The organism is Candidatus Nitrososphaera sp. 86-2, assembly GCF_056726185.1.
Map to the genome: position 1 here is coordinate 1369691 of NZ_JBWZON010000001.1, position 55271 is coordinate 1424961.

The following is a 55271-nucleotide window of genomic DNA, read 5'->3' on the forward strand; positions in this document are numbered from 1 at the left end:
GTCAGGGAGAGCGACCGCTACCACGGAGTGGTGCTTGGCTTTAACGTCAAGATGCTTGACGACGCCGAGCGGGAGGCGCAGGACAGGAGCGTCAAGGTATTCAACGAGCGCATAATCTACAACTTGGTGCGGAGCTACGTGGATTGGGTCACGTACCAGGAGGAGCATGAAGAGTCTATACTGTTCAACGAGATCCCGCCCATCTGCAAGTTCCAGTTCATGAAGGGTTTCGTGTTCCGCAGAAACGACCCGGCGGTGTTTGGAGCAGAGATCCAGGTGGGCAAGCTTCGGCAGAAGGTGCACGTGATAAGCGTAGAGGGGAAAAAGGTAGGGACCGTGCACCAGATCCAGGACAGCGGCAAGTCGATGGAGGAAGCCATAACCGGTATGCAGGTCGCAGTCTCTCTCAAAGAGCCCACGATAGGCAGGCAGATAAACGAAGGCGACGTGTTTTACACAGATATCAACAGCCGCAACGCCAAGCAGTTGTCAGAGCGCTTTAACCACAGGCTCAACGAGCAGGAAAAAGAGGTATTCAATATGATACTTGCGCTAAAGAGAAAAGAGGACCCGGCGTTCGGGTATATTTGATCACTGGTACTTTTGGAGCAGACCTTCTAGGCCCTTTTCGCCCACGGCGCCTACGGCCCTGTCGACGGCCTTGCCGTTCATAAAGACGATGAACGTCGGGATGGCATAGACGTCATACCTCATGGCCACGCCCTGATTGTCGTCGACGTTCAGCCTGCCAAAGGTGACCTTGTCGCCATACTTCTTGGCCAGCTTGTCAAATATCGGCAGCATGAACTGGCACGGGCCGCACCAAGTGGCCCAAAAGTCCACGAGGACCGGTCTGCTACCGCTTATGGTCTCTTCAAAGTTCTTTTCCGCAAGCTCCAGAAGGTTCACGTTCGAAGCGTGCTTTTCGCTCATCTGAGAGAAACTTCCCATGCTCGTTATTTAAGATTTCTTGGTTTCCGCCGTTGTTGTGGCTACTTGCGCCTAGCGATTACCCATGCTACGGCGGCTCCTCCCGCAAGCCCACCTGCGACGCCGAGGATTGCGACAGTTTCAATCACGGGCTTGACGTTTGCGACGGTCAGAGTCTCGCTTGAGGTACCCTCGTTTCCCGCCATGTCCAGCGCGGCAAGCTTTACCTCGTACTTGCCGTCTGGAAGGCCGGTCGTGTCAAGGTCGTACTCGCCAAGGCCAGTGACGTTGACCTGCATCCGGTCTCCCACGGTCAGCACCGCCGACTTGGGGTTTTCATCCTGCACTCCAAGCATGACCTTTGTGACGCCTGCAACGTCGCCTCCGCTCACGCCAAGGGATGCCTTTGGCGCTGTGTTGTCCACCACGAGATTCCACGCCTTCGTCTCCGAGTTGCCCGGCACGTCCCTCGACGAGATTGTAAAGTTGTACCGGCCATCTGCAAGCGCAGTCGAGTTGAATACGGCCGACGAGTCTGGGGCATAGCTGGCAGGCTTTGCTCCAGGCAGCCTCACGGCGACTTTGTCCACGCCGTTTGCGTCGGTGACGTTCCAGGCAAGGGTCGCCTGCCTTGACACCACTACTAGATTGCCTGCCGCTGCCTCGGTAGCGTTGCTGCTGCCGTTTCGCACGAAAAGCTCTGCAGAGGGAGGCGTCCTGTCCACCGTGAACTGCCACGAGCTTGTAGCAGAGTTGCCTACAGCGTCTTTGGACTCGACTGTCAGGAGGTGCGGACCGTCGGCAAGCGTGCCCCCTTCAATCTTTACTTGCTTGCCTAAAGGAGGCAGGAGCTTGCCGTCCACGGAATATGACAATAGCCCTTCTCCAGGGTTGCTGTCGTCTATTGTAATCGGGACCGTGACAGTGCCGCCGGTGACAAATTCGGGCACCTTGGCGGCCAGTTTCGGCGGCGTCGTGTCGGGTAGCAGAGTCGAGAACTTTGCATCCACGGAAAGCGGCTCGTACAGGCTCTCGCCATGGAACAGCGTGTTGTGCACCAGAAGCGAGTAGGTGCCCGTCCCGTTCACAGGCACTTGCAGGACGGTCGAGCGCTCGCCGGCGTTCTGGCTGAAAAAGAACGCGCCTCCCTCGCTGAATGAAGAAGTCCCGAGCCAGTCGTTGCTCGGCCAGTTGGAAAACTCTTGGAACACGCCTGCCGGCACGCTTGATGCGACCATCTTGCCATCGGGGCCGTACGCCATGGCGTTTACGCTCGTCGAGTTGTGCGGCCATGACACCTTCAGGGTCATCGCCGTCACGGTCGGGTCGGTGACGGTAAAGTAATACGAGCGCCAGTCGCCGGCGGCATAGCGGGACACCATGTCCGAGAGGCCACCCACATAGCCGTTTGGCTTTAAGCCAAGCGACCCCTCATCAACGACCTTGGACCCCTGCTCGGGGTCTGGCGGCGACAATACCACCGGAACGTCCTTTGGAACAGGCTTTGTGGCAACTACATAGCTTACGGGCATTGCCACTGTGTGGCCGGGCCCCTTTGCCATTATCTCGCCAAAGTATACGCCGGACAGAGTGTCGTTGCGCACGGCTATACTGGCGTGCACCTTGGCGGTCCCTTCCGGCGGGACTGTGACAGCCCCCTTGTCGAGCTGTACGTCAGGGTTTGGCGCGCGCTTGTACAGTTCCACAGTAAGGGTGTAGTTCATCGAAGTCGAGTTGACTAGCTTGTCGCCGGACCAGAACGAGAACACGGTGGGCACGGGGTAGACGCCCACAACGGGCGTGCCGGTGAACTTGTCCTTCGGGTCACCTATGCGCACCTCCTGCGTGGTACCCCATGCGCCTCCCCTGTTTATCAGCTCTATCTCGCCGTAGGACACCTTACTGTCCTTGTTAGAGTCATGCCAATCATAGCCGTAAACGGAGGCGATGCGCATGTTGTCTGCGAACAGCTGCGTCTGGTTCATGAAACTGGAAAACGGAAAGTTGACACGGGCGACTACCAAGTCGGAGTCGGGAAGCTTGCCTCCTGCCATTTTTTCAAGGTCGTAGTAGTTGGGCTCGTAGCCGAACGTCTTGTTGCTGTGCGTCGGGTCCATCTGGAACAGCTTGGTCACGTTCTTGGCTTCATAGCGCGCCACCAGCTTTTCGACCGTGCTTGAGAGTTGCACTTTGATCTCCTTGCTTGACGGGTTTTCGATGGTAATGTCAGTTGACGCCTGCTTTCCAGGCTCTACTGTGCCGGCAAACCAGCGCGTCTCTCTTGCCGCATCTATTGTTGCAGGGACCGTTCCGGGGATCTGGAGAGAGTAGCCGTTGTTGATTATGCCAAGGGCGGGCGCGTACGTCATTATCGACGGCCGGAGCGAGTCGATTATCGTCTTTGCCGTGTCGTCCGTGTATATGGAAAACCCTGCGTCGCCCCGGGCAAGCTTGACTGCGGCAAGCGCGTCCACTCTGCCTGCCCCCTGCACGAACGGGTCGTTCTTCAGGTCCTTTGCCGTAGACATCAGGATGCTCTTTACCGTAAACGGGTCGGGCGCCTTGCCTGCTTCTTTCATCTCCTGTACCACGAGCGCTGCGGCGCCGGCGACCATCGGGGCCGCCATGCTGGTCCCGCCAAAGAGCGAAAATGCGCCGTCGTCGTTGGGGTCGCCCTTTTTCGATTCGAGGTTCTTTGCAGTCACGTCGGTTGGCGTAAATCCGTACGAGCCTATCGCCATCAACTCCGGCTTGGGATCTCCAAGCAGGCTTGGGCCCCTGCTTGAAAACTCGGCAACGTCGTCGTAGGCTGCAGCCGACGGGCCAAAGCGGGTGATGTTGGCAAACGGCCCGTACTGCAGGTGCACGTTGTTCGTAGTCGCACCCACAGAGATTCCAAGTGGCGACGTGTTTGGTGCACCCACGCTCCCGTAGCCAAGCCCGTTGTTGCCCACGCTGTCCACCACAAGCGTCCCGGGATAGTCCCTGGCAAGGGCGTGTGGCACCATAAGGAGCGACGAAAAGACGCTCAGTATGTCGTATCCGGGGCCATATTTCAAAAGTGGAAAGTCGGATATGCCCCAGCTGTTGCTCATGATGTCGGCCTTGTGGTCGCCCGTGTAGGCCCACCTGCCATCGTCTTTCAGGTCAAAGCCGGAAGCCCATAGCCAGCCGTATAGCGCGTCGCCCATCCACAACGACTTGACCGGTATTATCTTTGCTCCCGGCGCCGCGCCTGGAAGGGCATAGCGAGTAGAGTTGTGGTAAATGCCATACTGGGTATGCCCCCTTGACGCGGCCGTAGCCGCCGTGCTCGTTCCGTGGCCTGCAAAGTCGAACATCAGGCCGAAATAGTTGCCGTTGGGGTCCATCGGCTCCAGCAGTTTTGCCGAGACTGCGCCAGTGACCCCGGACTTGTCAGCCACTACCACCTGTGTCCTGTTGTCAGTCACGCGCCAGATGTCAAGCACCCTTGCGCCGGCGGTGCCTGCAGAATAGTCCGGGACGCCGTCGCCGTTATAGTCGTAGGTCAGAAACTCGTTTCCGTCGCCTAGCTTGAACGGCTTTTCGTCTGTAAAGTCAAAGGTGAGCTGGGTAGGCAGCAGGTAGCTAGTCTGCGGGAACGCGCCTGCTATTCCAAGCGTAAAGGTGAACCAGCCGTACGACATGTCTGCGATTATGGTGTCGTACACGCCCGGCTCTTTGCTGTCCACCACCAGCACCGGTATAAGGGCGAACGATATGGTCCCAAGCTTCTCAGTAGCCTCGTACGCCACCCCAAAGTGGTAGACCCCGCTCATAGAGCGGATATAGTCGGTCGGGCTCTTGCCTATCTTCCAGTCGACGTTTGCAGTGGCACTGAGCATCGGCGCGCCAAAGACCGGGTACAGCATGTTGTAGACAGGTATCTTGCCCTCGGTCGTCTTTAGGTAGACGCCTGTACCGTTGACGTAGGTGTACGAAGTCATGTTCTCTGGCAGCTTTACCTTGCCATTGTTGTCGACGGTAGTGTAGTTCATTATCACGCCGGTCTGCTGGTTGATGTTGGCGACGTATTTCGCCTTTGTAAGGACGAGGCCCTGCCCGTCTGCGTCAAGCATTATAGGCACCCCCTTGGCGTCCCTTGCAACCGCGTCGCGCATGTCAGGGTTGGAAAAGTCCGAGCCCGTGTCCACTATGGCCAACTTGACCCCGTCGCCGGTGGCATTGTACAACGACGCGGCGCGGTCGGCTCCTATTATCGATGTGCCAGAGAGCCGGCCCCCTGATCCTTCTCCTTCGCCTGCAATGTTTTGAGGTAGGGAATCAAAGGCAAGGGGCATGTCCGTCGCGTAGGAAAAGCCGCTGCCCTGCGCAAGCGGGTTTCTAGAAAACGCCACGCCAAGGAACGGCCCCTGCATGGGGTTTCCACCCATCCCCACCACGTGCGCGCCTGCAAGGGCCCGGGGATCGCCGGGGCCAAGCAAGAGCGTCCTGCCGACGTTGTCGCCGTTGTACTGCAGGTTGCCGAGGTTTATAGAGCCAAAGTCAGACTTGATTGCGCTTTTTGGCACGCTGTGGCCAAGGATGTTCACCGTGTCCGTAGGGGCAGCAGCTGGCGCCCGCGCCGGGAGCGAGGACAGAGGCAGAGATTCTGATATTCCAGACATGACCTGCTCCCTGCTGGGCGCAAGCGAGTACGCTGGCGCGACAAAGGCTGAGGCGACCAGGGCAAGGAGCAAAACCGCTGCTAGACGGATCAAATAATGACGTACGGAAAGGGCCTTCTTGGTTATTACGATTTCGTCGCAAAAAGGAAGAGAGGAGATAAAAAAATTATTTCAGCAGGTCGTCGTACTTGCCGGCGTTAATGTCAGGATAGACCTCTTTGGCAGGCTTGCCTTCCACCTTGACGCCCATGCTGACGCACGAGCCAATTACTTCCTTGGTGGCGCCCTTGACGTCCTTGGCGTACGAACCTTCGATCTTCATCTTGGCGATTTTCGCCGCCGACGCCATCGAGAGGTCGCCTGCATAGTCCTTGCCTGCAGTGCCAGAGCCCTTTGGGATGCCGGATTCCTTGGCCACGAGCGCGGCAGTCGGCGGGATGCCGACTTCGACCGTGAACTTTTTAGTCTCGGCGTCCACTTCGACCTTTACTGGCACCTTCATGCCGGGGAAATCCTTGGTCTTTTCGTTAATGGTATTGACCACCTGCAGGACGTTTACGCCCATCGGTCCCAATGCCGGGCCAAGTGGCGGGCCTGCGTTGGCCTCTCCGCCGCTTACAAGCGCGGAAATAGACTTTTTATCGCCCATATTACGATGCGGGTGTGTTTACCCAAATTATAATCGTTCCTGTTGCCTTCTCACGGCACCCTTTTGACAGACTTTTAAACCCGGGCATTGTAAAAAGTGACGGTCATATGGCAGCGGAGCAGCCCACCGGAGGCGTAGGTTCGCTTTTCTTCGAGCTTGCAGGAGACTTGCGCCTCGCCATGCTATCGAGGCTTGGCGAAAAGGACTATCGGCTGTCACAGCTTGCGTCAGAGCTTGACGCGACCATGCAAGAGGCCCACAGGAACATGACCAGGCTGATAGAGTCAGGGCTCGTGTCAAAGGGCAAAGAGGGCGAGCTGGTGCTTACCGCGTACGGCAGGACCGTAGTTTCGCTGGTGCCTAGCTACGATTTTCTCTACAAGCACCGCGACTTTTTTGCAGACCATAGCCTTGGCGACCTTCCGCCCAAGTTCGTACAGCGCCTAGGCTCGTTCCGTAGCTGCGAGATGGTGCACGGTGTGATGGCCATACTCCAGCGCTGGAAGACTCTGTACAGCAGCTCTGACACATTTATCAAGGAGATAATGGCGCAGGTGCCCCTCGACCTCATCGAGACGATAAGCGCAAGGGTCGACGAGGGAGTAAAGTTCTCGTACATATTTGCGTCAAACGCTGTGGTGCCAAAGGGCAGGACGCAGCTTCTTCAGAAGGTAGGCTGGCGCAATTTCATCACCAAGGGTCTAGTCGAGCGCAGGATGCTTGCCGATGTCAAGGTGATGGCCATATTCAATGAAAAGCAAGGGTGCGTGATGTTCCCGAACCAAAAGGGCGAGCCGGACCTCAACGTCATGTTCTATGGAGAAAGCGAGGAATTTCTGGAATGGTGCAACGACTTTTTCAACCATCAGTGGGAAAGCGCGGACGCGTTTGACGAAGGCAAGCTAAAACATGAAGTGTGAAAAAACGCGCCTGCACAACGAGCAGAAAATCAAGTGCAAGTTTTTATACGCCGGAGGCAAAGACTGCCTATGCCAAAAGCCTTCGTACTCATGAACGCCGAGCTTGGAAGCGAGGACTCGCTGGTGAGCGAGCTGAAAAAGATGGAAGGCGTCAAGGAAGTCTACCAGGTGTACGGCGTCTATGACATCGTAGCCCAGGTCGAGGCTGACGCGATGGAGAAGGTGAAGGAGACCATAACATGGAAGCTGCGCAAGCTCAACGGAGTAAAGTCGACGCTTACCATGATAGTCATGGAGTAGCACACAAAGAGGAGGCAGGAGGTCATTTTGGGACTTTTTGGCAGGAAAAAAGATCAAGACGGGAAGACGACTTTCAAGTGCCAGTACTGCGACATGAAGTTTGACGACAAGGAGCGCATGAAGCGCCACATGAGAAAAGCGCACAGCGAAAAGGGCGGCGGGGACATGCCGAGCACGAACCCGTTCGGATTTGGCTAAAGACTTAATTCCTGTAAGTTTGTGGTAAAGGTAACGCGCTAGCATATGTTTCCAATCCACGACGACACGGAGAGAATACACGGCAGGCCGTGGCTCAACTACACACTGATTGGAATCAACGTCGCGGTTTTCATCTGGCAGGCATCGGTGACAAGCTTTTTCACGGACGAGCAGGCCGTAAACCGGATGTTCTTCACGTACGGCACCGTACCGGACAGGCTATTCTCCGAATGGCCGGGAAGCGCCTTTACCGTCGTGACTTCGATGTTCATGCACGGGGGTATAGCCCACATCATAGGCAACATGGTCTTCCTGTGGGTCTTTGGGGACAACATCGAGGACAAGTTTGGGCGCGTAAAATACATCCTGCTCTACATCGGCTGGGGCTTTGCGGCCGCGCTCTTGCACAGCGCAGTCGCAGTGTACACCGGCGACGGGAGCGTGCCGGCAGTCGGGGCATCGGGCGCGATATCCGGAGTCCTTGGCGCGTACATGGTCCTGTTCCCAAGGGCAAGGATATACACCATAATCACGGCGTTTTTCATCTACACGGTGCGCATACCCGTGCTCATCTACATACCGTTCTGGTTTGCGCTGCAATTGATATTTGGGATCATCGGCCAGTTTGGCCCGCTTGGCGACTCGGGTGTCGCGTACCTAGCGCACGTCGGAGGCTTTATCGCCGGCGCGGCGACCGGCCTTGCCGGGAGAAGCTTTATCCTGCCCAAGTTGGCGAGCCTTGCCGGCAAGGGCACGATGTACAAGCCACCCGTGAAAAAGATGCGCCCCAAGCTTGAAGACGTGGTGAGCGAGACGCCCCCGGAAGTCATAGAGGGCCCCAGCTATTACGAGATAATAGCAGAGATAAAGGGTGTCGCCGACGCGTCTGCAATAAAGGCCACGTACGAGCAGGAATCAAAGCTTGTCAGGATTACCGCAAACGGCTCGCGCAGATACGAGATGGAGGCAAAACTCCCGGACACTGCCGCCGGCGCAACCGTCGAGGACGTGCAGTACCTCAACGGCATCGCCAGGATAAGGCTCGTCAAGACGTCATGACGCCATATGATCCGAATATCGTCGCAAGGCTAAAATATCCGCCAAAGGTGAAATTATTTTGCCTATTTTAGGAGGAATATGAAAAATGTCAATACAACAAGCTTCAGCAGGCGGAATGCCAGTACTGATTTTGAAAGAAGGAGCGTCCCAGACGAAGGGTCGCGATGCCCAGAAGAATAACATCACGGCAGCGAAACTGATCGCAGAGGTAGTCAGGACCTCGCTTGGCCCTCGCGGCATGGACAAGATGCTGGTGGATAGCCTTGGCGATGTCACGATAACAAACGACGGTGCTACCATCTTGAAAGAGATAGACGTGCAGCATCCGGCGGCAAAGATGATGGTCGAGATTAGCAAGGCGACGGACAACGAGGTCGGCGACGGCACGACCTCCGTGGTGGTACTCGCAGGCGCCCTCATCGAGAAAGCAGAGGAGCTTATCAACAAAGACGTCCACCCGACCATAATCGTGGACGGCTATCGCAAGAGCGCCGCCAAGACTATTGAAGTTCTGAACAGCATCGCGCAAAAGATAGAGGGCAACGAGAAGAACGAGCTTGCCAGGGTAGCAAGGACCTCGATGCAGACCAAGATAGTGTCAAGGGAAGCAGACGACCTTGCAGCCATCGTGGTGAGCGCCGCGCTCTCTGTGGCAGAGAAAACCGACACCGGCTTTCGGATGGATGTGGACGACATCAAGGTGGAAAAGAAGGCAGGAGGCTCTATCCGCGATACCAAGATGATAAAAGGCATCGTGCTTGACAAGGAAGTCGTGCACGGCGGGATGCCAAAGCGCATCGAGAAGGCCAAGATTGCGCTGATAAACGCTGCGCTAGAGATTGAAAAGACCGAGTTTGACGCCAAGATAAACATCAGCTCTCCGGACCAGATGAAGATGTTCCTTGAGGAGGAAAACAAGATGCTCAAGGGCATGGTCGACAAGGTGGTCAAGGCGGGCGCAAACGTGGTCGTCTGCCAGAAAGGCATTGACGACATCGCCCAGCACTACTTGGCAAAGGCAGGCATCCTCACAGTAAGGCGCGTAAAGGAAAGCGACATGACAAAAATGTCCCGCGCAACGGGTGCACGGATGGTCAACAACCTTGACGATTTGACTGCAAAGGACCTCGGCTCTGCCGAGCTTGTAGAGGAGCGCAAGGTAGAGACAGACAAGTGGGTCTTTATCGAAGGGTGCAAGCATCCCAAGTCCGTGACGATTCTCATCCGCGGAGGCTCGCAGCGTGTAGTAGATGAAGCAGACAGGTCCGTCCACGACGCCCTCATGGTAGCGAAAGACGTCCTTGAAAAGCCGGCCATCGTGGCAGGCGGAGGCGCGCCAGAAGCCTATGCGGCAGCGAGGCTTCGCGAATGGGCCAGCACGCTCTCCGGCAGGGAGCAGCTTGCCGCAGAAAAATTTGCAGAGGCGCTCGAAGTGATACCTCTTGCGCTTGCCGAGAACGCCGGCATGGACCCGATTGACACGCTTACGGAACTGCGCGCCAAGCAGAGCAAGGGAAGCAAGTGGACAGGAGTCGACGCAAGGAACGCCAAGGTCGCCGACATGTCCAAACTCGACGTCGTCGAGCCGCTTGCAGTCAAGGAGCAGATAATCAAATCTGCTACAGAGGCCGCGTCGATGATCCTGAGGATCGACGACGTGATTGCCTCAAGCAAGTCGGGAGGAGCGCCGGCCATGCCGCCGGGAGGTATGGGTGGCATGGGCGGCATGGACATGTAAGGTGTCCGGCCCCACTACCCTTCTTCCTTTTTCATTTCCACTTCAATTACCTCTTTAATCCACTGCCCCGTTTCTTCCATCTTGTGCAGTCTTTTCATATAGTCTTGCAACGAAATGCCGCCGTACGCGTCCACCCAGGAATCATAATGGCTTTTCAATTGCCCAAGGGCCCTTGCGTGATAACTGCAATATCTGCCGCTGCCGTCGGTTTCCCTTGCGCAGGCGGCGCACTTGCTCATTGCAAGGTTTATTTAGTGACCCGACTTTAAGGGTTGCAGAGATAGAAAGATGTCCCTGTTTGCCGGCGCATCAAAGATTGCCGCGGTTGTGGCGGCCGGGTACATAATTGCGTTCTTTGCGTTCTCGTCAGGCATTGTAAACGCCATGACGGAAGGCTCTAGAGTAGCCGCGTTCATCGTGCCCTCCAGATCGGTACAGACACCGGGAGAGACGGCCGCGATAACCCTGATACTGGTGATAGGACTTGCAGGCATGTTCATGCTCCACAGGGCTGGCAAGTCTGCAGGCGCAAGGGCGCAGAGGATAATGCTTGCAGGCGGCTTTGGCATCGTCGCAGTCTCGCTGATGTTAGGCTACCTGCTCGTCAACGTAAAGCTGTGATTTCAAAGGAAAGCGAAGTCCCCGTAGGGACCTTTTCGTGCTCCAGCACCTGTACGACAATTTCGTTCTCGACGCGTTCCACTTGCAGTCGCGTCGCGCTCTTTTTCTGCAAGAGACGCCGGCTCGCCGGCGACTGCTTCCATCCGCCCTCCTTGCGGAAGCGCAGCATGCTAGTCACAAGCACCGGCACGCCAAGCGACACCCCCTGCCTCACCAGCAACATGAGAAGTACCGATAGCAGGTGGTTGATGTTGCCGCCCCCCGCCCTTTCGTTGCGCAGGTAGTAACTATAATACATCGTGTACAGGCTGTTTATCGAGTCAAAGATGACAAGGGAGCGCCCTTCCATCCTTGCCAGCACGTCCTTTAGCATATCCATGAACCGACCTTCCGAGGGAAGGTAGACATCCACGTCCTGCGCCTTTACAAGGCCAGCGTTCAGGTACGCGGAAAACGCCGTGTCAAGGTCGAAATAAACCGTATTGCCCTGCCCGGCAAGCATCGATGTGCAGCATAGTTTTGCGTACGGGTCGCTGAAAAGGAGCGTGTTGAGGCCTTTTTTGCTCAGCAGGCTGGCAAGATTATATGCGCCCAACTGCAAAAAAAACTACCGAGGAAGAAGGATATAAAATGACAGCAGCAGCCCCTGAAGAGCCCGACCTGCGGCTCGACTTTCCAATGACAAAAAAAATGATATACATGAACAACGGCGCGGTGGCGCCGACCCCACTTGCAGCAATCAAGGCCACGACGGACTTTATGGTAAAGTGCGCCGACGAGGGCCCTGACGCGCAGGCGACATCCGACTATATCACGTCGCTCCTAAAAGAGCTCCGGACCCGGGTGGCGCACCTGATAAACTGCGAGCCGGAAGAAGTTGTCCTCACCCAGAGCACGACAGAGGGCCTCAACATCGTCGCAAACGGGATTTCCTGGAAAAAGGGCGACGCGATAGTCGCAAGGGGAGGCAGGCACGAGCACCCCGCCAACTATTTGCCATGGCTACGCCTGTCGCAGAAAAGCGTGGTGCTGAAGGAGCTTGCCATAGATGAAAACGGCTTTTTCGACATGGGTGAACTGGAACAATCAGTCAGAGGAAGCAGGCTCGTCACGATGAGCCATGCGCTGTACAACACTGGCGCAATATTGCCACTTGAAGAGGTTGGCAGGATAGCAAACGATAACAACGCCCTGTTTTGCGTGGACGCGGCGCAGACTGCCGGCACCATCAAGGTAGACGTCAGACGAATTGGCTGCCATTTTATGGCGTTTCCCGGCTTCAAGTGGCTCTGCGGGCCAATGGGAATCGGAGTGCTGTATTGCAACAAAAAAGCCGCAGAGATGATAGAGCCGCCATCAATCGGGGGCGAGTCGGCCACCGTTTCAGACAGCGGCATAATCGCAGTCAGGGAGATGCCTCACAAGCTTCAGACAGGCTTTCGCAACTACCCTGGCGCGGCCGGCCTTGAAGCGGCGCTGCGCTACGTGCTCAGGGTCGGCATCGACAACGTGCGCGCCGCAAACATAAAGGTCGCAGAGGCGCTAAGGCAGGAGCTGAGCAAAATCCAGGGCGTCACGCTTTACGGGCCAGACGACGCGGAAAAGCGCACGTCCATAGTCACGTTTTCGGTGCCAAAGGACCCGTCGGTGATAGTGAGCAAGCTGGAAGAAAGCGGAACGGTGCTTGCACAGCGCGAAGTCGTGGGAAGAAAGATAATCAGGGCCGCGCCCCACTTTTTCAACACAGAGGCCGAGGCCGCGACGGTTGCGGCCCAGATAAAGGCGCTCTTGTAGTAACTTACTTTTTCTTCTCTCCCTGGCCCTCTATCACTATCATGGTCAGAGTCGAGCGCACCTTGTCTATCTTGCGTACATGCCAGGTGATGGTTTCCCGCAGCTTGTCCATGGTGTCAGAGCGTATCTTGGCGATAATATCGTACACGCCGTACACACCGCTCACCTCCACTGCTTCCGGCAGCTTTTTCAGGTCCCTTATGATGTCTTCTTCAGAACCAAGGTCGCAGTTGATAAGGACGTATGCTGTTGGCATGGAATCATTGCGTATCCCGAGTTATTAAACAAACCGCGGGTACGTGAGAGAAAGAGAGAGAGAGGCATGTGCGTGTTTGCGCTTATTAACAAGGGCTTGCGAGGAAAAAGCATGAAGGTAATCGACCTCACAATGAGGGTGTCGCCGGCGACCAAGGTGTTTCCCGGCTCGCCGCAGCCGACGTTTGTGGCATGGTCCAAGTCTGACGTGCACGGCTACGACTCGGAGGTGGTGCACATGAGTACCCACACCGGCACGCACATGGACGCGCCGTCCCACTTTGCGCCCGGCAAGCAGGCCATCGACGGCATTTCCGCGTCGAGGCTCGTCTCGCAGGCGGTTTTGATAAAGACGACAAAAAAGGCGGACCAACTGATAGAGATCGAGGACATTTCAGAAGAGGTCGGGCAGGGCGACACGGTGATGTTTGCCACGGGCTGGGAGCGGCAGTACAAGAGCAACCACTACATGACTAAAAACCCGGGCCTGTCGGGCAAGGCTGCGGCGTACTTAGCAAAGAAAAAGGTGAACGCGGTGGCAATAGACGGACCGAGTATCGACGCCGGCTTTGATGCAAAATTCACGGCGCACAACATACTCTTGCCAGCAGGCGTGCTTGCAGTCGAGAACCTTTGCAACCTCGACAAGATAAAGCAAAAGAAGTTTACGCTTGTAATGGCGCCGTTAAAACTTGCCGGCGCGTCTGGCTCGCCCGTGAGGGCACTTGCGCTCCTTCTCTAGTTGCCCACTATACCTTGCGCGACAAGGATAGAGTAGCAACCAAGGCCGCACTCTTCGCAGAGCGGCTTTTGCGCCTTGGGATCGGCGCTTCCTATGCAGCAGGGCATCTTTATGCGCCCCATGTGGTCAAACGACATGATGGCCCACGACGGGCAGTCGACGGGCGTCGTTCCTACGCCGCCCCAGTTGCCCTTCATGAGCGAGATCTGCTTGGGCGAGTTTATCACAAAGTCAGGGTACTTTTTCTTTAATGCGATTATTTTGTCCACCACTTCGCTGCGCTTTTCTCCAAAGGGCATGAACAGTGGGTCGCCCTTTGCAAAGGGCGTGTGGAACTGGAAGCCTATCTTGTTCACTTTACCGCGCCACTCCTCCGTCAGGTCTTCCACGGTCATGTAGTTTTGCGAGTTTATCGTCATGGTGAGCCAGATGTCTCTCCATGCAGACTTGCCCTGCCTGTCCGGCCCGGCGATATAGTCGAGGATGTTCTGCTTTGTCTTGGCGTACGAGCCCTTGCCTCGGATAGTGTCGTGGATCTTTTCAGTGCCGTCCATCGAGACCCAGTAGAAATAGAGGTCGTCAAAGCGCTTTAGCGGAAAAGTGGCGTTTGTAACGACGCAGACTCGCCGGGGCATTTCCTCGCAAAAAGTCTGGATGACGTCGGGGCGCATGGTAGGCTCGCCACCGACAAGTGTCACTACAAAGAGGTGGTTCTTGTTTATCTTTTCCTTGATTATCTTGCGCCAGTCCTCCGCGGTGAGGTCCTCTCCCTCCTTGCGGTTGAGCCACCAGTAGCAGTGCGTGCAGTGCAAATTGCAGATGTTGTTGACATCTACAGAGCCGTACATCGGCGCCTTGCTCTTGAAGAGGCGATAAGCGACCATTTTTTTTATAATGCTAATGTAAAAGGGCATCTCGCGGGCAAGGTCAGTAAAGCCCCTCCCGTAGATTACGTCCACCATTACAAATTCATCATGAGCGCCACAATTAAAGGTGCTGGTTGAAATACCATTAAATTAAGCCCAGCTCAAGCGTTACGTGCGGGTGTGGGCCCGTAGCTCAGCCAGGTAGAGTACCGGACTTTTAACTTTCCACAGAAAGAAATCCGGTTGTCTCGGGTTCGAATCCCGACGGGCCCGCGTACTTTTCCTTGTGTGTGCGCGCGTTTCCAACTCTCCACAACTACAATGGTAGTGGTAATTGATAGTTCTTTTAAGGCTAGTGCGCACGTCATAACGCATTGCCTGCAATAGCGAAGCAGCCGTCCTGATAGCTTGTGTCTTTCCATTGGTGCCAGAAGCCAAAGCGTGTTGTAGACCCGACGGTCCTAACAAACTATATTTGAATATGCAGAGCATTATTCTAGAATATTCATAGGAGGAATCCTAAATAATCCTCAAATCTTGGCCCCCTCATTTATGTTCAATTGAGATTAGCCATAAACGATTGCTCGTTTGACTCTCAGGTGGGCTCCGATTGCATTTGCGATTCTTATTGCAATCTTGCTCTGTTCAGGTTCTTTCGCCTTCCAACCTCAGCCAGCTTCCGCCCAAGTACCTCCTGTTGCTGTCCAAACAACCCCCTTTACCGACAGGTACATCAATGCCGAGGCAGGAATCGAGATGAATATCCCGCATGGATGGGTAGGACGGGAAGCCGACGGATTTGCTTCAGCATCCCCTGCGGTCGATAATTCCACAGGACAGCCGCCAGAACCAGTCGCGATGGCCATACTTCCTCTCCCAAGGTCTGCATTCGAAAATGCTACATTCACTGGTCCCCAAGGTCTGGCGGGAGCATTTCAAGAGTATCTCCTCAAAGAATGCAGCAACTCGGGTGACGGTTTTCTTACTATCAATAGGATTGAGTTGCTAAATACGACATTCCAGTGTCCTTCTCCCATGAAGGTCAAGGAGCTTTCAAGCTTGCTTCATACGTATTCATGACCGACAAGAACGTTGTATTGCTTCTATTCAGTGCTGACTCTAGCGTATTTGATAAGAATGTAGGCGAATTCATGGAGTCGCTTCATAGTTTGAAGGTGGATAAACCCGCGAGTCTTAAGGAAACCTTTGCTGTGCTGTACCACCTCGTTGATAATCTGCATCAAGTTCAGGCGAATGGGACTATAGTTGACTTGAATCTATCAAGCAACGCAAAAATCTCCAACGTGAACTTTGACGAGGAACAGAAGAGACTATCCTTTAGGATGGAAGGAGGTGGAAATGAAACTAGTAGCATGACTAGCGTTTCCGTTGATAAGCTGCTAGCAGGACCATATGTAGTAACTCTCGATGGTCAGGAATTAACGGACGGTATCGTAATAGATGACGGGGATAACGGAACCATCCAGCTGCAGGCTCCGAATACAGGTGCTCATGAAATAACTATCACCGGGACTAATGTCGTTCCGGAATTTCCATTCGCGATGTTGGCCTTGACAGCCGGAATGGCGAGTTTGATTATCATCTTCGGCAGGATTCAAACAAAACAAAAAATAATTGGTAGAGTCCGGACCTTATATTGGAGTAAGCTCCTTTAAGCTCATTCTTGGAAATCTCGAAGAAAAGTTGTAGGCGCTTTTTAGCCGCCCCGATGGCCTTGCCTTTATTGTGGTAGTATTCGCATCTTATGTCGTTGGCAACCCCGGCGGGCCCGCTCTCACAGGTTCTATTGTCAACTAGAAGCCTGAAATACAGAGATCACACCACAATACAATTAAGAAGCTCGGACCTTTTCGATACTATACGTTGTCAGATTACGAAAAAGTGGCAGATATAATATTTGGAAGGTGGAAGAGCCAGATTCTCTATGCTGGAGTCAAACTAGGCATCTTTGAACTGATAGATTCTAACCCGAAAAATGCGGCAGAAGTGGCACATGAATTAGGTCTTGATCCCGCCTTGTCGTACCGATTATTAAGAGCGCTTGGCTCTATCGGCCTGCTAAAAGAAGAGCAAAACGACCGGCGCTTCTCCATTACTCCAATGGGCCAGCTGCTGCGCAGTGACAACCCGCAGACTTTGAGGGGCGCTGCGCTCTTGGAGGAAGGTCCCGAACACTATGCCGTCTGGAAGCATCTCCCGGCAATGATAAAGGACGGCAAGCAAGATGGGTTTGTCCGTGAGTTTGGCGAAAGGATATTTGATTACGCAGCCCATCATCCGTCCTACGCACAAGTCTTTAACGAGGCCATGAGCAGCTACTCTGCAACTCACACCAAGTTGGTCCTTGAAGCATTAGATGGATGTGATTTTTCAAAAGTCCAATACCTGTGTGACGTTGGCGGCGGCCATGGCCACCTCATCTGCAACCTACTTTTAAGGCACCCGCACATCAAAGGCACGGTTCTAGAGCTAGAGCAGGTAATCGGTGATAAGGAATTGCTTTGGGCAAGCAAGATGGGCATTTCTGAAGACAGGTGCAGATATGTGCCGGGAAACATGTTCCAAAAAATTCCAAGCGCTGATTCCTATATCATGAAAATGATTCTTCATGACTGGGATGACCAAGAGTGCATAAAGATTTTGTCCAACATTCAAAGCGCGGCCGCTCCCGGAGCTCGGCTATTCATCGTGGAACATGTAGTTCCAGAGCCGGAAAACCCGCATTTTTCCAAGCTGTTTGACATACACATGCTCTGCGCGCTTACAGGAAAAGAAAGGACCGAAAAAGAATACCAGTCCTTACTCGAACAGGCAGGATTCAGTCATGTCCGGACACACTATCCGCCCTCTAGGATCATCGGAGTGATTGAAGCAAGAAAAGCGTGACTGTTTTTCGATTGTGACCTGAAATTCGGCTACTCCCCAAGGGGAGCAACGCCTTTTATGCCATTTGCCATAGGACACCCATGAGCAAAGTCGTCATACAAAAGATCACTCCGTTTTTGTGGTTCGACAGCAACGCCGAAGAAGCAGCCCGGTTTTACACCTCCATCTTCAAAAACTCTAAAATCATAGACACCACGCGCTATGGAGAAGCGGGAGCTGGGGCTTCCGGAAGGCAAAAGGAGACGGTAATGACCGTGGTGTTTGAACTTGAAAGACAACAATTCATAGCGTTGAACGGCGGTCCGGTTTTCAAATTCTCGCCGGCAATATCATTTGTCGTGAACTGCGAAACACAGAAGGAAGTAGACGAGTTGTGGGAAAAGCTCTCAAAGGGCGGAGAAACAGAGCAGTGCGGCTGGCTCAAAGACAAGTTTGGTGTGTCTTGGCAGGTCGTTCCCACTGTTTTAGGCGAGATGCTGCTGGACAAGGACCCAAAGAAATCGGAAAGGGTCATGCAGGCGATGCTCCAGATGAAAAAGATTGACATCGAGGGCTTGAAGAAGGCGTACGCGGGGCAATAGAAGATAGAAGAAGAAAAGATGATAGATGGGAAAGATAATCCTGCACCTGAACGCGTCGCTTGACGGCGTCATTTCAGACTCTGAGAAATGGGCGCGTGTGCAAAAATCCTAGTGCACATGTGTCTGGATATTTCAAGTACGCAATTGTACATTGGACAATGCTCTAGAGGGCAAAATGATCTTCAAGTTCCGTTTCGGTGGGCACTAGTCTTTGATACCTGCTCGCAGAGTACAACGAGGAGAAAATGAAATGAATTTTCAAAGAGACGGTACTGCAAAAAAGAGAGCAACAACCTTGGTTATCCTGTCGGCCGCAAGCATTGCATTTTTGGCAGGCATACTGTTGGTTTCTTCTGTCGCACCGGCAGCAAGTGCTCAGGCTGCCCAGAAAAGCACGGTCAAGAACAAGTACAGCGAATACATCAACCACTTGCATGGCGGCTACAGGTTTTTAGAGAAGCACACCTGGCACTACAACTCGACCAAGTCGGAGGCAGACAACCTCAACGCGTTCCAGGCATGGTGGTGCACAGATGACTCTGGCAAGCCGGTTGGAAGCGACAAATGCAAGGACATGCCCGCCGGCGACGTAAAAGCGTTCATGCAGTTTGTGGAAAAGAGCAGGGACAAGCTGCTGTTCGACAGGGTCGTCCAGCTTCAGGACGAGATGGGACAGCACCACTCCATAAAGCAGTGGTTCATACAGGCGTACAACAACGGCAAGCCGTCCCCGGCAGCAACCACCGACCACACGGATGCCGAAATGAAGGCGATGGTCCAGGACGCGGGCAACAAGCTATAGGACGGGAAACACCATAGAGAACAGACAGAGGCCGCCGGCAAAGCGCACCGTTGCCGGCCGATGTTTTTCTTTACTCTTGGATTAGCCTAGAGCAGAAGGATTAACATTCATTATCTGCATCGCGCCCTCGAAAGTCGCAAGGGTCTTGCCATCTGTGCGCAGCTGGTCGATAAGGGTCTTGAGTGCATCGGCCCTCTGGCCGTCTGCGACGTTTAGCATGTTGCCATTCTCGTCATACTTGGCCAAGTCCTGCGGGTGTATCGTTACGACGGCCCAGCCCCTGGCACCAATGTCTGCGTCAACGGCACTCTTCATTTCTGCAACAGTACGCCACTGGTGGCGGCTTGCGCTGCCAGAGCTTCCAGTGTAGCCATAGTTGATGCTTTGCGGCATGTGGAATATTCCCACGGTGTCTTTGGCAGGCGCGTAAGGATACCGGTCGTCCTTGCTTGCACTGATTATTTCAAGGCCGCTGAGCCGCATTGCGGCAAGGGTGCCATTGTCAAAGTTGTTGTAGGGCGCAAGGAAGACTTTGGCTCCCTTGCCCATGACTGACTCCATCTTTGCCTGCGCCTGGCTTAACGATTCTTCCTGTTCGTGTGCGCTCAGGGTGGCATAATCGACATGATTCCAGCCGTGTATGTCGTATTCAAAAAGCGTGCCGCCCTCCTTTACCTTGCCTACTATGACAGGGTCGCTTCCGTAGTGGTTCATGACTATTCCTACTGACAGGGGCGCGGATTTGCTGATAAAGACGTCGAGTAGCGCGACCTGCGGCCCCTGCTTCCAGTAGTCCTGTATGTCGTCTGCCCTAAAGATCACACAATTGCACCGCATAGGCGGCTGTGGAGACGGTTGCCCGTTTGGGGCGACATGCCTTGAGGGATTCTGCAGCGGTATTGCAAACACCAGCAACCCCAATCCTGTTGAGAGCATAACCGCGCAGACGACAACAACAGCCCACTTGTCAAATTTCAACATGTGGCGCCTGCCACCTCGGTCATCCACAGCTCAAGTGGCCGACGTCAATCTTAGGCTTTGTGGTGAGAAACCCATGAAAGAATGAGATTAATAGCAAGGCGATAACCGCCGTTGCGGGAAAAGCCTCTATACGTTCTCTGCACAAGTAATAAAATACTCAGGCGCCTTTACGAAGGCAAGACGGGGTCAGGCTGAGCGGCTTGTTCATATCCCAGGAAAAGAGTCCGGCCTGCACAATGCGGCCGAGCCACGGACCATTGCGCTCCCCTGACCTCATCTTTTCGTTACAAAGACAGGATCGCTTTATTGTAAAAAACAACAAAAAAGGCCGTATATGCGCTCTATGCTTCAGCTCTTGATTGCGGCCTGCAATTTTTCATCATGAAGCATGTGATACTCGGGATAGCAATTCAGCATGACGCCGTTTGCAACTCTAAGGAGCCGCCAGTTTTCGCATGACGTGTCGTATTCATTTTTTGTGCTCTTTGAAGGCCCCCAGCCAAACGCGTTGTTCACCCCGCCAAAGCCATGGCCTCTTTCCAGAGTGATTGCGGCGTCCTTGGGGTTGTACGATACGAGCGCGTAAAGCGCGTTTGGATACAGGTACATAACATTTGGATGGCGTGTTATCGCATCAAACTCTACCTGAGTGACGTATTCGTTGTGAAGGACTATGACCTTGCGATAGTTTGCCAGAATCGAGGGGTTTTTCGTGACCCTCTGGTCGGACACAAAGTCGGCGACGCCCATGTCCTTTATCATTTTCAGGGCATTTCTGCTCCCTGCATAGCCCATCGAGTCTATCGTATACCGTGCGTCCAGCTTGACTGTCAAGCATCTAGTGCTGCATTTGCCCCGGTAATAGTCATAGAATCCGCCGGGCTTGTAGGCCGCGCTTGTAAACGTTGGCTTGATGACTAGAATATCGTGACGCGGATGATGATAATGATGTCGGTGTTGCTGTTGCTGCTGCGAAGGGACGTGATTATTACTATTAGGATATTGGGAATTATGCCCCGATAGCGAGATTGCAAAGACAAGAATAGACGCAATGCTGCAGCCAAGGTATGATGACCGCCGTCTCGCGTCGGCTTGGGGCACATTTTCATACTGTTGCCTCGTCTACCTAAGCAAGCATTTCATTTTGCCGTTAATGATTGGTGTATTATTTTGCATGACCCTTCTTTCATGACATACACGCGCGCATATATTCTGCTGCTATGCTGTGCGGTGCTTGTTGTGCCGCTGCCGACTATGTTTATCAGGATGTCGCCTGTTGTTGACTGTTTGACCTGCACAGGGCAATAGTGCATCTTTTCCATATACGGGTTTGAGGATGTTGCATTGCATCTCAATGTTTATATCAAAATTTATCCCTAAAACATGCATGAAACTCGTGCAGGCAATGCCAGGGATGCCCAATCCCGTCACCGAGGCGGAAGTGGAAAGATTCCTTGAAAGCAAGCTCAACATCCAGCTTGCCACCATCGATGAGCAGGGCTACCCGAACATCCAACCTCTGTGGTTCTACCACGACAAAGAGTCTGGCAAGATATACATCGCAACGCACAAGGCGTCAAAAAAGATTCAGAACATACAGAAAAACAAGGGCAAAATCTACTTTTCCATCGACGACGAAAACTTCCCGTACAAGGGGGTGAAGGGAAGGGGAGAGGCAAGCATGTCAGAGGATAAACAGAAGAACATGCAACTCATGGAAAGGATAAACCTGAAATATCTTGGCACCCTCGAACACCCGCTGGCAAAGATGCTGATGGAGAGGGCAGAAGACGGGACGGAACTTGTCATCGAGATCACGCCAAAATTCTATTCTGCATGGGATTTTGGCAAGGCAATGTAGAGATTCGCAATTTGCGTAACAGAGCTGCAAAAGCATGGCATTTGGAAACTGTTTTAAAAATTAATGCGAATAAAACGTATGGCAGGGCGCGCCGCGGACAGCAGCAAGGACACCATTGGCGCTGCAGCCCACCAGCCAACGTTTGACACTGAAAAAATCAACCGCGCCATCGAGCGGGTTGCAAGAGGAGACGACGATTTCATAGACCGCGCCATTGATCAATTGCAAGACCTGCAGTTTCCGGCGTTCAAGCACAAGATCCTTGAGCACGTCAGCAAAAGGACACAGGATCAAGACATCATCGGCTTGTTTGAAAGCCTCAACGGCTATTTTGCGTTTAAAGACGCGTACCATGTACGCAAGGCAGTGCAAGAAAACGGCACAAAATACAAGCAACAAAACCAGATAACCGACGAGACTAGGAAGCATCCCAACTTTGTAAGGGAGGAAATACACGGCGGGAGCATAAAGGAAAGGGAAGTTGCAAACAAGGACGAGGAAAGAAATGACTATACGGAAATTCCTCCCACGGCGCAGTCAAATTACATATGCGACAAGTGTGGCAAGGAATTTCAGAACCAGCATGACCTTGTGCAGCACAAACGGTTTGAAGGGAATTAGGCGGTCTTGCTGCTGTCGGCTGGACTAAACTGTCTGGCCAGCGTGACCTCTGTTATCCATTCGCATTTTATGTTGACCTTGGAATGGTGCTTTTCGATTGCTTCCATGTCAGGTCCTTCCAGCAGGCAAAAGCACATGCCAGAATCCTTGTTGTAGAAAAGGTTGACGTGCCTGACGCCAAACTCGTCGGTCGGCGACATGCACAACTCCTTCAGGTTCGATTCGCTGAACGGCACCTTGTGGACGTCGAGGAAAATCGGCACAAGTAGCATAATAGGAAATTTAGAATATAAGACTTGTGACCGTGTATTTAATTAATTCGACAATCGGAATTTCTATAAAAATCTCGCATAATATGTGTTTTGTTACTTTATATCTTTAGCATTGCAATGAACAGGCGTATTGAGTCGAGAGTCATCCTCGTACAACAATTTCGCTGTTGAAAGCAATATCAGCGGATTTGTGGTATTGATTGACGAGCCGGACATTTTCAGCCTCCTGTCAGGCGCGGCGGACAAGGTTGATTTCTGCCTCGATCCGCTTGCAGGATTCGGGCAGGCTGCAAACGCAAAGCAGCTGGCGGCGTTTCTTGCAGAGCTCAAGAAAAAGAAGAAGAACCTGTACTTGCGCATCATCACCAGCATCACCAAGGACAATGCCGCAGCCTCCAGCCAACTGATGAAATACGCCGACGTACATCACGCAGAGGGAGTAGCCGGCGGCAGCTTTTGCATCGTCGACGGCTCGACGTACATCTGCTGTGCAGACAACATAAACGAAGGGCGTTTCTCATGTCAGGCGCTTTTGACCAGGCAACCGCAGTTTGTCAGGATGCAGCAATACCTGTTTGACAGCCTGCTTGGCAGGACGGCTCCAGCAAAAGACAAGCTCCGGGAAATTGAGCGCGGAGTCCAGCGGGAATTCATCGAGACAATAAGGGAACCTTCCAAGATTCTGCATCTTGCAAAGGCGCTGGCAGACTCGGCCGTGTTTGACATCCTCATTCTCTTTTCAACCATCAATTCTTTTTACAGGGCGGAAAAAGACGGCATTTTGGACCTGCTTGGAGAGGCCAGCAGCCGCGGAGTGGCCGTAAAGGTGCTGGTCAAGGTCGACGACGAGACGATGAAGGATGCATCCAAGCAAAAGATAAAGCAAAAGCACGACCGCATCGACGTGGCGTTTATCGAAAAATCCGTAAAAAGCAAGATAACGACTCTGGTGGTAGACCAGACCTACTCGCTTGCGATTGAGGTAGGCGACGACTCTAAAAGCGCGTTTTCTGACGCCACGGGCCTTGCAACGTACTCCAACAGCGAGTCGACGGTCTTTACTTATTACTCGATGTTTGAGAGCCTGTGGATACAGGCAGAGCTCGAAAGGCAGAGCAGGGTGAGGCAGGCATATTTCCACATGTTCAAGGGACAAAAACTGCGCGACGAGATCTATCGCCGCGACTGGAAGATGGGCGCAGACAATGAATGATGACAATCAACAAAGCGGATTTTACTCGCGCTCTGTCAGCGGGAGCGCCTGGTTTGCATAGTACCTTTTTCCTGCCACAAACGACAACAGCGCCGACGCGCCGGCGCCGGCGTACATCGCAAGGCCGACAAGCAGGTTCCCGTTGAACCCTATCACCATGGCCAGCGTCGCGGCAAGAACAGTGCCCAGTATGGACGCTACCACGTTTATCCCCCACAGGAGAGTAGTATTATTGTTGTTGTTTTGCGTGCCATTTCCAAGACGCATGGACGCCATCTTGATGAGCGAGGGGAACTGGAACCCCATCAAGAGTCCGGAGGGGAACAAGAGGCCAAAGGTGAGCGCGGCCCTTGAAGACAGCTCCATCGTGATGCTCGAATCGATTATTTCCTGCAGGAAGAAAAAGTAGGCAAGTATAATGCCTGCAAGCACCGGCACGGACAGAAACACTGCCCTGTGCGGCCTGTCGCCAAACACTCTGCCGCTAAAGTATGCGCCGATGCCGCTTGACAGCAGTATGGAGAACAGTATCACGGTCAGGGCCATTATCGGAGTGCCAAGGAGCAGCAGGAACTTTTGGATGAACGTTATTTCCAGTATCATAAAGCCAAGGCCGATAAAGACTGCAAACAGCACAAAGCCGGCCATGCGCGCAGCCATCCCCGGCTCGCCCTGCCTGAATTTCGTCCCGGTCTTTCTTGCGTGGTATACCAGAATCACCGACAATCCTGCAGAGATGGCAAGCACGGTTTCAAGCAGCACCACCATTTGCTGCGGCACCGGCTCTTTTGCAAAGTAGAAGGGCGAGTCGTCGGTCGGGATCTTGGGGTTTGACAGGCCGGACGCAGAGACATAGTCGCTGTATGTGCTGGCGCTTGAGAACAATTTGTCGTACGGCGGCTTTATCATAGAGTCGGCAAGCATAGTCACGTCCGCCCGGCCGGCCTCTGCCTTTTGCTTCACCAGATCCACCTGATCGCCAGTAAAGGGCGCCGCTTTGACCATGACAAGCACGGGGTAATACTGCTGCGAGTCCTGCGTGCGGCCAAAGTAAAGGCCAGGGCGGTCCTCTACCACCATTATCTGCTTGCTTGCGTCCTCCATACTCTGGCCTGTCTCCCTTGCCACCGACTCGGCCACTATGGGCATGAGCCGGGGAAGCTCAAAGTTCCAGCGGATCATGACAAGAATCCCGTCGCTGCTCAAGTGTCGATAATACTGCTGGAACGCCTCGGTGGTGTAGAGGTAGTTCTCCGACAGGGCGTAGCCCCCTGCGAGCTGCGCCGCCCACGAGTCAACCAGCTTTATAGTTATCACGTCGTACTTGTCGCTTGAGGAGCTGATGAAGCGCCTGCCGTCGTCTATGAACAGGTTGACGTTCGGGTTGTCGTACACGTTGTTTGGACCTCCAAAGCGCTTCACAGCAGATACTATCATCGGGTTTATCTCGACGGCAGTCACCTTGTCCGCGCCCCCGGCAAGGGCCATCATGATGTCCTCGCCACCGCCACCGCCGATTACAAGGACGTGGCCAGGATTTTTCAGGTCGTACGGGACATAGTCCATGTAGTCGCGCATCCACGCAAGCTCTGCTCTGTCACCGGAAGGCCACCTGTATATCGGCGTGCCGGCGTCTGCGTCTATTATGATATGGGCGAGCTCCTGCGAGCTTCTGACCGGCGTGCCGGCACCTATATCGACGCCGTCAAGGGAATGCTGCCTTGTGACGTCGACCCTCGAAAACGAGTTCCATTGGGCAGACAAATGCTCAAAGTCGGGGTTTTTCAGCTGCCAGTACAGCCCCTTGTTGGGCCCGGGATGCACCTTGGCAAAATAGTCTATCCCCTTTGCCACCTGCGGCTGCATCGCGGCCATTGCGGCAGGGCTGCTGACTATTAGCAAGATTGCAAGCGCCGCAAGGATTCCGGCGGCAGATATTTTCGATCTTTTGGTCATGACCGCTGCCGGCTCTACCGCCGGTCCCTCTGCCTTTTTCCTGTTTCTCAGGAGCAGCAGCGCACCGATGATTGCAGAGCCGGCGACCAGAAGCGACGTCAACAGGAGCACCGACTCGGCGCCGAGGCCGAGCATCAGCGGGTCAAGCATCAGCGCCGCGGAGGAGGCACCCACAAGGTCTGCAAAGTACAGCTTGTTTATCTGCCGCGGCATGGCAAAGAACACGAGCGCCATTATGGACCCTGCAAAAAAGAACGGGACAGACGAGATTAGATAGAATACATAGATGTACGACGTGTTTGGTGGAATCAACGCCACCGCCAGTATGAACAGGGGTACCGTTACCGCGTACGCGATAGAATGCTCGGTTATCTTTTTCGCAAGCGCCGCAGGAGTCATCTGCTGCGGCATCGACAGCCAGCGCCACAACCTGCCCTTGCGCCGCGCATTGCCATAGTCCTTTTGCATGTGCACGAGAAGAGAGCCTATCCCGAGCCCAAAGAACGCGACTGAAATGGCCATGAACGCATAGTCATACCACAGGATTATGGAAAACACGCGGGTCAGCGCAAGCTCGAATAGCACCGTGCTCAGGGATGCAAAAAACAGGACAGCCATCAGAAAGGCCAGCATGTTCCTGTTGTTGTTCGTCTTCAAACTATCAAGCAAATCCCGCGCCCCCTCTTTTTGAAAGTCTATGCAGCAATCATTGTTTAATCAAATGAAGGGCGAACCTATAGGAAACTAGTGGAATTTTCTTAGGGTAGCGGCGCTTTTTTTGCGCCTGCCCTGCACCGGTTAAACCCTTTTATTTTCTCCGCTTCTAGTACTAGTAGAGGTTATCTCCCCTCCGCGGATGTGGGCGTAGTGCCTGAATGGCCAGCCTTCATCCTGCGATAAAATTATGCAGCAAAAGTCTGCCGCTTCTGGCTGCTATTGATTCTCGTTGCGGAGCTGCTCGAAAAGCTGTACGTTTTTCCGGCTTGCACGGACCATAAACATTATGCCATTACTCCGAGGGGCAAGCTGACGATTGCCCATCATCGCTTCCTCCACAACAAAATTAGATTTTAAGCAAGCTAAAGCACACAATTCTTTCTATCTAACAAGTTCTGCTTTAGATGTCAGTTATCTGAATCTGCCTTCACAAAAAGATATGGTGTGTAGTGCGTTATTGGGGGAGCTAACGCGATTTTTCTGCCACATACGACCTTAGCATCCAAGCCATCTTTTCGTGCTTTTCCATCAGTCCTATGACAAAGTCGTTGGTCCCCATGTCGTGGTATTTTTCGTCAGTCTCGTCAGCGTTTTCCCGGAGGGTGCGTATGGTCGCTTCGTGTGCGTCAAGAAGATTTGCAAGCATCGTATGTGCGTCAGGATAGACACCCGGATCCTCTTTTAGATGCGTGTACTGGACGAACTCTGTCAGCGTCCCGATGGTCTGGCCTCCAAGCGAGCGTATTCTCTCTGCCACCGAGTCTACAATCTCGTCAACCTCTTCGTACTGCTCTTCGAGGAACTTGTGCAATTCGCTGAAATCCGGCCCGATCACGTTCCAGTGATACTTCTTGGTCTTTGCAGACAGCACGTATTCATCACATAGCAACTCGGTTAGAATCTTGATGACGCCTTCGCGGTCTTTTTCGGGGATGCCAATCTTTGGCTCCTTGTCCGCGTTTGTGAGTCTCGAAACTTCCAGAGTTTGTTTGGTCATGTGTAATAGAAGCTTGAAAAATATAAAAGAGTTTTAGATATAGTTCGTTTTGCTGCAAAAACAAATGCAAAAAATTCTGCAAAGTTCATGAAAAATTATTTTCTTGCATATAGCAGCAACTAGATGTCCAGTTTCGGTTTTGCCCTTTCCTTTTTGTATTCAAACTCTATTTCATTGGTGGCATTTTTGATCTCGTCCTTGGTATCTTCTGTTGCGTTGCTGATCTTGTTTGCAGCCGTCTTTGCGCCGGCTTTTGTCTTGTCGGCCGCGTCTTTCAGATCTCTTTCAGCCCCGCCCTCGGGCTCCACCCCGTATTTTGCCTCCTTTTTGATCTTCATGAGAAGATACCCTCTTGATGATATTAAAGACTCACCCAGAAAGCCGGAGCACCAGCCCCAAAGTCATTATTATTAGATCACGCAATAACAACTTGTATGAGCGGAAAGCTAAGGGACATAAAGGAAACAGCGTCAAACGCCATAGAGATTGTTCATGAAATAGGTACCCCCGAAGTGCGAAGCTCCCTTGACAAGATCAAGGACACCACGAAAGAAGTCAGAGAGATAATACAGGCTCTTACCACACCCGAGATGGTCAAGAACATGGAAAACATACGTCTGACCGCAGAGTCGATGCAGGATGCTGCGTCCAGAATGGAGAACACTTTCAAGGAATTAAAGGCCTCAGGCGTCCTCGAAGAGGTCAAGAAAACATCCGAGTCCGCAAGAAACGTCATGGATTCTTTCAAAAACTCGGAAGGCGCTGGGGGCGGCGAGATTATGCAGGTATCAAAGGAGACGGTGCAGGCCGTAAAGGAGCTCGTGCAGGAATTAAAGCTGGCAATCGCGGATTCACGAAACTCAGGGGTCATAAAGAACGTGAATGAAACTGCTAGAGAGATATCTTCTTTGAAGGATGTCGTGACACAGGCAGATTGAGACAGCAAGACTGGGAATTCTCTAATAATCATTGCAACAGGAGGATGTGATGAAGGCTGTCCAGATAATAGGCGATCAGGCAGTGGCAAGGGCCATGACAGATACGATACGCAGGACAATCCTTATGGTGTTGCGCGATGGGCCCATGACACAGACGCAGCTCGCAGAACAACTCGGACTCTCCAAGGCTGCGCTCAACCACCACCTGAAGATACTAAAGCAGTACAAGCTGGTCAGCATAGTGAAAAATGAGGAAGAATCGCACGGCATAGTCCAGAAATTCTTTGCGGCAAACTCGTACTTTCTGCTTTATGACGTTAATTCCCTTCCAAAAGACATTGTCAGTTATTTCTATCCCACCCGCATAGAGAGGGCAAGGGGGATAATTTCCATGTTGTCGCTGAGAGACCAGTCGTTCATGCATGACCACAAGTTGGTAGATTTTATCACAGAAAACCTGTCGACATACCTCATCGAGGCCGCAGGACCTTACGTCGACAGGGAAATTGATTACGGCGACGAGGGCATCATATACGAAATTTACATGAAGGCGATAAAGGCATTGCTGAAAGAAAAGCCGGATCTTGCGGCGTCTCTGTGACTGTACAGGTAAATCAAACAGGCAATTACAATAGAGCGAAACTTCATTAGAGTTATCTAACCGATATCACATATTTAACTAATGGATCAAATCTTGACCAAACCTGATCAGGAACTGATCGAGGCAGCAACAAACGTATGTGCAGAGGAAGAGATAGATTTCAATTCACTTGACGCGCGCCAGACAAGAGGTCTGATATATTATTGGTGTTCGTCGTGCAACAGGATATACCCACTTACCCACCTCGTAGTTGCAAGGAGGAAGAACATTTGCGTGCATTGCAAAGAAAAGGTAAAGATGTATTCGAACAGCAACAAGTACGGCAAGCTGCGCCGCAAGATCTTTAACAGGATGATGGATATGCGCGAAAAGAAATCATCATCAGCAGCTGCTGCAGAAATTAAAGACGCAAGCACTCCTCCATACGAAATGAATAGCTACGAGAAAGTGCTTGCAGGCGACATGGAAAAATTGGAACTCATAATAAAAGCGCGTGGAGGAGATTCCGAATTCAAAGATCTCGACCTAATCATAAGGCAGAACATGCACATCATAAGAAAGATCATGGGCTTGCGCAGAAATGCAGCGCGGCCCTAATGCGCTAAAAACAAACAAAAAATCCTCCTGCCAGGCTGCTGCGCCGGCCAAGGCAGAGCCTAGCTTTTTCACAAACAGATGCCCAGTGTCGGGCAGTAAGACACGGCCACGAGTTACTTGGCGTAATATTTTTCACGGTTAGCCGTTTCACGCGCGTCTTTTGCGTTTTTGCTTTGGCTTTTCTTTTCCACGTTTGGATCAACAACTTCTGGCCGCGGCTCTTTGCCGAACTGCCCCTCGGTCGCATCGTTAAGCGCCTGGTCGCGCTTTGTAGGATTTTTGGTCTCCTTGCTCAATATCTTTCACCACCTTTCTTTTCCTTGTCTTTCTGTACGGACTCCCTTTCACCCTTCATCCCGCCGCCGGACGTGCGCTTCTGGCTTGGCGCGTCGGTCACGGCCTCTTTCAGGCCCTGACCCATCTCTTTGAGGTCCTTACCTGTTTCTTGAAGGTCTTGTCTTGCCCCTTTCAGGTTTTCGGCCGCTCTGCTGGCCTGGCCTTTGAACTGTTTTACTGTATCCTTTGTGGTGCTGGCAGTCTCGCTTATGGCGTTCACAGTGTCATCAATTACGCCTTTTTCCTGCAGCTCCTTGGCAGTCTCGTTAATATCCTTGGCAGTGTCCCGTGCGGCCATTGCCGCAATGCTCACCGCCTCGCTTATCTCGTGCAGCCCACCGCTCTCCCTGAGCGTCTTTACGGTTTCCCTTATCTGCATTGACGAGTCGCGAATGTTCTTGGCTATAGTTTTTATCGCTTCAGCAATTTCTTCCGGGCTCTTCCCGGCAAGCGTGGTTGGCGTTGTTCCTTTTGTAGTCTCCATAGTAAAACATCGTTTCTAAATTATTAAGGAGTTTAGATGTGCCGTTTAGAAGATAATAAAGCGGTTTGAGCCATCCTTTTGCGGTTTCCAGCACAGACAGATCAAGCGGCATTGAATCAAACTCTTTTTTATTATTAGTGACACAATATAATACTCTCCCTTGGCCAACGAAATCGTCTATGCTATCACTTTTGTCATAAGTTTGGTCGTTTCTACCGTCATAATATACGTCGTTACAAAGCTATTTGGAGAAAAAGAGGGAATAGGCCGGGCTTTTTTGGCCGCGGTAATAGGCGCAATCGTGTATTCTGTAAGCTATTTCCTGTTCGGCACGGGCTGGCTGGCCGCAATAATAGGCGGGTTTGTGTGGCTCCTTGCGCTAAAGGGGCTGTACAGCATGGGATGGCTCAAGTCGCTGGCAGTCGGCGTGATAATCTGGATAATTGCCGCAATAGTGGGACTGTTGCTTCCCACCGTGACAGGACCACTGTAAGGCAGAGGTGCAGGTCGGCGCCATGAAAACAGACAGCGGCGACGGGGGATGGGAGGTAAAGACCGCAGGCAGGTCCGAGCCGTCATGGTTTTCCGGCGCCCCACCGATGGAATTTCAAAGACTTGCCGGCGAAACGGAGGCGGTAGACGTAGTTGTGGTTGGAGGAGGGATTGCAGGGCTTACTACCGCATACCTCCTTTCCAGAGCGGGCAAAAAAGTCGCAGTGGTAGACGACGGCAACCTCGGCAGTGGCGAGACGGGCAGAACGACGGCGCACATCACCTGCGCCCTTGACTATAGATATTACAGCATCGAGGAAAAGCACGGAGAGGAGAAGGCGCGCCTTGCCGCCAAGAGTCACGGTACGGCGATAGACACAATCGAGTCGATAGTAAGGGAGGAAGGCATAGAGTGCGATTTTGAGCGGGTTGACGGTTTTTTGTTCCGCGGTCCGGGCGACACACAGCAAGAGTCGCTGCAAAAAGAGCTGAAAGCGACGCAAAGGGCAGGCATTGCGACCGAGCTTTTGGAAAGGGCGCCTCTGGACTCGTTTGACACGGGCCCCTGCATCCGCTTTCCAGACCAGGCGCAATTTCAGCCGCTGAAATACCTGGCAGGACTTGGCAGGGCGATATCACAGAGGGGCGGCAAGATTTTCACACAGACCCACGTCAAGGATGTCAGGTCCGCAGGCGTAACCACGGAAGACGGCTTCAAGATTGCCGCAAAAAAAGTGGTGGTTGCCACCAACGCCCCCATAATAGACAAGATAAGCAAGATTTACGACAGGCAGGTGGCATACAGGACTTATGTCATAGCCGCGCAAATAAAGAAGGGCGCCGTCCCAAGGGCGCTGTACTGGGACACGGGCGACAGACGCGCAAAAGATGCGGCCGCATACCACTATGTCAGGGTCCAGAAACTGGAGGAGGAAGAAGATGATGATCACGGTGACGACTTGCTAATAATCGGGGGCGAGGACCACCAGACAGGAAGCGCCGGCGACTATGCCGAGAAGAGATATTCGAATCTTGAATCGTGGGCGAGAGCGAGGTTTCCAGTTAGAGAAATCAGATACAAGTGGTCAGGTCAGGTCTTGGAACCCGCTGATGGCATGGCCTTCATTGGCCGCAATCCAAAAGACAAGAGGAAGAACATCTTTATCGCCACCGGGGCTTCTGGAAACGGGATCACATACGGGACCATAGCGGGAATCCTGCTGACAGACCTGGTCCTTGGCAGGAAAAACGAGTGGTCAAGGATTTACGACCCAGCGCGCAGGATCGGAAAGAAGAATAAGGAAGAGAAGCCCGCCGGCGGCCCCTCTTCTCTCTCTTCTCCCTCTTCTTCTTCGCAGACGGGCGGCAGCAAAAAGAAGAGCAAGAAAGAGTTACGGGACGAGATGGACCAGCTTGCTGCCGGCGCAGGAACGGTCATTGAGCAAAAGGGCGACAAACCTGTTGCAGCCTACAGGGACGAAAGAGGCATCCTCCATTCTTTTTCGGCTGTCTGCACGCACCTTGGTTGCACTGTCGCGTGGAATGCATCTGAAAAGTCGTTTGACTGCCCGTGCCACGGCTCTCGCTTTTCATGTTTTGGCAGGATAATCAATGGGCCTGCAAACGATGGCCTTTGTGAAGAATAGGCAGTGAAAGTAGAAGAGATGCCTGTTGGTAAAGGGGCTGTTCTGGGCCAGCTCCGTGTTTGGCCTTTCCCCTTTACCGCAATAGCGGCTACGGTGAACGGAGCCGAAACCCGGGCCGCCATTTCACAGGACGGCCTTTATACGGTGCAAAAAAGTAAAAGAGTTTCCGCCAAGGCACATGCCTGTATGCAGATGGTCTCAAAAGGCCGTCACTACCAGTACACGGGGTATCGCCTTTTTGGGATCGCATTATTGAATGCAATTGCCACTGCTACCAGAATCAGGGCGCCTGTAGCCACAGGGATCATGAACCCTGCAAGGGAGCCGGCGTCGGTTACCGCCGTCGACGCCAGAAACGCGGTCGCGCCGGCCGGCGGGTGCGTCAGCCTCAGGATCTGCATTGCAAAGATAGAAACCGCGACAGAAATTGCTATCAACACATATTTTTCGCCGCCTGCAAAATAAGTGGCGTGCAGTAGAGCCGCAGCGGCTCCTATCAATCCGGACATGACGTGCCCAAGGACAGTGTTGCGCGGCTGTGCAAGCGGGCTGTCGTAGACAGAAAAGAGGAGGACTACTGACGCCCCGAAAGGCGCAATGAGAAGAGGCAGCGAAAAGTAAGAGGCGACAAAGCCCACCGCAACTATTCCGGTCAGCGCGCCTGCAAGCGACACAAGAGAAGGAACAAGCTGGCTCCTGACCGCAATCTTGACAGGAGGCGCGCGGTCGTTGCCCCCTATTTTCAGGGCGTATACTTTAAGCAATGCACGCAGAACGCCTGCGACCGCTGTTGTTGTTGTTTTTTCCTGCCTTCGTCCTGGAGCACTGCTCTCGACCACAAACCCCCAACAAAAGGCAAAGGCGATTTCTGCCTTTCCATCACCTGCAAGCGCGTGCAATCAGGGTCTGCCAACGCTAATGTAGAGCACCCTGCAACAAATGGCGTGGAAGTCCCCGGAGAGAAAATTAGGCGTATAGTAGTCGCAGTCGACTCTTCTGAAAATTCCAGAAAATGCGCCAGTTTTGCGGCCGGCCTGTCAAACGCCACAGGCTGCGAGACCATAGTCATCACGGTGATAAAAAACGGCGACGTTGCCGACACCGAGGGCAGAATCGACCACGGCAAGCTGCAAAAGGCAGAAGAAGAGGCAAAAAGCCTGCACGAATCCTTGGTGCTTGGCAGCAACATGTTCACGTTCAGGAACAAGATAAGGTCGGAAATCGTCAGGGCAGACGATGTCGCAGACGCCATCTGCAGATACTGCGCGGAGAATAACGCCGACATTGTTATAGTCGGCAGAAGGGGCCTCGGGCTCCTCAAGGGAATTCTAATTGGAAGCGTGTCTGAGAAAGTGGCGAGAAACTGCAAGTGTTCCGTCACGATAGTAAAGTAATAGCGATAATGATCACTATCATCATGTCCATACAATAATATACACGGGAAGAAGATTTCCCGACATGGCCGCCAAGAAATGGCTTGACAGAGAGGTATCGCTTGACCCAATAAAGAAGCAGACAGTAGCGGTTATCGGTTACGGCATACAGGGCCGCGCCCAGGCATCCAACATGAAGGACTCAGGCCTCAACGTAATAGTCGGCCTGAGAAAGGGAGGCAAGACATGGAAGCAGGCAGAGGCAGAAGGCCACAAGGTGATGGAAGTTGCAGATGCCGCCAAGGCTGCAGACATTATTCATATTTTGATCCCGGACATGGAGCAGGAAGACACGTACAAGCGCGACATTGCCAAGCACATGACTGCCGGCAAGGCGCTGTCGTTTTCGCACGGCGCGGCCATCCACTGGAAGTGGATAGTGCCTCCAAAGGACGTCGACGTCATCATGGTCGCGCCAAAGGGGCCGGGCCAGCGCGTCCGCGAACTGTACCAGGACGGCTTTGGCATCCCGTCGCTCGTGGCAGTCCACCAAGATCACACGGGCAAGGCGTGGGACCGTGTCCTTGCGATAGCAAAGGGCATCGGGAGCACAAGGCCGGGCGTTCTAAAGACCGACTTTAAGGAAGAGGTCGAGACTGACTGGTTTGGCGAGCAGGTAGACCTGTGCGGCGGGACGCACGCGCTTGTCATGAATGCGTTTGAGACGCTGGTCGAGGCCGGATACCAGCCGGAGGTGGCATATTTCGAGTGCCTGCACGAGTTGAAACTAATCACGGACCTTGTGCAAAAGTACGGCCTGACTGGCATGTACAACCGCGTGAGCGAGACTGCGCGCTATGGCGGCCTCACCCGCGGACCCCGCGTGGTGGACAAGGACGCCAAGAAAAAGATGAAGACGGTGCTCAACGAGATCCAGTCGGGCGAGTTTGCAGAGGAATGGGTCAGCAAGTACAAGAAGGAAGGCAAGAACTCGTTTGCCCGCTACATGAAGGACATCGAAGGCCACCAGATAGAGAAGGTGGGCAAAGACCTTCGCAAGATGATGTGGCCGGACCAGGAAACCTGATTTTTTAGAAAACAAGAGAGAAAGGCTCTACTACTGCTGTTTGCCTTTCTTTTTTACGTTTTCATTAATGTGCTTTATTATTATCTGGAGTGGGGTTCCGGGACCAAAGTTGCCGGTAACGCCCTTGCTTTCAAGCTCTTTCCTGTCAGATTCCGGTATGATGCCTCCGCCGACCACCAGTATGTCTCCTGCTCCCTTTTCGCTCAAGAGCCGGGCGACCTTTGGGAACAAAGTCAGGTGCGCGCCGTTGAGAAGGCTCATTGCGACCACGTCGACATCCTCGTCGACTGCCATGCTTGCCACCTGTTCTGGAGTGCAGAACAGGCCGGAATAGATTACCTCCATGCCGGCATCGCGAAACGCCCTGCAAAGCACGAGCGCCCCCCTGTCGTGGCCGTCAAGGCCAAGCTTGGAAACGAGCACCCTTATCGGCTTTTGCTGCTGCATAGTAGAAGACGCTGACATCGTCTGGTATGTTGTTTTTCCTCTTAAAATATTTAGCGTGTTGATAACTATACCACTAAAGAACGGTCAGAAAAATAAACTGACAGTGATACTAAATGGTTGCCCATCACCTGCCATTGGCAAGCCGTCTTTTGCGGTCGATGTTATCAAGAGCTGCCGGAAGTTCAGAAAGTTCTGTAGCATTAGAGATGACTAATTCACCATGATAAACCTTAGGCCAGCTCATTTGAGTAACCTTCGATTATGTGTTTGTAGCACTATTCAATGCAAGAAGCGTACAGTATAAAGTTTTAATGCTCCTTCATAGAAAAATCCTCTTAGAGACATATCTATTGAAATGCCTCATAAGTTGGATACAAAACTAAGCAGTATTCTTGGTGTGGGAATTATTTTGGGGATGTTGTTCCTGACCATGCCTACATCCTCTTATGCAATGTTCGGTGGTTACCATGCCTTTGACACCTCGCTTAGCAATGACCCGGGCGGCACACCGGTTGATATTAGATGGGTAGAAGGAAGCGTCTTTACTCCTAGCCCAACTCTGGATAACAACTCACATAAGGATTACATGGTTTATGTGACGACACCATTAGATGATTTTACAGCAGGATCCGGAGTATATCTCCAGAAGAGTAATAACGTGGTTTCTACTTGCTACTTAAAATTGTTCTATACGGATGCGGCACCAAATCTTAACTTCCACATGGTAACCTGCAGTCCCTCACCATCAGGCATCATATCTGTAAAGATCGCACAACCTACTAACGGTGTCAATACTTGGCAGGGCACATCAGGGGGTCTTAGTAGCTCATGGACAGGGACATCTGCGGGAGGACAGCAGGCACTTTACTATGGTGCGGTCGTTGGGTCGACAACTGATAACAGGAATTTGTATAGCTGGTTTGCGAACCTTAAGGTAAAGGATTGGACAACAGGCACTTTGTATGATTTCTCTGCCTCCCCCGGACTATTCAAATGTGACTTCGACTTTGGATATAATTATCTGCCAAGCTCGGATAATGCGTTCGAAACAGGTCCTCCGACTATCACAACGGATAACTGTGCAGACTCTGCGGGGTTCAGGCCTGCAGGAGGAGAGTGGTAAGTGAATATGCAAAGTAATAGAAAAACTTTGGTAATTGGAGGAATAGCAGCAATTGCTGCCGTGATTTTTGTGGCAGCAATTGCTGCTAATGGCTTCAACAAAGGAATAGAAGCAAACGCAATGACGTATATTCCAAAGCACGTGTTGGGCTTGACGACGGGAGACGTTCCACCCAGCGAGGATCAGTCTGCTTCCACGTGCGGCGAATCTGTCGACAGTGCACAAGCCAAAGTATCTTTCAAAATGCTAACTCCTCATGTCCTTCCTGAAGGATACTCGCTAAAGGCGGCCACCGCCCAGCCAGAAGCTGTACAACTGTTCTATTTCGACGGCAACGTATGCGGAGAAGGAAACAAGTCGTTGAAAGATGGAGTTGTAAAGGTCATTGCGGCACCACTGACATCTGCCGATAGAGATGCCAAAGATGGTAAAGAGTATGTCACAAAGAAGTACGACACATATGTCGGAAGTGGAATGAATGCAACGGTCATTTCACTCAAGAATGGAATGCAGGCCGTGGCATATCCTGCTGGTGTTGGAACTTCGAAGACCATAGACGAAAACAACCGAGTGATAATGGAGGACAATTACGACTACGCTGCATCTATCTATGCTGTAGACGACACAAACCATGCAGTTTACAGAGTCCAAGCTTTCCTTCCCTTGGAAGATCTAGTTAGCATAGCAGGATCGCTACAATAGAAAAACCTCCAATTATTCCTTTTTTCTTTTCTTTCCCCTCCTTTCTAATCTTGGCCACTGGATACATACACGCCTTAAGAATGTAGAGTCAGACTACGAAAAAGCTCGCCGTTTAGAAGCCATATATAACAAAGATGCAGATATAGCATGTGGCTTCTTCAGAGATAGAGGTCGAAAGCGTAAGAAGGCAGGTGGACATCTTTAAGCAATTGAAAAAGTCCGTGGATACCCAGGACCTCGCTTCGTACGACAAGGTCGAGATGTACAAGCAGATGCGTAGGCAGCTGCACGCCAACATGAAACGTTACTCCAAGGAAGGAAAAGGCGACCTTGCAAAGATTATCTCCAAGTCGCTTGCTGCTTGATGCCATATTGTTAAGGATATATAATATTCAGCACACATCTTGCCCGTGCTTGCCATAGTGAAGGGCCTCATGCAGGGCGACAGGCGCTCCCTTGCAAGGGCAATTTCAATAGTCGATAACCACGAGCCCGAGTCAAGGCAGATAATCAAAGAGATTTTCGAGAAAACAGGCAAGGCGCGCACCGTCGGCTTTACCGGGCCCGGTGGCGCCGGCAAGAGCTCGCTTTTGGGCCGGCTGATACCTGAATGCCAGGCCCTTGGCCACAAGGTCGCCGTGCTCGCGGTAGACCCGACAAGCCCGATAACCGGCGGAGCCATCCTCGGCGACAGGGTGAGGATGCTAGGCAGCCTTGACGATGAAAAGGTGTTCATGAGGAGCATGGCGTCGAGGGGTGCAGTCGGGGGAGTGTCAAAATCGCTCAGAAACGCAATCAGGGTGCTTGATGCCGCCGGCTATGACCTCATCCTGGTGGAAAGCGTGGGTGCTGGCCAGTTGGAGATAGAGATAACAAAGGTGGTCGACCTGACTGTTGTTTTGTTTACGCCAAACACGGGCGACAACGTGCAGGCAGTCAAGGCCGGGCTGACGGAGGTGGGCGACATTTACGTCGTCAACAAGGCAGACATCGACGGCGCAGGGCCACTCTATAATATCTTGGTCGACATGATAGGCGACACCGAGCGCAGGCCGCCGATACTGAAAACATCCGCCAAGACGGGCAAGGGCGTAAAGGAACTAGCGCAGGGTATTGACAAGTTGCTAGAGGAAAGAAGCATTAATTATAAAGTACGCGAGAGGAAGATGCTAGAGGATGAGTTGAAAGACATGGTTTCAGACATTGTATCCCAAAAGGTCGCTTCCATGCTAAAGGAGAACAAAAAGTATTCGGCTTTTATAGACAAGCTTGCCAGAAAGGAGATAGACCCGTACATGGCCGCAGAAAAGGTGGCTGCGAGCCTGTTCAAGTAGGGGGCAAAAAAAAGATGGCAGCAAAAACAAAAACAACGAGTAAAAAAATAGTTACCGACTCTAACATCCCAGTCAAGCGCGTGTACAAAAAGGCAGATACCAAGGGCCTCAAGGAGGAGGATCCCGGCAAATACCCGTATACGCGTGGCCTGTACCCCGAAATGTACCGCGAGCGCGTCTGGACCATGCGCCAGTATAGCGGCTTTGGGAGCGCCGACGAGACGAACAAGCGCTTCAAGTTCCTGCTCGACAAGGGGCAGACTGGATTGTCATTGGCGTTTGACCTGCCCACGCAGACTGGCCGTGACTCTGACCACGCAATGTCGGAAGGCGAGGTCGGCAGGACGGGCGTCGCAATCAGCTCCATAAAGGACATGATGACCTGCTTTGAGGGCATCCCCTTGGACAAGGTCAGCACCTCGATGACGATAAACTCGACAGCGTCGACACTGCTATCGTTGTACATCACGGTCGCCGAGTCGCAGGGAGTAAAGCCAGATCAGCTTCGTGGCACTACCCAGAACGACATACTGAAAGAATACATCGCAAGAAACACGTACATCTACCCGCCCAAGCCCTCGATGCGCCTGATTGGCGACATGATAGAATACTGCTCGAAAAAGGTGCCCCAGTGGTACCCAGTCAGCATCTCCGGCTACCACATACGCGAGGCCGGCTCTAACGCGGTGCAAGAGCTTGCGTTCACGTTTGCCGACGCCATAGAGTACGTCGAGACGTGCACTGCAAGGGGCCTCAAGATCGACGACTTTGCGCCCAGGCTGTCTTTCTTTTTCTGCTGTACCATGGAGTTCTTTGAAGAGATTGCCAAGTTCAGGGCGGCACGCAGGATATACGCCAAGATAATGAAGGAGAGGTTCCACGCAAGGAGCGCCAAGTCGCAGCACTTGCGCTTTCACGTCCAGACCTCCGGTGAGTCATTGACTGCGCAGCAGGTGGACAACAACATTGTGCGAGTCGCAACAGAGGCGATGGCTGCGGTGCTCGGCGGATGTCAATCACTGCACACCAACTCGCGCGACGAGGCCCTTGCGCTCCCGACAGAGCAGTCTGCCAAGGTGGCTCTTCGCACGCAGCAGATAATCTCAAGCGAGACTGGCGCCATAAAGACGGTAGACCCGATGGCCGGCTCGTACTATGTCGAGCAGCTGACAAGCGAGATAGAGGAGCAGGTGTGGAAGTACCTGAAACGCATCGACAGGATGGGAGGGGCAATGGCGGCTATTGAAAAGGGCTTTTTCCAAGAAGAAATTCGCAACAACGCCTACAGGCTAAAGAGGGAGATAGACGAAAACAGCAGGGTCATCGTTGGAGTCAACAAGTACCAGGACGCGCACGATGTCGAGCCGGCGCTCAACAGGATTGACCCGGAGATAGAGAAAAAGCAGCTGGCGAGGCTGAAGGAGTTCAAGGCGGGCCGCGACATGGCAAAAGTAAACGCGGCTCTTGCTACCCTGCAAAAGAACGCAGAGAAGGAAGAGAACCTGATGCCGCACATCATCAACTGCGTCAAAAACTACACTACGCTTGGCGAGATAAGCGACACGCTGCGCAAGGTCTTTGGCAGGTACGAGCCCAAGGTCTCGTTCTAAGATGATTATATAAGATGGAGGCATGAATTAGAGACATATGCGCGTAGACCACATTGCCATCGCAGTCAACAACGTCGATGAGGCCCTAAAGAACTATCAAAAGATTCTGAACGTTGACCACCTCGAAATAGAGACCGTGCCCAACGAAAAGGTCAAGGTAGCAATGCTCATGCTCGAAGACACGAGGATAGAGCTCATGGAGCCGACCTCCCCGGACAGCCCCATATCCAAGTTCCTTCAAGACCGCGGCGAGGGCATACACCACATCGCAATAACCGCCGACGACATTGTCAAGGACGTCGACAGGGCAAAGTCGCAGGGCATGAGGATGCTGGGCGACCTGCGCACCGGCTCGTACGGGAGGCGGATAACGTTCATCCACCCCAAGTCACTCAACGGCGTGCTGACCGAGTTCTGCGAGGCGCCGCCGGCTGATAAAGGCCACACTGGTGCAGAGTAAAGGGCTAATACCCCTCTCTTCCTTTTCCACATCTGCGGCATATGGATTGCAATGACCTTGCGCAAAGGCTTGTACAGGCGGTGGAGAGAAACCGCGCCGACGCGCTCTTGCTGTCAGGAGGGCTCGACAGTGCAATCATTGCAAGCATCCTAAAGCCTAATTATTGTGTGACTGCTGCCCTTGGCAGGGAAGCTCCGGACCTTGCCTACGCTCGGCAGGCCGCGCAGAAATACTGCAAGGTCCACGCAGAGGCGGTGTTTGGCCCAGAAAAGATGGTCGAGCTTGTAGACACGGTGGTGCAGGTTTTCAGGACATTTGACCCGATAGAAGTGCGCAATTCGTGCGTCGCGCTCGCAGCATTAGAGAGGGCAAAGGAGGACGGCCACCGCGACGTGGTGACTGGCGACGGCGGCGACGAGTTGTTTGCAGGATACAACTATTTGTCGCGCTATTACGGCGACGAGAAAAGGCTAGAGCAAGAGCTTGAGCGCCTGTGGGAAGTTATGCATTTTTCCTCAAGGGCTCTTGGAGAGAGGCTGGGCGTCGAGGTCAGGGCGCCGTTTCTCGACGGCGAGTTTGCACAGTATGCCAAGTCGGTGCCTGCAGGCGAAAAGGTAGGCGAGCGGGACGGGGAGAAATGGGGCAAATTTCTCTTGCGAAAATGCTTTGAGCGCGACCTCGGCGCGCTTGCATGGCGCAAAAAGATGGCGCAGGAGCAGGGTGCCGGCACGGACATGTTCTACAGGTACGTCGAGGACATGATAGACGGCTCTACGTACGCAAACAGGGCCAAGATTGCGCTGTCAGAGGGCGTGAAACTGAAAAGCAAGGAGCAGCTGCACTATTACGCAATGTTCCGCAGCTACAACCCGCCACCGAGAGAGGAGGCAAAAGAAAGGGGATGCAAGAGGCGCTGCCCTGAATGCAGTGGTTGTTTTGAATGGGCTGGAAGATTCTGCAGGACGTGTGGCGCGTTTCCGGTGGAACCCGTGTCACTTTGAGTACTTGTTGGGCTTTTTGACGAATATGCGCTTGCATCCTTCGCAGCAGAAAAAGTACGTCTTGCCGTTATGTTCGTGAGAGACCGCAAGTTCCTGGTCCATCTCGATTCCGCACACGGGATCGACTGGCATGTACGGCGTCTTGCTCTGCAAAAGTGTATTTATTGTTTTGGAAAGTGGTTCGCATAGTAGGTAGGAAAAAACTGACTGGTCAGTCAGTTATCTTTATTTACCCCGAAGGACTTTCTATAAAATAATTGGACACCACTAGAGAATCCGCTTTGGGAGACGCAAGTTCCGACAGCCAGACGGTTATGAAGGTAGACAATGTTACGAAAGTCTTTGACTCGGCGGCAGGAAGAGTCGCCGCGCTTCGAGGCGTCAACATTTCGATAAACAAGGGCGAGTTTGTGGCCATAGTCGGCCCCTCGGGAAGCGGCAAGTCGACGCTCCTCAACATAATCGGCGCGCTCGACAAGCCGACTTCGGGCAAGGTCTACATAAACGACATCGACATCTTTGCGCTTGCAGATTCTGAAATGGCCACGATGAGGAACCACCTCATCGGCTTTATCTTCCAGTCGTACAACCTGATAAACAGGACCACGGTCCTGAAAAACGTCGAGCTCCCCGGAGTCCTTTCCGGCATGGAAAGCGGCGAGCGCAAGAGGAGGGCAGAAAAACTGCTCGAAGTGCTCGGCATAGGCGACAAGGCCGGTTTCAAGCCGGTCAACCTTTCTGGCGGCCAGCAGCAGAGAGTCGCCATCGCAAGATCGCTGATGAACGATCCTGCGATAATCCTTGCAGACGAGCCGACTGGCAACCTCGACACCAAGACGGGAAACGAGGTGTTTGAACTGCTAAAGATGCTCTCAAACAAATTCAGAAGGACAATCGTGATGGTAACCCACAACCCCGAGCTTGCAGAAGCCTGCGACAGGGCGATATACGTCCGCGATGGCAAGGTCGAGAAGGAGGTTGTAAACAATTGAGCAGCAGCAACAACAAAAAGTATCTCGCTCCAATGATGATAGCAGCAATGTTGTTTGCGCCGCTTGCAGCCTTTGCACAAAGCGAAGCAGACATTGTAAACGCCAACCTGAGCGGTCCGGTGTTCCTCGACGCGTTCTGGACTGACAGGACCACGGCGCCCCCGGCAGGCACCTCACTTTCAAAGGTCGAAGTCGCGCCCGGAGAAGGCGCGTCCGTCCTTGCCGTGACACTTGTCAACAGGGGGTTCTCTGACATCACCTCGGTGACTGGGACCATTTCGCTTCCATCAGGGTTCAGCTCTTCCCAGTCCAACCAGGCAGTCGCGTCGTACAACGGCATAGTCACGGCGGGGAACACGTTCACGCTCTTTTTCCAAGTAGACGTCTCCAAGGTGTCAATCCAGAACTATAGCGCCAACCTTAAGGTAGAGTATTCCAGGACGCTAGAATCCGGCATGCCAAGGACGGCAAACATCAATGTCCCGTTCAAGGTGTTTGGCAAGGTAATCCTTGACGCTTCGTCAGAAGGAGGAGTCACGCCGGGAACCTCGGGCAATGTCGCAATCAAGATAACAAACACTGGAAGCGCGCCGGCCACGGGAGTCGTGGTGACCGTCCCAGGCTCATCAGGCGTCAACCCCACCACGCAGCAGGCGTCAATTGTGGCTGTGGGCAAGAAATCGTTTGAGATCGGGACCATTGCCCCAGGAAACTCTACCAGGATAGAGCCGGTCCTGTACGCCAGCAACTCTGCTGGCGAGACGCTCCAGACGGTCCCGCTAGACATAACGTACGGCAACACGTACGGCGAGAGAAAGAACACTACCGTGCCGGTCGGCCTTATCGTCCTGCCGACATCTTCAAACTCGCCCTTGAGCGTGACGCCTGTGGGCAACTCTTCCATAATGACTGCAGGCAAGATAACCGACCTGAAGGTGTCGCTTGCAAACAACGGCAACCAGCAGCTGTCAAACGTGGTGGCCTCGATAAGCTCGACTGCAGAGCAGATAAAGATCCTCGGCAAGACCAGCTGGACGGTTGGCGACTTGGCACCGGGCGCAAGCCAAGAGATAGCGACGCAGGTGTTTTCGTCGACCGACATGATAGGCAAGGCCGCGACGTTCAAGCTCACGGTCCAGCGCACGGTGGCTGGGCAGCCGGAAATAGAGACGTTTGACATCGGCACTTATGTCGACGGCGAGATAAGCGTCAAGGCGTACGACATTGGCGTGACCTACATCGGCGGCGTTCCCAACATATCGGGCAACCTGCTCAACGAAGGAAACGTGCTTGCGCTCTTTACAACGGTAGAGGTGACAAGCGCAGACGACCTTGCAAATCCGCTTCCGCCGCAGCAGTACCTCGGCGACCTGACGGCAAACTCGCCTCTCCCGTTCAGCATACCGATTCACGTCGCAAACGGCACTGCGGCAGGGACGTATCCCATAGAACTGAGGGTGCAGTACAAGGACAGCCTGAGGCAGCTGCATACATTTGACATCAAGACCAACGCCAACTTTGTGCCCCAGGCACCGGCAGGCAACGCGCAGCAGGCGCAGGCCGCAGGCACCATGATGATGGTAGGCGTCATCGCAGGGGTGATAGCCGCAGTAGTGATAGCAGTGGTCGTGATACGCATGAGGAAAAAGTCGAAACTAAAGCACACGCTCCAGTTCAGCAAGCAGAACGGCAACAACGGCGGCGGTGACGACATCGAGTCAGTGCTGGACAGCCACCTTGGCGGCAGTAGCGGCAGCAAGAAACCAGAAGAGAAGAGCAAATAAATGAACATCAAGGAAATCTTTGGACTGTCCATCGACGCGCTGAGGGAGCGCAAGACCAGATCGGCCCTCACGATAATGATGGTGGTGGTCGGAGGCGCGCTAATGGTCGCGCTAAACGGCATGACAGCAGGCTTTTCCAACTTTATCGGCTACCAGTTCAGCAAGCTGGCGGCAAACGTGCTGTTCGTGACGAGCGCGCAGACCGACAACAGCGGGGGAGGGTTCGGTGGCGGAGGACCGCCACCGGCGCCCAAAATAACGCTCAACGAGGCAGTGGTGAGCAGGATACGCTCGCTTCCGTTCGTAAATGACGTCATCCCGTCGTACCAGGGCGCCATAACGCTTGAGGCAGGTGGCAAAAAACACGACACGACCGTGTTTTCAATCGACCCGCAAAAGCTGTACGTAATAGCTCCCACCACTACCTTCGTCGAAGGCTCTAGCATCAGACAGAACGACCCCTCTGCAATAATCCTGGCAGAAAAGGTGGCAAACCCGCCCGGCGACTCTACTCCATTTGCGGTGGTAGGCCAGACCCTCCGGGCGACATACACATTCGTCGACCCTGACACGGGCAAGCAGGAAAAAGAGACACGAAGCTTTGTCGTCTCAGGCATCATGAAGGCCACGGGCAACCCGACAGTGGATAATGCGGTCGTGTTCAACCGCATAGCAGGCAACCAGATGCTTCACAAAGCAGGCAAGTACGACGCGCTGCTGGTAGCGGCAGACTCGGGAGACTTTGTCGATGCAGTAGAGCAAGAGATACGCCACCTGTACGGCAAGGACATCGGAATCACTACTCCAAAGGCGATACTTCAGACCATACAGAGTTTCATCGGCGGCTTCAAGTCGTTTACAACCAGCATCGCGCTTGTGGCGCTTCTGGTGGGCGCAGTCGGCATCATCACCACGCTCTATACGTCAGTAACAGAGCGCATCAGGGAGATAGGCACGATGAAGGCCATCGGCGCGCAGAACAGCTTTATCCTGGTGCTGTTTCTAGTCGAGGCGCTGACCATAGGGGTCATTGGCGCCACGGCCGGCATGGGAGTAGGAGTATTGGGAGGCTATGTGCTCGTCGCAGGCTTTGCGTCGCAGAGTCCAGACACCCAGAACATGACGCCGGTGTTCCAGCCGCAGGACATGGCCACTGTATGGGGACTTTCAGTCGGGCTGTCGGTGCTTGCCGGCATGTATCCTGCATGGCGCGCTTCAAGGACACCCCCGATAGTGGCGCTCAGGCGCGAGTAGAGTCAGTATTTCTGCCAGGGCCTTGCGTGCTTGGTCATGTGGCAGGCTTCGGAGCAGAAGTAGTCGTTGCACATGTAGCAGAACACAGGATAGTCCTGCGTCTTTTTTCCGCAGGCTCCGCACGTTGCAGACATGTCCATGGCAGTAATATAATACGCAGAAGGGATACTTGTGCTTTAAAAAAATGCAAAGATGTGGCGCAGTTTGAACAGCCGGCAGAAGGCAGGCGTATTACAACCTGATACATCTTGAGAGGCTTTTTCATGACCTTGGCCCAACACTGAAGAGTCACCTTATAGAAGAGAATTAGTTTTTGCAAGATAAAATAGCCAGAGAATTCACTAAGACCAGAAAAATAAAAAGAAAAAAGGGAGTCTGGACCTTGCGGCCCAGATAGAGTCGAAACCCCGTTGTTTTATGGGATGGACCTGCTGTACAGCTTGCCTTCGAGTGCGAGCTTGTACAACTCTGCTACATATGGGTTCTTTGCCGGTGTTTCTGCACCCAGTTCCACCAGTCTGGCGTACACTCTGACTACATAGGCCAGAGCGCCCATGAATGCCACTACGACACCCATGTTGAACATCCAGTGGTTAGGAACAGAGAAGATTTCCTCGACGAACCAGAAGTGCCACATCTCGTTGACACCGATGGTAAACATCGTGGCTAGGTAGCCGATGATGGTTATCTTTAGACCGGTGTTCATCGAGTTGCCTGGACCTCTGAGTATCGGAACTCTTCTGTCGTAGATTGCAACCATACCCCAGCCGACCGGGAGAGCCACAAAGTGGCTGTACAGCCACCAGTGGGCCGGTGTAAACGCGCTATCTCTGATTGCAGTCTGGTGCAGCGAGCCATCGACGAAGTTGTCTACTTCGACGGAGGCTGCGATGGAACCGAGCATGATCACCATGATGTAGATCTTCTTCAGTCTTTGGATCTCGACTTCCTTCGGGATCAGTGCTGGCATCTGCGCCATGAATTACCTAGTGAATAATCGACTATATTAACCTGCATTTCAAAAATTGACAACAGATTATAGAGTAATCTGCTCATTATGATCTATGAAATAATAATTATGTAATTTAAAAGTTAAAAAGATATAATTATAATCTATACTAAAATCTAAGCATGTATGATTATCATTGACGCTAATCTCTTTGCCTCCCATCTGAAAATCGCCAAAAAGAGCAAGGCTTGCAACCAAGCTGTACATCTTTTGTAGGGCCTGCGGTTATTTTGGCTTTGCCTTATGATATAGCGGTGGCAGCTCAGTCAAATGCCTTCTCTTCATCAGGTCAGGATTAACTCTGAATCTTCACAGCTGCCAGCCAAGCTTGGGACGCCCGCATATTAATAATCATGGCTTTTCTTCAAGGAACGGCTTGTACATCTCCACGAGGTCTGAGAGGGGAAAGCGCTTTTTGCCCACTATCTTGATGTCGACGCGCACCTTGTGGTCCTCCACCTCGATGATGTTGTACGAGTTTTCAAAGAACCCTCTGAACCTGCTCGACGAGGTAGTGCCGGCGTAGCCTATCTCAAGCGACCCCAGCTTCCACACCCAGGGCCTGTGCTTGTGCCCGCACAGGACGAGGTTCACCTTTGACTGGAGGCACGTACGGAGAGTGTCGCCGGCGTCAAGTATGAGTATCTTGTCGGTGCCCGTGTCCGGTATTCCCACCAGGTGGTGGTGCATCGCGACTATCTTGACCTTGTCCGCGTATTTTGCAAGAGTCTTTTCCATCCACAGGTTCTGCCGGTAGCCGACCTCGCCCTCGTCTCTGTCCGGCCTTGCGGTGCCAAGCGTCAGGATGACGACGTCGCCAAACTCGTAGACATGCTTTGTCGGAAAGAACTTTTTGAACAGCAAGTAGCCGGTGTGCCTGTAGTCGTGGTTCCCCGCAATTACTATGATGTTCGGGCACTCAAATCGCTTTATTTCGCTGCGCGCCTTTTCAAACTGCGGCAGTATGCCCTCGTCTGTGAGGTCGCCTGTGATTATAATTGCGTCTGGCTTGAGCTTGTTCACTTCGTCGATTACGGTGTCAAACACCTGCTGCGAAAAGAGGCTGCCTACGTGGATGTCTGAAAGCTGTACAAGACGCATCTGCATATTTTGCATCCCGCGCTATATAACGTTGCCAGCAGTGAAAAAAAGCAATGTTATATTAACGCCTCCAAATAGCTAGTAGGACAGCAAAAGCGAAATGCCAAAGCGCAAGATAAAGGAGGACAAGCCGCGAAAGAGGCTTGGCAAAAAGGAGATGCTCATCATCCCGATAATCATGGGCGCGGCTACGCTTGGCTCGCTCTTGCTCGTGTGGCTCTCGCCCCCTCCAAGCCCCATAGACGTGTGCCTGAAAAACGTGAACGTCGAGACCTTCCAGCTTTTCCCCAGGGTCGAGGTAATAGTGGACGGCCATCCCATGCAGCTGCCTGACAACCTCGGCCACCAGCCCAAGGACGGCAAGGAATGCGTACGCCCAATCCGCACCGACAAGGTAGGAAACGACATACACATCGAGTACATCAGGCCGGTGAAACTTTCGATGGTTGACTTTATGCGCGTCTACGAGTACGACAACAGAACGATAACAGTCGTCAACAACTCGACTGGCACCAATGTGCCTCAGGTATTGACCCTGAGCAACTATAACATCCAGTACTCGTACTTTTCTGAAAAGAACGAGTTTACCAAGGTCCCCGACGTAAAGAGCGTCCCGCCCTTCACCAAGGAGATGGTGATAAGGATGGAGCTCACACACAAGTAGGCAAGTAGGATTAAATAGGAAAGTGCGGACTCCCGCTTTGATTCAATTTGGCTAAAAAGACCGCCGCTATAATCAGAGGTGACGGGACAGGCCCGGAGCTCGTAAACGCGATGATAAAGGTCCTGCAGGCGTGCAACACAAAGATGGAGCTGGTCCAGTGCGATGCCGGCTCCGAGTGGTGGGAGAAGAACGGCGGCAGCTCGTACATCTCGCCGGAGGTCTGGAAGCTATTGGAGGACTCGGACGCCTGCTTCAAGGGCCCGACCACAACGGTCCCCGTGCCAAACGCCCCAAGGAGCGTGGCAGTCAGCATCAGGCAAAAGTTCCAGCTTTATGGCAACCTGCGCCCGATAAAGACGTACGCAAACGCCGAAAAGCAGCTTGACTTTATCTGCGTCCGCGAAGCGACTGAAGGTCTGTACGCGGGAATCGAGTTCAAGACGAGCGACGACTCGGCAATCGCAATCCGCAAGACGACGAGAAAGGGCTGCGACCGCATCGCAAGAAAGGCGTTTGAGGTGGCCAAGGATTATGGCTGGAAAAAAGTAGTCGCAATAACAAAGCGCAACATCCTGAAGGAGACTGATGGTATATTCTGGTCGTCGATTGAAAACGCAAGCAAGAACTTCAAGGGAATCGAGTACGAGGAATATTATATCGACAACATGACGCAGCAGCTGGTAAAGAACCCTGAGCGCTTTAACAAGAACGTGCTCGTCAGCACCAACCTGTTCATGGATGTCATATCCGAATGCGCGTCGGGAAACGTTGGCTCCATCGGCAACGTGTATTCTGGCAACTATGGCGACGACTATGCCATGTTCGAGCCGGCGCACGGCTCTGCGCCAAAATACGCGGGCAAGGACAAGGTCAACCCCGTAGCAACGGTGTTGTCGGGCGCGTGGATGGCTGATTACCTCGGCGAGCGGGAAATCTGCAAGGCGATATTCAAGGCCACGGAGGATGTCATCAACGAGAACAAGTACGTGACCTACGACCTTGGAGGCACGGCATCTCTGTCAAAGATGGCCGACCAGATAGCAGCAAGGTCAGCAAAACTGCTCAAAAAGTAAGCTCGACTGCATAAAGGCGCTCGTAGAAAAGCGCCTTTTCTGCGACCACCCTTTTCTTTAGCTTTTTCTCTCGCATGAATCTGTCCAATGCGGACGGGTCTGCAAGCGACGACACTATCACGAGCATCCTGCCTTCTTTTTCCGACAAGAGCGAAAGCGCCGACTCGATAAAGTGTATCGTTGTTTCTATGCCGGCGAGTCCTCCGTGCACGGTTGCGTCCGCCTTCGGGTCGCCGGGCAGGTACGGCGGGTTTGCAACCACGAGGTCGAACTTGCCGCAAAGTGCTGATGCGGCGTCGCAGCACATAAGCATCACGCCTCCTTTTCCCTTACAGTATGCAAGCGATGCGAGGTCGATGTCCGTTCCCACCACGTTCGTGAAATTTGAAAGGAGAGACTGTGCGACTGCGCCCGATCCGGTGCCTATTTCAAGGGCCCATTTGCCGTGGTATTTTTTTGCGCATTCGATCAAAAAGAGCGTGTCTTCTGCAGGCACGTACATGTCATTTGACCATCCCTGCAAGCGCAATTATCTGCTCTGGCGCAAGCTGGTCCACGCGCCTGTCACTACCAAAGTCCATAGGGGCGCCAAATCTTGCAGCGACGCTCGACGCGCGCTTATTGCGCTGCGAAAAAAGCCTGTTGACGTTCTTTACAATCTCGGGTGTTATCGGATGTTTCAGAGTCGCCAGGATGACTGTCGATTCTACAAGCGGTTGAGGCTGGAAGCATTCTTTGTCCACATCGAACAGCTTATCTATGGAAAAGCAGTAGGACGCAATCGCAGAGACTGCCCGATAGTTTTGGTCGCAGGGTTTTGCCGACAGCTTGTCAGCGAATTCCTTTTGTACCATCACGATTGCGCGGTCGAATTTCTTTGTGGCGAGCCACTCTACCGCGTCGCGGCTTTTTGAATATGGCAGGTTTGACACAAACACGTCAAACTTTTCATCGCGCTTGAACAGGTCCGCGTTTACAAGCTCTAGGTTTTGAAAAACAAGCGCGGCTTTTGCGCTGGCGTAGAGTGCCCTGTCGACTTCGTACGAAACTACGCGCCTAGCGCGCCTGCACAGCTCCTCTGTCAGGATGCCGTTGCCCGTTCCTGCCTCGCACACCGTCTCGCCCTTGCCTACGGCAGAAGCATCGAGTATCTTGGCAAGAACCCGGCGGTCAAGGAGGAAATGCTGTCCCAGTGCCTGCGTCTTGGTGCGCCTTGGCAATTACTTTCTGACGAAAAGGTTCATCCTGGCCTGGCCCATTATCTCTTCTATTATCCTCTTGGCCACCAGCTTTGCCGGCTCCCTCAGTCCTACCCGCGCCTGCAGGTCCGCAAAGCCCTCGAACTTTTTCTTTTCCCGCTCTTTAATTATCGTCATCATGTAGGTCTTGCCTATGCCAGGTATCAGCTCCAGTGCGTGGATCCTCGGGGTTATCGGCTGAGACATGTTGATGTAATCGACAAACCTCTTTTCGTTTGCCAGAACCACTTTTTCCACTATGGGCGGAAGCTCGTTCTTGGCCGACTGCGAGACGTCGTTATAGTCCAGCCTCCCAAGCACGCTCATTATCTTGTTGCGCCCTTCCCGGCCGATGTAGAGGCGCTCGCCGACATCAAAGGTAGAGTTTTGCACTCCCAGTAGCTCCAGAAGCGTCAGGCGCTCCTCGCCTATGGCCTGCACTATGACGCCCTCCCTTCCCCTCACGGTGGCAGACTTGCCCCTCGGAGTATAGTCCAGGACGTAGGCATATTCCTCGTATTTTCTCTGGCCGTGGTCATGATCGTGTTCGTGACCCGCTTCGGCCCTTGCCGGCGGCTGGCCTGCTGCTGTCCCTGTCGCTGGATCTTGTGCTGCTGACAATGTGTGTGACTCTCCTCCCCTATACTGTAGAATAATTGCTATTTAGCCTTGGCTCTCTGACTTTAGTATAGAAAGCATCTTTTCGAGGGTCTCGGTAAGTATGAGTTTCTTCCACCCAAACGTAAAAGCCCGTAGCTCCTCAAGGGTGGTCGGCATGACGTTTACGACCTCGACTGCCTCTTCCTGTGTGAGGTCGCACTGCTCGACTAGCTGTTTTACCATCTTTGCCGCCGACTTGGCGTCGGTTTTTGCGAACTTGCCCACATAGTCCGAAGTCCAGCGCTGAATCTGATCCATATCGTCTGACTTGACAGCGTCCAGTATCTCCTTTACCTGTGCGGTCGTGATTATCTCTTTTTTCAGTGTCTCGGTCATTATTCTGACGACCCCGGAGAGGCCAGAGGCTTGATGTGGTTGAGGCGGGGCTGGATTATCTTTTCCTTGGAGCCGAACATCACTGCCACCTTTAGCGTGCGCTTGCGCACTTCTTTTACTACGCCGATGCGCCCGTGGAAGCGCCTATGGGGCGTGGTGTCGTGCTCGCGCGGGTCGACTTCGATGATAACCTTGTCACCAACCTTGTAATCGTGAAGCAGGTACGATATGCCCCTGACCACGTTGTCCTTTGTCAGGATTGAGCGGGCCTTTCTCCGTGTACCGTGCGATCTTGGCATATTTTCAGTACGAAAGCGTTTTGACCTTAATTTAAGTTATCTGCACGGGTTTTCGACAGATAAACAGCGTTACTGGCCCTCGACGTCCGATATGCCCCTGTCGGCAAGCGTGAACAACACTTCCCTCTCGGCATGGTACGGGCTGTCTACCATTCTCGCAATCCTGTTTTTGCCTGACGAGCGCTTTAGGTATATCCTGTACGTGCTCGTGTGCGCGACGACGTTGCCACCTGTTGGCCTTGCCGCGTCTCCAAAGTACGCGTCCGGCGACGACTGGATCTGGTTTGTCACGACGACTGCGACCTCGTACGTCTCAGCCATGCGCACCAGTATGTGCATGAACTTGTTGAGGCGCTGCTGGCGCTCTGAAAGCGTCGCTCTTCCGAGGAACTCGGCGCGATAGTGCGCCACCGCGGAATCGACGATTACAAGCTTTATCCCCTGCTCTTCTATCACGGGCCCCGTCTCTTCGATTATCAGCTCTTGGTGGGCGCTGTTGTACGCCTTGGCGACTACGATGCCCTCAAGCGCCCTGTCGGGGTTTACGCCCCGCGCCCTTGCTATCGAGACAATGCGCTCCGGCCGGAACGTGTTTTCCGTGTCGATGTAGATCGCCTTGCCTGAAAGGCCGCCTGCAGACTTTGGCTGCTGCACCATCACGCAGAGCGTGTGGCACAACTGCGTCTTGCCAGTGCCAAACTCGCCATACACCTCCGTCACGGCTCTTGTCTCGACTCCGCCTCCGAGCAGGTCGTCAAAGTTCCTGGCGCCAGTCGATATGCGCTGGCCTCCAAGCCTCTTTTCATAGAGGCTGGTCGCAGTCACAAAGCTCCTGTCGATGACTCCAAGCTCTTCAAGGGCGACGCGGGCCTTGTTGCACATCTCCACTGCTTCGTCCATCTCCATGCCCGTCGCCTCTGCGACGTCCACAGGACCCCTTACCAAGAGGTCCTTTATCGAGCGAAAGCCTGCTTCCTTTAGCCGCTTTTCAGTAGCGGGCCCTATATCCTTTATCGAGGAAAGCGCAAGCTTGGAGCTCTCTTCTTCTCCCAACGCGGATTTCTGTTGTGCGCCGGCTACTAATTGGTATCGGGCGTGCAAGAGGCGCACGCGCCGAAGCATAAAAGTATATATCTATGTTTATTCTGGTAAGCCTAAGTAAGGGATATGATGGAAAGCAAGACGTTGGTCGTGACGGCTCTTGCGACAGTCATGGTACTGTCTGCCGTGATTGCATACATGCCGAGCGCTAGCGCGCACGGTGTGCAGGCACAGCTGCAGAGCAGATTCGTAAAGATTGATGGAGAAACGTTCTCGGACAATACCCTTAGGACAGGCGAACAGCTAACCGTAAGTGGCCAGCTGAAGAGTCTAGTCAACAGAGACCTCAGAGGATGGCTTTCTCTGTTCAGCGAATCCGAAAACGCTGGTAACAGATGGGAGTTCCTCCAAAGAGAACCACCAGGCAACATATTCGACATCAAGGCAGGTTCAACAGTTGATTACTCAATCACTGTAAAGGCTCTTGAACCAGGCACATACCACGTGCACACACAGCTCAACATTGAGCACATCGGTCCGGGTCTCGGTCCAGGTCAAACCGTGAACGTCACTGGCGAACCAATACTCAAGGCAATTCCGTACAACAACATTGTATACCAATGTATAATCATCGGAGCTGGCCTTGGTGTAACATTCGCTACCAGACCGTGGCAAGTCATCTAAGAGCATACGCTCCCCCCCTTTTTCCTTTTAATTTCTTTATCACCACCATATTCTACAGGGCAATCGCTTAATACCCGCGAATTCACAGTTTCACCTCTTGCTTGACGACCTAAAGAAAGAAGTAGAAAACATGTTCGCCGGCAGAGACCCCGGCCACGACTATGCTCACGTCATTCGCGTTTACAATATTGCAGAGCGGATCGGCAAAGAAGAGGGCGCCGACATGAAAATCCTGCTTGCCGCCGCGCTCTTGCACGACATCATAGTCTACCCGAAAGGCAGCGAGAAAAGGACCAAGTCCGCAGACGAAAGCGCCGAGCTTGCGGAAAAGATGCTTGCTGCACGCAGCTGGCCAAGGGAAAGGATAGAAAGGGTGTCGTACTGCATAAAGACGCACAGCTACTCCAAGAACGTCGACCCAGAGACGCTAGAGGCCAAGATACTACAGGACGCAGACAGGCTGGACGCGCTCGGTGCAATAGGCATCGCCCGGACCTTTTCGGTCGGAGGGTCGGAGATGCGCAGCTTCTACAACCCGCAAGACCCGTTCTGCAGGACGGGCAGAGAACCAGAGGACACGCGGTGGACGATGGACCACTTCAAGGCAAAGCTGCTAAAGCTTGAAAAGACGATGCATACAGACACTGCAAAAAGGATGGCGCACGAACGCACGCGCTTTATGGAGGCGTTCCTTGCACAGATGGAAAAAGAAATTAGCTAGCCATAGTCTACAAAGTACTTGTAGCGCTTTTCCACTTCTCTGTTCTGGCCCGCAAGCACTTTTTCAATCTCGGCTTCAAGCGCCTTTTTTGCGTTGGCCCGAAAGCTTTCCGCTTCGGGTGTCTTTTGGAAGGTAGAAAGGGTGTACTCGAAATGGCGCATAAACTCGGCCACCTTTGCCCGGTATTCCTCCTGCGCAGGCTTTTTCTTTTCTATCTTGAACCACGCGGTCGCGCACGCAGTCGCGTAGAGCCGGGCCAGCTCGTCAATCAGCCTGTCTATCTCGAAAAAGTCGGCCATGCGCCGGATTTCGGGCCGGCGCCGTATAAATGCAGCTTGCAGTTTTCTTACCAATAGCTGGCCTTTATCTTTTCAATCACACGCTCATGCTCGGGACCCTTTCTGCGTGCGTACTTTTCCATCGCGGTGAGAGGCACGCCGCCGAGGCTTGACGCAAGGGCAGTAAAGAACATGTTCTTTACCGGGTTGTCGCGGCCCACCTTGCCCATGAACTTCTGGATGCCGTGCTTGAAGTTGTGCTGCCACGTCTTGTACA

The 55271-nt window shown here is 53.1% G+C and carries 67 protein-coding genes and 1 tRNA gene (2 of these 68 running past the window's edge); 38 read left to right on the top strand and 30 right to left on the bottom strand.

The window, feature by feature from the left end; genetic code table 11:
- Positions 1-591, top strand: partial view of a translation initiation factor IF-2 gene (gene infB / locus ACYOR7_RS08365; RefSeq protein WP_479913604.1) — the final stretch only. The gene continues 1200 nt to the left of window position 1, outside the view; 591 of the gene's 1791 nt are visible here — the last part of the coding sequence; its start codon lies beyond the left edge, outside the window; the stop codon is at positions 589-591.
- Here the strand turns inward: infB and trxA are convergent, their stop codons facing one another.
- From trxA to ACYOR7_RS08380, 3 genes are all read right to left on the bottom strand, one after another.
- Entirely contained in the window at positions 592-933 is a 342-nt protein-coding gene (trxA, locus tag ACYOR7_RS08370; protein WP_294806446.1) for a thioredoxin, read from the bottom strand.
- 59 nt (positions 934-992) lie between these two features.
- Positions 993-5672: a S8 family serine peptidase gene (locus ACYOR7_RS08375; RefSeq protein WP_479913605.1), complete on the bottom strand. Its 4680-nt coding sequence runs from the start codon at positions 5670-5672 to the stop codon at positions 993-995.
- Positions 5673-5745: 73 nt separating this feature from the next.
- Complete coding sequence (locus tag ACYOR7_RS08380) at positions 5746-6228, bottom strand: 50S ribosomal protein L11 (RefSeq protein WP_479913606.1); 483 nt, start codon at positions 6226-6228, stop codon at positions 5746-5748.
- Positions 6229-6335: 107 nt separating this feature from the next.
- Between ACYOR7_RS08380 and ACYOR7_RS08385 the strand changes: the two genes are divergently transcribed.
- The 5 genes from ACYOR7_RS08385 to thsB all read left to right on the top strand — a co-directional run bounded on the left by ACYOR7_RS08385 (position 6336) and on the right by thsB (position 10443).
- Positions 6336-7148, top strand: a complete 813-nt coding sequence (locus ACYOR7_RS08385; protein WP_294806450.1) for a helix-turn-helix transcriptional regulator — start codon at positions 6336-6338, stop codon at positions 7146-7148.
- 69 nt (positions 7149-7217) lie between these two features.
- On the top strand, positions 7218-7448 hold the full coding sequence (locus ACYOR7_RS08390) for an Lrp/AsnC ligand binding domain-containing protein (RefSeq protein WP_075055804.1): 231 nt from the start codon (positions 7218-7220) through the stop codon (positions 7446-7448).
- 27 nt (positions 7449-7475) lie between these two features.
- Entirely contained in the window at positions 7476-7646 is a 171-nt protein-coding gene (locus ACYOR7_RS08395) for a C2H2-type zinc finger protein (RefSeq protein WP_294806456.1), read from the top strand.
- Positions 7647-7691: 45 nt separating this feature from the next.
- Positions 7692-8705 (top strand): rhomboid family intramembrane serine protease, encoded by a 1014-nt coding sequence (locus tag ACYOR7_RS08400; protein WP_479913607.1) that lies wholly within the window; start codon positions 7692-7694, stop codon positions 8703-8705.
- Positions 8706-8790: 85 nt separating this feature from the next.
- Positions 8791-10443 (top strand): thermosome subunit beta, encoded by a 1653-nt coding sequence (thsB, locus tag ACYOR7_RS08405; protein ID WP_479913608.1) that lies wholly within the window; start codon positions 8791-8793, stop codon positions 10441-10443.
- Positions 10444-10457: 14 nt separating this feature from the next.
- Here the strand turns inward: thsB and ACYOR7_RS08410 are convergent, their stop codons facing one another.
- A complete protein-coding gene (locus ACYOR7_RS08410; protein ID WP_479913609.1) occupies positions 10458-10682 on the bottom strand; it encodes a hypothetical protein in 225 nt (74 codons plus the stop codon).
- A gap of 49 nt (positions 10683-10731) precedes the next feature.
- On the opposite strand from ACYOR7_RS08410, the gene ACYOR7_RS08415 reads away from it, so the two are divergent.
- Positions 10732-11064, top strand: a complete 333-nt coding sequence (locus ACYOR7_RS08415) for a hypothetical protein (RefSeq protein WP_479913610.1) — start codon at positions 10732-10734, stop codon at positions 11062-11064.
- Here ACYOR7_RS08415 and ACYOR7_RS08420 read toward each other — a convergent pair.
- The gene (locus ACYOR7_RS08420; protein ID WP_294808243.1) at positions 11048-11659 is read right to left on the bottom strand and encodes a hypothetical protein; all 612 of its coding nucleotides are present in this window, start codon (positions 11657-11659) and stop codon (positions 11048-11050) included. The genes ACYOR7_RS08415 and ACYOR7_RS08420 overlap by 17 nt on opposite strands.
- 35 nt (positions 11660-11694) lie before the next feature.
- On the opposite strand from ACYOR7_RS08420, the gene ACYOR7_RS08425 reads away from it, so the two are divergent.
- The gene (locus ACYOR7_RS08425; protein WP_479913611.1) at positions 11695-12858 is read left to right on the top strand and encodes an aminotransferase class V-fold PLP-dependent enzyme; all 1164 of its coding nucleotides are present in this window, start codon (positions 11695-11697) and stop codon (positions 12856-12858) included.
- A gap of 4 nt (positions 12859-12862) precedes the next feature.
- Here the strand turns inward: ACYOR7_RS08425 and ACYOR7_RS08430 are convergent, their stop codons facing one another.
- Positions 12863-13114 (bottom strand): Lrp/AsnC ligand binding domain-containing protein, encoded by a 252-nt coding sequence (locus ACYOR7_RS08430; RefSeq protein ID WP_148700053.1) that lies wholly within the window; start codon positions 13112-13114, stop codon positions 12863-12865.
- 111 nt (positions 13115-13225) lie between these two features.
- Between ACYOR7_RS08430 and ACYOR7_RS08435 the strand changes: the two genes are divergently transcribed.
- Positions 13226-13855 (top strand): cyclase family protein, encoded by a 630-nt coding sequence (locus ACYOR7_RS08435; RefSeq protein ID WP_479913612.1) that lies wholly within the window; start codon positions 13226-13228, stop codon positions 13853-13855.
- Here the strand turns inward: ACYOR7_RS08435 and ACYOR7_RS08440 are convergent.
- Entirely contained in the window at positions 13852-14817 is a 966-nt protein-coding gene (locus ACYOR7_RS08440; protein ID WP_294808253.1) for a radical SAM protein, read from the bottom strand. The two genes, ACYOR7_RS08435 and ACYOR7_RS08440, sit on opposite strands and share 4 nt — an antisense overlap.
- A gap of 86 nt (positions 14818-14903) precedes the next feature.
- Between ACYOR7_RS08440 and ACYOR7_RS08445 the strand changes: the two genes are divergently transcribed.
- From ACYOR7_RS08445 to ACYOR7_RS08465, 5 genes are all read left to right on the top strand, one after another.
- Positions 14904-14994 (top strand) — tRNA-Lys (locus ACYOR7_RS08445).
- A gap of 803 nt (positions 14995-15797) precedes the next feature.
- Positions 15798-16397, top strand: a complete 600-nt coding sequence (locus ACYOR7_RS08450) for a hypothetical protein (protein WP_479913613.1) — start codon at positions 15798-15800, stop codon at positions 16395-16397.
- A 226-nt stretch (positions 16398-16623) separates the two neighbouring features.
- Positions 16624-17628: a methyltransferase gene (locus ACYOR7_RS08455; RefSeq protein ID WP_479913614.1), complete on the top strand. Its 1005-nt coding sequence runs from the start codon at positions 16624-16626 to the stop codon at positions 17626-17628.
- 95 nt (positions 17629-17723) lie between these two features.
- Entirely contained in the window at positions 17724-18209 is a 486-nt protein-coding gene (locus tag ACYOR7_RS08460; RefSeq protein WP_366137698.1) for a VOC family protein, read from the top strand.
- Positions 18210-18459: 250 nt separating this feature from the next.
- Positions 18460-19011 carry a hypothetical protein gene (locus tag ACYOR7_RS08465; RefSeq protein ID WP_294806147.1) on the top strand — a complete coding sequence of 184 codons (552 nt, stop codon included), beginning with the start codon at positions 18460-18462 and terminating at the stop codon, positions 19009-19011.
- An 81-nt stretch (positions 19012-19092) separates the two neighbouring features.
- On the opposite strand, the gene ACYOR7_RS08470 is transcribed toward ACYOR7_RS08465, so the two are convergent.
- From ACYOR7_RS08470 to ACYOR7_RS08480, 3 genes are all read right to left on the bottom strand, one after another.
- The gene (locus ACYOR7_RS08470; RefSeq protein WP_479913615.1) at positions 19093-19833 is read right to left on the bottom strand and encodes a polysaccharide deacetylase family protein; all 741 of its coding nucleotides are present in this window, start codon (positions 19831-19833) and stop codon (positions 19093-19095) included.
- A gap of 507 nt (positions 19834-20340) precedes the next feature.
- The gene (locus ACYOR7_RS08475; protein WP_479913616.1) at positions 20341-20826 is read right to left on the bottom strand and encodes a hypothetical protein; all 486 of its coding nucleotides are present in this window, start codon (positions 20824-20826) and stop codon (positions 20341-20343) included.
- A gap of 83 nt (positions 20827-20909) precedes the next feature.
- Positions 20910-21032 (bottom strand): hypothetical protein, encoded by a 123-nt coding sequence (locus ACYOR7_RS08480; protein WP_294806156.1) that lies wholly within the window; start codon positions 21030-21032, stop codon positions 20910-20912.
- Positions 21033-21379: 347 nt separating this feature from the next.
- Between ACYOR7_RS08480 and ACYOR7_RS08485 the strand changes: the two genes are divergently transcribed.
- A complete protein-coding gene (locus ACYOR7_RS08485) occupies positions 21380-21853 on the top strand; it encodes a pyridoxamine 5'-phosphate oxidase family protein (protein WP_479913617.1) in 474 nt (157 codons plus the stop codon).
- A gap of 78 nt (positions 21854-21931) precedes the next feature.
- Positions 21932-22474, top strand: a complete 543-nt coding sequence (locus tag ACYOR7_RS08490) for a hypothetical protein (RefSeq protein ID WP_479913618.1) — start codon at positions 21932-21934, stop codon at positions 22472-22474.
- Here the strand turns inward: ACYOR7_RS08490 and ACYOR7_RS08495 are convergent.
- A complete protein-coding gene (locus ACYOR7_RS08495) occupies positions 22471-22737 on the bottom strand; it encodes a nickel-binding protein (protein ID WP_294806164.1) in 267 nt (88 codons plus the stop codon). The genes ACYOR7_RS08490 and ACYOR7_RS08495 overlap by 4 nt on opposite strands.
- A 139-nt stretch (positions 22738-22876) precedes the next feature.
- Here ACYOR7_RS08495 and ACYOR7_RS08500 point away from each other — a divergent pair, with 139 nt between their 5' ends.
- Positions 22877-23959 (top strand): hypothetical protein, encoded by a 1083-nt coding sequence (locus ACYOR7_RS08500; protein ID WP_479913619.1) that lies wholly within the window; start codon positions 22877-22879, stop codon positions 23957-23959.
- 21 nt (positions 23960-23980) lie between these two features.
- On the opposite strand, the gene ACYOR7_RS08505 is transcribed toward ACYOR7_RS08500, so the two are convergent.
- From ACYOR7_RS08505 to ACYOR7_RS08515, 3 genes are all read right to left on the bottom strand, one after another.
- Entirely contained in the window at positions 23981-26584 is a 2604-nt protein-coding gene (locus ACYOR7_RS08505; RefSeq protein ID WP_479913620.1) for a spermine/spermidine synthase domain-containing protein, read from the bottom strand.
- A 514-nt stretch (positions 26585-27098) separates the two neighbouring features.
- Entirely contained in the window at positions 27099-27629 is a 531-nt protein-coding gene (locus tag ACYOR7_RS08510; RefSeq protein WP_294806173.1) for a Dps family protein, read from the bottom strand.
- 119 nt (positions 27630-27748) lie between these two features.
- A complete protein-coding gene (locus ACYOR7_RS08515; protein WP_294806175.1) occupies positions 27749-27967 on the bottom strand; it encodes a hypothetical protein in 219 nt (72 codons plus the stop codon).
- Between the two features lie 96 nt (positions 27968-28063).
- Here ACYOR7_RS08515 and ACYOR7_RS08520 point away from each other — a divergent pair, with 96 nt between their 5' ends.
- The 3 genes from ACYOR7_RS08520 (at position 28064) to ACYOR7_RS08530 (ending at position 29765) form a co-directional block, all read left to right on the top strand.
- On the top strand, positions 28064-28567 hold the full coding sequence (locus ACYOR7_RS08520; protein WP_294806178.1) for a hypothetical protein: 504 nt from the start codon (positions 28064-28066) through the stop codon (positions 28565-28567).
- A gap of 49 nt (positions 28568-28616) precedes the next feature.
- Positions 28617-29168, top strand: coding sequence for an ArsR/SmtB family transcription factor (locus ACYOR7_RS08525; RefSeq protein ID WP_294806197.1), 552 nt, complete (start codon positions 28617-28619; stop codon positions 29166-29168).
- A gap of 93 nt (positions 29169-29261) precedes the next feature.
- Positions 29262-29765 carry a hypothetical protein gene (locus ACYOR7_RS08530; RefSeq protein ID WP_479913621.1) on the top strand — a complete coding sequence of 168 codons (504 nt, stop codon included), beginning with the start codon at positions 29262-29264 and terminating at the stop codon, positions 29763-29765.
- Positions 29766-29878: 113 nt separating this feature from the next.
- Here ACYOR7_RS08530 and ACYOR7_RS08535 read toward each other — a convergent pair whose 3' ends face one another.
- Positions 29879-30061 carry a hypothetical protein gene (locus tag ACYOR7_RS08535; protein ID WP_294806184.1) on the bottom strand — a complete coding sequence of 61 codons (183 nt, stop codon included), beginning with the start codon at positions 30059-30061 and terminating at the stop codon, positions 29879-29881.
- On the bottom strand, positions 30058-30585 hold the full coding sequence (locus tag ACYOR7_RS08540) for a methyl-accepting chemotaxis protein (RefSeq protein ID WP_294806188.1): 528 nt from the start codon (positions 30583-30585) through the stop codon (positions 30058-30060). The genes ACYOR7_RS08535 and ACYOR7_RS08540 overlap by 4 nt, the downstream gene beginning before the upstream one ends.
- A 160-nt stretch (positions 30586-30745) precedes the next feature.
- Here ACYOR7_RS08540 and ACYOR7_RS08545 point away from each other — a divergent pair, with 160 nt between their 5' ends.
- Complete coding sequence (locus ACYOR7_RS08545) at positions 30746-31078, top strand: hypothetical protein (RefSeq protein ID WP_479913622.1); 333 nt, start codon at positions 30746-30748, stop codon at positions 31076-31078.
- A gap of 22 nt (positions 31079-31100) precedes the next feature.
- Positions 31101-32723 carry an FAD-dependent oxidoreductase gene (locus tag ACYOR7_RS08550; RefSeq protein WP_479913623.1) on the top strand — a complete coding sequence of 541 codons (1623 nt, stop codon included), beginning with the start codon at positions 31101-31103 and terminating at the stop codon, positions 32721-32723.
- Between the two features lie 212 nt (positions 32724-32935).
- On the opposite strand, the gene ACYOR7_RS08555 is transcribed toward ACYOR7_RS08550, so the two are convergent.
- Entirely contained in the window at positions 32936-33622 is a 687-nt protein-coding gene (locus ACYOR7_RS08555; protein ID WP_479913624.1) for an HPP family protein, read from the bottom strand.
- Positions 33623-33667: 45 nt separating this feature from the next.
- On the opposite strand from ACYOR7_RS08555, the gene ACYOR7_RS08560 reads away from it, so the two are divergent.
- Together ACYOR7_RS08560 and ilvC are read left to right on the top strand one after the other, a co-directional pair.
- On the top strand, positions 33668-34117 hold the full coding sequence (locus tag ACYOR7_RS08560; protein ID WP_479913625.1) for a universal stress protein: 450 nt from the start codon (positions 33668-33670) through the stop codon (positions 34115-34117).
- Positions 34118-34181: 64 nt separating this feature from the next.
- On the top strand, positions 34182-35183 hold the full coding sequence (gene ilvC, locus ACYOR7_RS08565; protein ID WP_479913626.1) for a ketol-acid reductoisomerase: 1002 nt from the start codon (positions 34182-34184) through the stop codon (positions 35181-35183).
- Positions 35184-35213: 30 nt separating this feature from the next.
- Here ilvC and ACYOR7_RS08570 read toward each other — a convergent pair whose 3' ends face one another.
- Complete coding sequence (locus tag ACYOR7_RS08570; protein ID WP_479913627.1) at positions 35214-35648, bottom strand: cobalamin B12-binding domain-containing protein; 435 nt, start codon at positions 35646-35648, stop codon at positions 35214-35216.
- A 349-nt stretch (positions 35649-35997) separates the two neighbouring features.
- Between ACYOR7_RS08570 and ACYOR7_RS08575 the strand changes: the two genes are divergently transcribed.
- The 7 genes from ACYOR7_RS08575 (at position 35998) to ACYOR7_RS08605 (ending at position 41860) form a co-directional block, all read left to right on the top strand.
- Positions 35998-36753: a hypothetical protein gene (locus ACYOR7_RS08575; protein WP_479913628.1), complete on the top strand. Its 756-nt coding sequence runs from the start codon at positions 35998-36000 to the stop codon at positions 36751-36753.
- Between the two features lie 6 nt (positions 36754-36759).
- On the top strand, positions 36760-37455 hold the full coding sequence (locus ACYOR7_RS08580; protein WP_479913629.1) for a hypothetical protein: 696 nt from the start codon (positions 36760-36762) through the stop codon (positions 37453-37455).
- Between the two features lie 149 nt (positions 37456-37604).
- A complete protein-coding gene (locus ACYOR7_RS08585) occupies positions 37605-37820 on the top strand; it encodes a hypothetical protein (RefSeq protein ID WP_294807470.1) in 216 nt (71 codons plus the stop codon).
- Between the two features lie 45 nt (positions 37821-37865).
- Positions 37866-38789, top strand: coding sequence for a methylmalonyl Co-A mutase-associated GTPase MeaB (meaB, locus tag ACYOR7_RS08590; protein WP_479913630.1), 924 nt, complete (start codon positions 37866-37868; stop codon positions 38787-38789).
- A 14-nt stretch (positions 38790-38803) separates the two neighbouring features.
- The gene (locus ACYOR7_RS08595; RefSeq protein WP_479913631.1) at positions 38804-40399 is read left to right on the top strand and encodes an acyl-CoA mutase large subunit family protein; all 1596 of its coding nucleotides are present in this window, start codon (positions 38804-38806) and stop codon (positions 40397-40399) included.
- Positions 40400-40436: 37 nt separating this feature from the next.
- Positions 40437-40859: a methylmalonyl-CoA epimerase gene (gene mce / locus ACYOR7_RS08600; protein ID WP_294807475.1), complete on the top strand. Its 423-nt coding sequence runs from the start codon at positions 40437-40439 to the stop codon at positions 40857-40859.
- 41 nt (positions 40860-40900) lie between these two features.
- Positions 40901-41860 (top strand): asparagine synthase C-terminal domain-containing protein, encoded by a 960-nt coding sequence (locus ACYOR7_RS08605; protein ID WP_479913632.1) that lies wholly within the window; start codon positions 40901-40903, stop codon positions 41858-41860.
- Here the strand turns inward: ACYOR7_RS08605 and ACYOR7_RS08610 are convergent.
- Positions 41852-41992, bottom strand: a complete 141-nt coding sequence (locus ACYOR7_RS08610; RefSeq protein ID WP_294807479.1) for a YHS domain-containing protein — start codon at positions 41990-41992, stop codon at positions 41852-41854. The genes ACYOR7_RS08605 and ACYOR7_RS08610 overlap by 9 nt on opposite strands.
- Before the next feature lie 125 nt (positions 41993-42117).
- Here ACYOR7_RS08610 and ACYOR7_RS08615 point away from each other — a divergent pair, with 125 nt between their 5' ends.
- The 3 genes from ACYOR7_RS08615 to ACYOR7_RS08625 are packed head-to-tail and all read left to right on the top strand — an operon-like array spanning position 42118 to position 45890.
- Complete coding sequence (locus tag ACYOR7_RS08615; RefSeq protein WP_294807481.1) at positions 42118-42852, top strand: ABC transporter ATP-binding protein; 735 nt, start codon at positions 42118-42120, stop codon at positions 42850-42852.
- The gene (locus ACYOR7_RS08620; RefSeq protein WP_479913633.1) at positions 42849-44636 is read left to right on the top strand and encodes a COG1361 S-layer family protein; all 1788 of its coding nucleotides are present in this window, start codon (positions 42849-42851) and stop codon (positions 44634-44636) included. The genes ACYOR7_RS08615 and ACYOR7_RS08620 overlap by 4 nt, the downstream gene beginning before the upstream one ends.
- Positions 44637-45890 carry an ABC transporter permease gene (locus ACYOR7_RS08625; protein ID WP_479913634.1) on the top strand — a complete coding sequence of 418 codons (1254 nt, stop codon included), beginning with the start codon at positions 44637-44639 and terminating at the stop codon, positions 45888-45890.
- A 2-nt stretch (positions 45891-45892) separates the two neighbouring features.
- On the opposite strand, the gene ACYOR7_RS08630 is transcribed toward ACYOR7_RS08625, so the two are convergent.
- The 3 genes from ACYOR7_RS08630 to ACYOR7_RS08640 all read right to left on the bottom strand — a co-directional run bounded on the left by ACYOR7_RS08630 (position 45893) and on the right by ACYOR7_RS08640 (position 48000).
- On the bottom strand, positions 45893-46030 hold the full coding sequence (locus ACYOR7_RS08630) for a hypothetical protein (protein ID WP_158385124.1): 138 nt from the start codon (positions 46028-46030) through the stop codon (positions 45893-45895).
- A gap of 275 nt (positions 46031-46305) precedes the next feature.
- The gene (locus ACYOR7_RS08635; protein ID WP_472457506.1) at positions 46306-46869 is read right to left on the bottom strand and encodes a methane monooxygenase/ammonia monooxygenase subunit C; all 564 of its coding nucleotides are present in this window, start codon (positions 46867-46869) and stop codon (positions 46306-46308) included.
- 381 nt (positions 46870-47250) lie between these two features.
- Positions 47251-48000, bottom strand: coding sequence for a metallophosphoesterase family protein (locus ACYOR7_RS08640; RefSeq protein ID WP_294808076.1), 750 nt, complete (start codon positions 47998-48000; stop codon positions 47251-47253).
- 100 nt (positions 48001-48100) lie between these two features.
- Here ACYOR7_RS08640 and ACYOR7_RS08645 point away from each other — a divergent pair, with 100 nt between their 5' ends.
- Together ACYOR7_RS08645 and ACYOR7_RS08650 are read left to right on the top strand one after the other, a co-directional pair.
- Positions 48101-48664 carry a hypothetical protein gene (locus ACYOR7_RS08645; protein WP_479913635.1) on the top strand — a complete coding sequence of 188 codons (564 nt, stop codon included), beginning with the start codon at positions 48101-48103 and terminating at the stop codon, positions 48662-48664.
- Positions 48665-48711: 47 nt separating this feature from the next.
- Positions 48712-49737, top strand: coding sequence for an isocitrate/isopropylmalate dehydrogenase family protein (locus tag ACYOR7_RS08650; protein ID WP_294808072.1), 1026 nt, complete (start codon positions 48712-48714; stop codon positions 49735-49737).
- On the opposite strand, the gene ACYOR7_RS08655 is transcribed toward ACYOR7_RS08650, so the two are convergent.
- From ACYOR7_RS08655 to radA, 6 genes are all read right to left on the bottom strand, one after another.
- Positions 49727-50260, bottom strand: coding sequence for a methyltransferase (locus tag ACYOR7_RS08655; protein WP_479913636.1), 534 nt, complete (start codon positions 50258-50260; stop codon positions 49727-49729). The two genes, ACYOR7_RS08650 and ACYOR7_RS08655, sit on opposite strands and share 11 nt — an antisense overlap.
- Entirely contained in the window at positions 50241-50957 is a 717-nt protein-coding gene (locus ACYOR7_RS08660; RefSeq protein ID WP_479913637.1) for a ribosomal RNA small subunit methyltransferase A, read from the bottom strand. The genes ACYOR7_RS08655 and ACYOR7_RS08660 overlap by 20 nt, the downstream gene beginning before the upstream one ends.
- The gene (locus ACYOR7_RS08665; RefSeq protein WP_479913638.1) at positions 50958-51596 is read right to left on the bottom strand and encodes a DUF655 domain-containing protein; all 639 of its coding nucleotides are present in this window, start codon (positions 51594-51596) and stop codon (positions 50958-50960) included. It lies immediately after the preceding gene.
- 42 nt (positions 51597-51638) lie between these two features.
- Entirely contained in the window at positions 51639-51971 is a 333-nt protein-coding gene (locus ACYOR7_RS08670; protein WP_294808060.1) for an RNA polymerase Rpb4, read from the bottom strand.
- Positions 51971-52270 carry a 50S ribosomal protein L21 gene (locus ACYOR7_RS08675; protein ID WP_479913639.1) on the bottom strand — a complete coding sequence of 100 codons (300 nt, stop codon included), beginning with the start codon at positions 52268-52270 and terminating at the stop codon, positions 51971-51973. The genes ACYOR7_RS08670 and ACYOR7_RS08675 overlap by 1 nt, the downstream gene beginning before the upstream one ends.
- Positions 52271-52339: 69 nt before the next feature.
- Entirely contained in the window at positions 52340-53392 is a 1053-nt protein-coding gene (gene radA, locus ACYOR7_RS08680; protein ID WP_479913640.1) for a DNA repair and recombination protein RadA, read from the bottom strand.
- 45 nt (positions 53393-53437) lie between these two features.
- Here radA and ACYOR7_RS08685 point away from each other — a divergent pair, with 45 nt between their 5' ends.
- Together ACYOR7_RS08685 and ACYOR7_RS08690 are read left to right on the top strand one after the other, a co-directional pair.
- On the top strand, positions 53438-53995 hold the full coding sequence (locus tag ACYOR7_RS08685; protein WP_294808093.1) for a methane monooxygenase/ammonia monooxygenase subunit B: 558 nt from the start codon (positions 53438-53440) through the stop codon (positions 53993-53995).
- A 97-nt stretch (positions 53996-54092) separates the two neighbouring features.
- Complete coding sequence (locus ACYOR7_RS08690; protein ID WP_479913641.1) at positions 54093-54716, top strand: HD domain-containing protein; 624 nt, start codon at positions 54093-54095, stop codon at positions 54714-54716.
- Here ACYOR7_RS08690 and ACYOR7_RS08695 read toward each other — a convergent pair.
- Entirely contained in the window at positions 54713-55015 is a 303-nt protein-coding gene (locus ACYOR7_RS08695) for a hypothetical protein (protein ID WP_479913642.1), read from the bottom strand. The two genes, ACYOR7_RS08690 and ACYOR7_RS08695, sit on opposite strands and share 4 nt — an antisense overlap.
- A 47-nt stretch (positions 55016-55062) precedes the next feature.
- Positions 55063-55271: the 3' end of a B12-binding domain-containing radical SAM protein gene (locus ACYOR7_RS08700; RefSeq protein WP_294808084.1), read on the bottom strand. Its footprint extends 1474 nt past the window's final position; only the last 209 of its 1683 coding nucleotides appear in the window; its start codon lies beyond the right edge, outside the window; its stop codon occupies positions 55063-55065.

Bases quoted from the DNA above. Each gene is read 5' to 3' on its own strand.
- trxA (WP_294806446.1), bottom strand. From the start codon at position 933: ATGAGCGAAAAGCACGCTTCGAACGTGAACCTTCTGGAGCTTGCGGAA.
- ACYOR7_RS08380 (WP_479913606.1), bottom strand. From the start codon at position 6,228: ATGGGCGATAAAAAGTCTATTTCCGCGCTTGTAAGCGGCGGAGAGGCC.
- ACYOR7_RS08385 (WP_294806450.1), top strand. From the start codon at position 6,336: ATGGCAGCGGAGCAGCCCACCGGAGGCGTAGGTTCGCTTTTCTTCGAG.
- ACYOR7_RS08390 (WP_075055804.1), top strand. From the start codon at position 7,218: ATGCCAAAAGCCTTCGTACTCATGAACGCCGAGCTTGGAAGCGAGGAC.
- ACYOR7_RS08400 (WP_479913607.1), top strand. From the start codon at position 7,692: ATGTTTCCAATCCACGACGACACGGAGAGAATACACGGCAGGCCGTGG.
- thsB (WP_479913608.1), top strand. From the start codon at position 8,791: ATGTCAATACAACAAGCTTCAGCAGGCGGAATGCCAGTACTGATTTTG.
- ACYOR7_RS08410 (WP_479913609.1), bottom strand. From the start codon at position 10,682: ATGAGCAAGTGCGCCGCCTGCGCAAGGGAAACCGACGGCAGCGGCAGA.
- ACYOR7_RS08415 (WP_479913610.1), top strand. From the start codon at position 10,732: ATGTCCCTGTTTGCCGGCGCATCAAAGATTGCCGCGGTTGTGGCGGCC.
- ACYOR7_RS08425 (WP_479913611.1), top strand. From the start codon at position 11,695: ATGACAGCAGCAGCCCCTGAAGAGCCCGACCTGCGGCTCGACTTTCCA.
- ACYOR7_RS08430 (WP_148700053.1), bottom strand. From the start codon at position 13,114: ATGCCAACAGCATACGTCCTTATCAACTGCGACCTTGGTTCTGAAGAA.
- ACYOR7_RS08435 (WP_479913612.1), top strand. From the start codon at position 13,226: ATGAAGGTAATCGACCTCACAATGAGGGTGTCGCCGGCGACCAAGGTG.
- ACYOR7_RS08440 (WP_294808253.1), bottom strand. From the start codon at position 14,817: ATGGTGGACGTAATCTACGGGAGGGGCTTTACTGACCTTGCCCGCGAG.
- ACYOR7_RS08450 (WP_479913613.1), top strand. From the start codon at position 15,798: ATGACCGACAAGAACGTTGTATTGCTTCTATTCAGTGCTGACTCTAGC.
- ACYOR7_RS08465 (WP_294806147.1), top strand. From the start codon at position 18,460: ATGAATTTTCAAAGAGACGGTACTGCAAAAAAGAGAGCAACAACCTTG.
- ACYOR7_RS08485 (WP_479913617.1), top strand. From the start codon at position 21,380: ATGAAACTCGTGCAGGCAATGCCAGGGATGCCCAATCCCGTCACCGAG.
- ACYOR7_RS08490 (WP_479913618.1), top strand. From the start codon at position 21,932: ATGGCAGGGCGCGCCGCGGACAGCAGCAAGGACACCATTGGCGCTGCA.
- ACYOR7_RS08510 (WP_294806173.1), bottom strand. From the start codon at position 27,629: ATGACCAAACAAACTCTGGAAGTTTCGAGACTCACAAACGCGGACAAG.
- ACYOR7_RS08515 (WP_294806175.1), bottom strand. From the start codon at position 27,967: ATGAAGATCAAAAAGGAGGCAAAATACGGGGTGGAGCCCGAGGGCGGG.
- ACYOR7_RS08520 (WP_294806178.1), top strand. From the start codon at position 28,064: ATGAGCGGAAAGCTAAGGGACATAAAGGAAACAGCGTCAAACGCCATA.
- ACYOR7_RS08525 (WP_294806197.1), top strand. From the start codon at position 28,617: ATGAAGGCTGTCCAGATAATAGGCGATCAGGCAGTGGCAAGGGCCATG.
- ACYOR7_RS08540 (WP_294806188.1), bottom strand. From the start codon at position 30,585: ATGGAGACTACAAAAGGAACAACGCCAACCACGCTTGCCGGGAAGAGC.
- ACYOR7_RS08550 (WP_479913623.1), top strand. From the start codon at position 31,101: ATGAAAACAGACAGCGGCGACGGGGGATGGGAGGTAAAGACCGCAGGC.
- ilvC (WP_479913626.1), top strand. From the start codon at position 34,182: ATGGCCGCCAAGAAATGGCTTGACAGAGAGGTATCGCTTGACCCAATA.
- ACYOR7_RS08570 (WP_479913627.1), bottom strand. From the start codon at position 35,648: ATGTCAGCGTCTTCTACTATGCAGCAGCAAAAGCCGATAAGGGTGCTC.
- ACYOR7_RS08580 (WP_479913629.1), top strand. From the start codon at position 36,760: ATGCAAAGTAATAGAAAAACTTTGGTAATTGGAGGAATAGCAGCAATT.
- ACYOR7_RS08595 (WP_479913631.1), top strand. From the start codon at position 38,804: ATGGCAGCAAAAACAAAAACAACGAGTAAAAAAATAGTTACCGACTCT.
- mce (WP_294807475.1), top strand. From the start codon at position 40,437: ATGCGCGTAGACCACATTGCCATCGCAGTCAACAACGTCGATGAGGCC.
- ACYOR7_RS08605 (WP_479913632.1), top strand. From the start codon at position 40,901: ATGGATTGCAATGACCTTGCGCAAAGGCTTGTACAGGCGGTGGAGAGA.
- ACYOR7_RS08610 (WP_294807479.1), bottom strand. From the start codon at position 41,992: ATGCCAGTCGATCCCGTGTGCGGAATCGAGATGGACCAGGAACTTGCG.
- ACYOR7_RS08625 (WP_479913634.1), top strand. From the start codon at position 44,637: ATGAACATCAAGGAAATCTTTGGACTGTCCATCGACGCGCTGAGGGAG.
- ACYOR7_RS08630 (WP_158385124.1), bottom strand. From the start codon at position 46,030: ATGGACATGTCTGCAACGTGCGGAGCCTGCGGAAAAAAGACGCAGGAC.
- ACYOR7_RS08635 (WP_472457506.1), bottom strand. From the start codon at position 46,869: ATGGCGCAGATGCCAGCACTGATCCCGAAGGAAGTCGAGATCCAAAGA.
- ACYOR7_RS08640 (WP_294808076.1), bottom strand. From the start codon at position 48,000: ATGCGTCTTGTACAGCTTTCAGACATCCACGTAGGCAGCCTCTTTTCG.
- ACYOR7_RS08645 (WP_479913635.1), top strand. From the start codon at position 48,101: ATGCCAAAGCGCAAGATAAAGGAGGACAAGCCGCGAAAGAGGCTTGGC.
- ACYOR7_RS08670 (WP_294808060.1), bottom strand. From the start codon at position 51,971: ATGACCGAGACACTGAAAAAAGAGATAATCACGACCGCACAGGTAAAG.
- ACYOR7_RS08675 (WP_479913639.1), bottom strand. From the start codon at position 52,270: ATGCCAAGATCGCACGGTACACGGAGAAAGGCCCGCTCAATCCTGACA.
- radA (WP_479913640.1), bottom strand. From the start codon at position 53,392: ATGCTTCGGCGCGTGCGCCTCTTGCACGCCCGATACCAATTAGTAGCC.
- ACYOR7_RS08685 (WP_294808093.1), top strand. From the start codon at position 53,438: ATGATGGAAAGCAAGACGTTGGTCGTGACGGCTCTTGCGACAGTCATG.
- ACYOR7_RS08695 (WP_479913642.1), bottom strand. From the start codon at position 55,015: ATGGCCGACTTTTTCGAGATAGACAGGCTGATTGACGAGCTGGCCCGG.